Origin of the sequence: Nonomuraea sp. NPDC049637 (assembly GCF_040675235.1) — a bacterium.
GTDB lineage: Bacteria > Actinomycetota > Actinomycetes > Streptosporangiales > Streptosporangiaceae > Nonomuraea.
The window spans coordinates 450,365-508,035 of record NZ_JBFAOM010000001.1; the positions used below are offsets into that span (position 1 = coordinate 450,365).

Below are 57,671 nucleotides of genomic sequence, written 5' to 3' on the forward strand. Positions count from 1 at the left end.
CGCACCATGTAGCGCAGGCGTTCCATCCGGCCGCCCTTCAGCGTGAAGGAGCCCAGGTCGTCGAGCCGCTGCACGGCCCCGAACGGCGTCGCGCTGTACGGCTCCCCGGCCACCTCGCGCACCGGCAGGAGGGACAGGAAGTTGGGCCGCAGACCGCGCGCCCTCGCGTAGGCGGTGTACTCCTCGACCAGCTCCTGGAAGTACTCCTCGGACCCGGCGTAGCTCCAGGCCAGCAGGTTGCCGCCGTTCTCGGAGACGTGCAGGTAGCCCTTGCGCGCCGAGCCGATGAAGGCCAGCGGCGCGATGTCGCGTCCGGCCAGGCCGCCCTCCTTGGCGTGGCGGCGGTCGATGTCGGCGACCAGGTCCCGCAGCTCCGGGTGCCGGTGCAGGTCCCGCTTCAGCAGCACGGCCGGCTCGCCGTCGCGGGTCCTCGTCTCGAACGGGGCCGGTCCGTCCGGCTGCTCCGGGGGGCGTACGGACTGCGCGCCGCGCTCGTCGCGCAGGTGCGCGGCCAGGTCGGCGAGCGTGGGGTGGTCGAACAGGAGGGTCTTGCGCAGCGCGCCGACCTGCTTCTCCAGGACGCTCACCACGCGCAGCATCTCGAAGGAGGTCAGGCCGTTGTCGGCGAAGCTGCGGGCGGGGTCGAGCGGGCGCTCGGTGATCGCGCCGATCAGGTCCGCGAGCTGGTCCTCCAGGGCGCCGGCCTTCCCTTGCGCCGGCTTGGGAGCCTTTGCTCGCGCGGGGCTGGGCGTCTGCGCCTGCGTGCGCTCGGGCGTGCGGGTGCGCTTGGGGGCCGGTTCAGCGGCCTTCGGTTTCGAGGCTGGTTCGGTGGTCTTTTGTGCGGGCTTGGGGGCCGGTTCTGGGGTTTGCTGCTGGGTGGGCTTTTTCGGTTTTGGGGTGGGGGCGGCGTCGGTGATGGCTGATTCGACGGCGCGGGCGAGCCGGTCCACCGTGTCGTACTCGTACAGCTCGGCTGCCTGGAGGTCGAGGGAGAAGGCGGTGTTGATCGCCTTGACCAGCTCCATCCGGAAGATGGAGTCGAGTCCCAGTTCCTCGAAGGGGGTGTCCACGTCCACGCCGGCGGGGTCGGCGTCCAGGATCGTGGAGAGCCGTTCGCGCAGCATCTCCTCCACCCCGGCGGGCCCGCCGGCGCTTCCGGCGGGTGCGACCGGCGTCTCGTCCAGCCGTGCGGCCTCCGCCCGCTCGGCGGGGGCGGGAGCGGAGGCAGGCGCGTCCGGCGTCCGGCCGCCCTTGGCGGCGCGCAGGCGCACCTTCCCGTCGCTGGTCCGCCGCACGACCCCGCCGTCCGACGGCACGCCGGACGACACGCCGGACGAGGCGCCGGACGAGGCGCCGGACGAGGCGCCGGACGAGGCGGCGGACGAGGCGCCGGACGGGGCGCCGGACGAGGCGGCGGCGCGGGACGGCTCGGGCGCGGTGAACCAGTGCTCGACGCGGGCGAAGGGCGGGCCGGGCAGCGAGACCCGCACCGGGTGCGGCCCCTCCCACAATCCCTGCCAGTCCACCTCGCTGCCGGACACCCACGCCTCGGCGAGGTCCTCCGGCCCGGTGCCCCACGGCGCCGGGGCGTCCCTGCGGGCGGTGCCCCTGTGCACGCCCGCCGGATCGCCGCTCAGCGCCCGTACCGCCTGGTCGCGATCGCTGACCACCACGGCGAGCCGTTCGGACAGGTGACGGCGTCCGTTCTGGAGAGTCCAGGCGATGCGGTCGAGGCCGATCTCCGGATGTTCCCGGATGTACCGGGCGACGTTCTGCGCGTACTCCTCCAGCGCCTCCCGGCGGGCCGCCGAGAGCACCAGCACCCGCGGTTCGCCCGCCTTCTCCGGCGGGACCTGCTGCCGGTACGCCTCCAGCACCACGTGCGCGTTCGTGCCGCCGAAGCCGAACGAGCTGACCCCGGCGACCCGGTCCGGCCCGTCCCACGGCGTGAGCCGCGTGTTGATGGTGAACGGGCTGCCCTCCAGCCGCACGTACGGGTTGGGGCGCTCGTAGTGGATCGTCGGCGGCAGCGCCCCGTGGCGCATGCAGAGCAGCACCTTGAGCAGGCCGGCGATGCCGGCCGCCGCCTCCAGATGGCCGATGTTGGTCTTCACGGTGGCCAGCGCGACGTGCGGGACGTCCGGCGCGGGCCGCCCACGGTCGGCGTACAGCCGGGCGAACGCCTTCTTCATGCCCTCGATCTCGATCGGGTCGCCGAGTCTGGTGCCGGTGCCGTGCGCCTCGATGTAGGTGACGCGGGCCGGGTCGACGTCCGCCTTGCGGTAGGCGTCGACCAGCACCCGCGCCTGCGCCTCGGGGTTGGGCGCGGTGAGCGAGCTGGCCCGGCCGCCGTGGTTGACCGCGCTGCCCCTGATCACGGCGAGGATCTGGTCGCCGTCCGCCAGCGCCGTCCGCAGCGGCTTGAGCAGGACGGCTCCGCAGCCCTCGCCCCGGCCGTAGCCGTCGGCGCGCTCGTCGAACGTCTTGCAGACGCCGTCCTCGCTGATCATGCCGGACTTGGCGAAGGCGATGTAGAGCCCCGGGCTGAGCGTCAGGTTGACGCCGCCGGCGATGGCCGCGTCGCACTCGCCGTCCTCGATGGCGCGTACCGCGTGGTGCAGGGCGACGAGGGAGCTGGAGCAGGCGGTGTCGACCGCCTCGCTGGGGCCGCGCAGGTCCAGCAGGTGGGAGACGCGGTTGGCCAGGATGCAGTCGGCCACGCCGCTGGCCGTGTGGGCCTCGACCGGCACGCCGTGCTCGCGCAGCAGGTCGTCGTAGTCGCACGCGGACACGCCCGCGAACAGGCCCGTCCTGGTGCCGGCCAGGTCGGCGGGGCGGTAACCGGCGTCCTCGACGGCCCGCCAGACGGTCTGCAGGAACAGCCGCTGCTGCGGGTCCATCATCGCCGCCTCCTTGGGCGAGATGCCGAACAGCGCGGCGTCGAAGGAGCGCACGTCGTCGAGGAAGCCGGCGCGGACGTTCGCCGTCTCGGGGTTCTCGCGCAGCTCGCGCCGGTCCTCGGGGACCGGGCGGGTCAGGTCGTGGCCTTCGGCCAGGTGACGCCAGAAGTCGTCCAGGTCGGCGGAGCCGGGCAGCATGCCGGCCATGCCGACGATCGCGATGCCATCCGTCGCGGGGGTGCCGGTTGCGGTGGTGCCCGTCACGGGGCTGCCCGTTGCGGGCGCGGCCGTCGTGTCGGTCGCCGGGGTGTCCGGTGGAGCCGGGGAGGTCCCGGCGCCGGGCCGTGGGGGCGAGGTCACGGTCTCCGGCGCCGGGCCTGGCTCGGCGTCCTCCTGCCGCCCGGCGGGGGCGGCGAGAGGTTCTGCGGCGGGGGCGGGCGAGCTGGTGGCGGGGGCGGGTGGAGTGGCGGGGGTGGGTGGGGTGTGGGCGGCGGCGATCTCGGCCGGGTGCTGGGCGAGCAGGTGGTCGCAGAAGGTGCTCAGGTCGGTGGCCTCGAAGAGCACGGTCGGCAGCAGGTCCAGGTTGTACCGCTCGTTGACCTGGTCCACCAGCTCGGCCATGGAGATCGAGTCGAACCCCATGTCCATCAGCTCGGCATCGAGGTCCACGTGCTCCTCGCCCACCAGCAGGAATCCGGCCGCCGCGCGACGCAGCTCGGCCCGCACCGCCTCGATCAGATGGTCGTCGGACCCGGTCGTCTCCGTCGCGGACATGGGCTCACTCATCTCCATAACCTCGGATTCGGGGTTCGCGGGCGGCTGGGACCGTTCGGGGGCGGGCTGGGCGGGGCCTTCGACCACGGCGAAGCTCGTCTCGGCTCCGGCCAGCCCTCGGGCGAAGGCGGCGAGCCCGGCGGCGGTGCTCATCGGGACGCTGCCCCAGCGGCGTTCGAACAGCCGGCGGGTGGCGTCGTCCACCTTCATGCCGCCCTCCTCCCACAGCGGCCAGCCGACGGCGAGCGTCCTGCCGTGCCCGAGCCGCTGGCGCCGCTCGGCGAAGTGGTTGAGGAAGGCGTTGGCGTAGGCGTAGTCGATCTGCCCGATGTTGCCGGTCTCGGCCGCCACCGACGAGAACAGCGCCAGGAAGTCCAGCGGCTGCCCGCGCAGGGCCTCGTCCAGCAGGACGGTGCCCAGAACCTTGGGCTCCAGCACGGCCCGCGTGTCCTCGGGACGTTTGCGCACGGCCCGCGCGTCCCGGTGGATCCCGGCGGCGTGGATGACGCCGTGGAAGGGGCCGTACCGGTCGCGCAGGTCACGCAGGTCGGCGGCCGAGCACACGTCGGCGCGCACGTAGACGGCGGGCAGCCCGGCGATCCGGCGCTCGATGTCGTCGCCGGGCTCGGAGCGTCCGGTCAGGACCAGCTTCGCCGCTCCGCGCCCGGCGAGGAAGCGGGCGAACGCCAGCCCGATGGCCCCGGCGCCGCCGGTGATCAGGTACGTGCCGTCCTGCCGGACGTCCAGCCGGGGTGGCGGCGGCTCGTACGGCTCCATGCCCTTCAGCAGGCGGGCCCCGTCGCGGTAGGCGACCTCGGAGACCCGCTGCTCGGGAGCGGTTCCGGCGGCGGGCGCCCGCAGCTCGGCCGCGACCTGCGCCGGGGTGGCGCCGGTGACGCACACGCCGCTGAACGCCGTGTGCTCCAGGGCCAGCGTCCGCAAGGCGGCGGCCAGGGCGGTGTGGTGCGGCTCGCCGCTCGCGGCGGACACCACGACCCTGAGCGGGCCCCCGTCGCGCAGGACGGCGGTGGCCGTGCGCAGCAGGGCGTCGAAGGCGGCGGTCCCGGGGAACGGGTCCGAGGGGGCGATCACGATGGTGTCCGGGGTCCGGCCCAGGCCGCCGAACTGCCGGGCGGCCTGGTCGGGGGCGTCGTCCGGTGGGAAGGCGTCGCTGGGGCGGAGCTGGGCGCCGCCGAGCGCTCCGGCCAGCCGGTCGTCGTCGGAGATCACCAGGAGGGCTTCCGGTTCCCGGGGACCTTCGGGGAGTGCGGCGGGCGTCCAGCGGGGCCGCAGGTAGGTGCAACGCCCGTCGGCGGCCTCCCCGGCTCCCTGGTCGGCGGCCGGCCCGGCGGCGATCTCGGAACCCGCCTGAGGGGCGGCCGCGTCGGCGGGCTCGCCGGCGGAGTCGCCGCTGGACTGGGCGGTGGGATGGGGGACGGTCCGGGCGGTGGGGGGTGTGGGGAGCCAGTAGGGGCGGCGGTCGAAGGGGTAGGGCGGGAGGGTCACGCGGCGCGGGTGGGGGGTGGGCCAGTTGGCGGCCCAGTCCACCCGGGCGCCCGCGACCCATCCGGCCCCGAGCCCCTCCGCCCCGTCCTCCGGCGGAGCCTGGCCGGCGCCGGGCTCCGCCGTCCCCACGAGGACGCCCTCGGCCTCGCCGTCGCCCGCGAACGTACGCAGCCGGGCGGCCAGCTCGTCCAGGGAGGCCGCCCGGACGGCGAGCCGTTCGGGCAGCTCGGCGCGGCCCACCTGGGTGGTGTAGGCGAGCTCCGTCAACCCCGCGCGCCCGCTCGCCGCGACGTCGGCGACCTGGCCCGCCATGGCGCGCAGCTGGTCACGGGTACGCGCCGAGAGCAGGATCACCTGCTCCCCCGCGTCGGCGGGCTCCGGCGGCGTCCCGGCGGTGGGCACGTACTCCTCCAGGACGACGTGCACGTTGGCCCCGCCGGCGCCGAACGAGCTGACCCCGGCCCGGCGCGGGAACGTCTCGCCGTCCAGGAAGGGCCGTTGCCAGTCGGTCAGCCGGTCCGGCGGCCGGAAGGGGGACGCGGTGAAGTCGATCTTCGAGTTGGGCGTCCTCAGGTTCGCGCAGGGAGCCACCTGGCCGTGCTGGAACTGCAGCAGCACCTTGGTCAGCCCGGCGATGCCCGCCGCCCCCTCCAGGTGCCCGATGTTGGCCTTGACGGAGCCGACCATCCGGTCCACGCGGTCGGCGTCCGCGACGCCCTGGGAGGTGAAGGCCCGGGTCAGGCTGGCGATCTCGATGGGGTCGCCGAGCGCGGTGCCGGTGCCGTGGGCCTCGACGTACGAGATGGTCCGCGGGTCCAGCCCGGCCCGCCGGACCGCCTCGGCGACCAGGTCGGCCTGGGCGCTCGGATTGGGCACGGTGTACCCCGCGGTCTTCCCCCCGGCGTTGGCGAAGGCGCCCTTGATGACGCCGTAGATGCGGTCGCCGTCCCGCTCGGCGTCGGCCAGGGGCTTGAGCAGCACCGCCCCGACGCCCTCCCCCGGCACGAACCCGTCCGCCGCCTCGTCGAACACCTTGCAGGCGCCGTCGGCGGCGAGCATGTTCAGCGAGCAGAGCGCCACGAAGTGGGCGGGGTGCAGGATCAGGTTCACGCCGCCCGCGATGGCCTGCGCGCACTCGCCGCGCCGCAGGCTCTCGCAGGCGAGCTGCACCGCGGTCAGCGACGACGAGCAGGCCGAGTCGACGGCGAGGCTCGGCCCGCGCAGGTCGAAGAAGTACGACACCCGGTTGGCGATCGACCAGTACGCCGAGTGCGCCCCCGCGAACCTGCCCTCCGGCCAGCCCTCGGCCGCCGCCATGCGCCCGTAGGAGCCGTACATGGTGCCGACGAAGACGCCGGTGCTCGGCTGCCTGGTGTGCTCGCTCAGGTAGCCGGCGTCTTCGAGCAGGGTCCAGGCGGTCTCCAGGAACAGGCGTTCCTGCGGGTCGGTGATCTCGGCGTCGCGCGGCAGGATGCCGAAGAACGGCGCGTCGAACTGCTCCACGCCCTCGATGAAGCCGCCCCACTTGCTGTAGGTGCGCTGCTTGCGTCCGCGTTTGGGGTCGTACAGGGCGTCCAGGTCGAAGCGGTTCACCTCGGTGATGCAGTTCGCGCCCTTCGCCAGGTTGCTCCAGAAGGCGTCCAGGTCGGGGGAGGCCGGGTAGCGGCCGGTCACCGCGACCACGGCGATGTCGAGGGCCTGCGCGGCGGGCTCGCGGCGCGGCGCGGGCCGCGCCGGCTGCTCCGGCGCGGGTTCCTGGCCGGCCGCCCGCAGGGCCGCGCGCAGGCGCTCGCCGTGCTCGTCCTCCAGGTATGCGGCCAGCTCCTCGATCGTCAGGTTCTCGAACAGCAGGGTGGACGGCAGCGGCCCCAGGTCCTGCTCGAACCGGTGGATGACGTTCTGGCTCACCAGCGAGTCGATGCCGAACGTCTCGAACGTGGCGCGCTCGTCCAGGTCGGTCGTCCCGTACTTGAGCACCTCGGCGAACACCCGCTTGACGTAGCCGCGGGCGGCGGCGCCGGTGGCTGTGCCGTCAGCTGTGGCGGGCGCCGTCTCGCCCACCAGGACGCACTGGTCGAGCTCCGCGACGGGCGTGCCGGGGATGCCCAGGGTGCGGGCGGGGGTGAGACCGGTGTCCCGGAACGCCCGCTGCCATTGCGGCGCGCCGAGCAGCGGGCTGTGCGGCAGGCGCAGCTCCTCGTCGGTGAAGCGCCACCAGCCCGGGGTCAGCCCGAACGTGAGGGTCAGGAAGTCGGCCGCCCTGGTCACCTCGTTGACCAGCAGCCGGCCGCCGGGACGCAGCAGCGCGGCGGCGTTGCGCAGCGTCCGGCCGACGTCGGCGGTGGCGTGCAGGACGTTCGTGGCCAGCACGACGTCGTAGGTCCCGGGTTCGAAGCCCTGCTCGGCCGGGTCGCGTTCCACGTCGAAGAGGGCGAGGACGAGGTCCGGGCGGCGGGCGCCGAACTCCTGCTCGCCGTGGCGCAGGAACCCGGGCGAGACGTCGGTGTAGGTGTACTCGACGTCCTGGCCTTCGAGGGCGTCCAGCACGAAGCCGGTGCTCGCGCCCGTACCGGCGCCGATCTCCAGGACGCGGCGGGGGCCGCCACGGGCGACCTCCCCGGCCAGCAGCCGGTTGAAGTGGTCCGAGACCGCCTGCCCCTTGTAGACCTGCTCGACCAGGCTCATCGAGCCGCCGGGGAACAGCACCTCCATGGGGTCGTGCTCGCCCGCCAGCACGCCGGGCAGCGCCTCGACGCACGTGGTCAGCAGCTTGACGTGCGGCTCCAGGTCGGGGAAGCGGGCCAGCACGTCCGCCGGCGACGTCTCCGGCGCGGGCCCGTCCAGCAGGTCGAGCACGGCGGCGTGCAGCCGTCCGCGGTCCGGGCGCACGTTCCCGACGGCCCGCACCCGGTCGGCCGACCGGTGCAGCAGCGCGCGGGCCAGCTCGTCCAGCGCGCCGAACGCCGTCCGTGCCCGTTCCAGCTCGCCGAGCTCGCCGTCCCGGCCGGGCTCGGTGGCGGCGTCCGGGGTGCGGACGCCGATGTGGGCCAGGCCCTTCGGCTCCGCCTTGACGACGAGCGCCTGCCGCGCACCCGCGCCCAGGACGGACGCCAGCGCCGCCATGCCCTCCTCGGGCTCGATCGAGCCGATGCCCAGCTCGGCGAACCGGCTGTCGTAGCCGCCGCCGGAGACCGCGCCGACGCTGCCCCAGTAGCCCCAGTTGATCACGCTGACCGGCCGGTCGGGCAGGCTCAGCGCGTAGGCGTCCTCGAACGTGCTGGCGGCCGCGTAGTTCGCCTGGCCGCCCACCTCGACGAACGAGGCCGCCGAGGAGAAGTAGGCCAGGAAGTCGAGCGGCAGGCCCGCCAATGCCTCGGCGAAGACGGCGGCACCGGCGACCTTGGGCGCGAGCACCTGGGCGAACGCGTCGTCGTCCATGTTGGCGAGCGTCATGTCGCGCAGCACCAGAGCGGCGTGGAAGGCGCCGTGGAGCTCGCCGAACCGCTGCCGGGCCGCCTCGACGGCCCTGCCGAACGCGGCCCGGTCGGCCACGTCGGCCCGCAGGTAAACGGCCTGGCCGCCGAGCGACTCGATCTCGGCGAGCTGCTCGCGGATCTCGGGGCCGATCTCCCGCCGCCCGACCAGGGCCAGCCGCGCCCCTGCGGTGGCGGCCAGATGCCTGCTCAGGGTGCGTCCGAGGCCGCCGGTCCCGCCCACGATCAGGTAGGCCCCGCCGTCCCGGTACGGGCTGCGGCCGGCGGTCAGGGGCAGGGGTTCCAGGGTGCGGAGGTGGCGGTGGCCGTCGCGGAGGGCGACCAGCTCGTCGGCGCAGGTCTCGGCGCGTACCAGGCGGGCGAGGTCGGCGGGCGGCTGCGGCGCGGCGCCGACGTCGATGACGGCGACGGTCCAGTGCGGGTGCTCGGCGGCCACCGCCCTGGTCAGGCCGATCACGCCGGCCGCGTGCGGGACGATCTCCTCGTCCCCGACCCGCACGGCTCCGGCGACGACCACCTTCACCGTGAGCCGCCGGCCGCGGCCCTGCTCGGAGAGCCGCTTGACCAGGCGGAACACGTCGCGGGTGGTGGGATCGCCGGCCGGCGGGCCGGTCCGGTCGGGCAGGGCGAGGACGTACACGGTGTCGTACCGTTCCTCCGGGACCGGCGAGGCCAGCGGCGCCAGGCGGCCGTCCTCGTGGGTGTCCAGGAGGGCGCGGGCCAGCGGCTCGGCGGCCGGGGTGTGCAGCACGAGCGCCCGCCCGCCGCCCGCACCGGACCCGGCGGCGGGTTCGACGGCGGACCCGGTGGCCGACCCGGTGGCGGGCTCGGCGCGGCGCCAGACGGGGGCGAAGATCATGCCGTCCGCCGGGCGGGCCGGCCGGGCCCGCAGGACGACCCCCCGGAACTCGGCCCTGACCTGCCCTTCGGCGTCGGCGAGGCGGATCGTGTACCCGTCCCGGCCCTCGTCGGTCACGTGGGCGTGGGCGGGGCCGGTGATCGGGCCGTCCAGCTCGGCCGACTCCACGCTGAACGGCATCGCCGGCTCACCGCCCTCGGGACGCAGCGCCGCGACGGTCTGGAGCGCGCCGTCCAGCAGCGCCTCCCAGCGCGCGCCCTCGCGCAGGACGCCCAGCGCCTCGCCGTCGCCGACGCGGACCTCGCGCAGCACCCGGAACCCGGGCCCGTAGTGCAGCCCGGCGCGGTCGAAGGCGCGGTACAGGTCGTCGCCCGGACGGCTGTCCGCGCAACGGGCCCCGACCCGGGCGACGTCCAGCCGCCGCAGTGCGCCGTCGCCGGTCCGCAGGGTGCCGCGGGCGTGGCCGTCCAGGTCGAAGCCGCCGTCGTCGCGCACGACCACGTCCAGGACGCGGGCCTCGCGCACCTCGAACGGGCGCAGCCACCGTACCCGCTCGAAGCGCACCGGACCGGACAGCCCGCCGCGCTCGGCGGCGATCGTCAGGAGGGCCACGCCGGGCAGCACGGGGGTGCCGCCGATCCGGTGGTCGGCGACCAGCCGGTCGTCGGGGCGGATCCACGTACGGGGGGCGGCCTCGGCGGGGTGAGCGGCGCCGCCGATCCAGTGGCGCCGGTCGTCCGCGAACGGGTATCCCGGCAGCGGCACGCGCCGCCCGCCCGCCGTCAGGTCGTCCCAGGGGAGGTCGTCCCCGCTGGTGTACCGCTCGGCCAGGCGTCCCGCCTCGCCGCGGGCCGGGCGGGCGCCGTCGCGCAGCTGGCCGCGCAGGTCGGCGAGGTCCCCGGCCACGTACGCGCACCGGGCACCGGCCAGGTGCGGCCTGCCGACGGCGAGCGTGCGGGCGACGTCGCGCACGTCCAGCTCCGGGTGGGCGTCGAGGTGGCCGGCCAGGCCGGTGCGCAGCCGGGCCAGGGCCTGCTCGTCCGAGGCCGACAGGGGCACGACGACGTCCTCGGCTCTGCCGGGCCGCGGCTCGCGGGAGGGCGGCTCGGCGACCACGACGTGGCAGTTCGTTCCGCTGAAGCCGAAGCTGCTCACCGCCGCGACCCGCTCGCCGGAGGGGCCGGGCGTCCAGGGCGACAGCTCCGTGACCACTTCGAGCGCGCCGTCCGCGAAGTCGATCTTCGGGTTGGCCCGGACGAACCCCGGCGACGGCGGCAACTGCCGATGCCGCAACGCCAGCAGCGTCTTGAGCAGCCCGCCGATCCCGGCCGCCATGGTGGTGTGGCCGACGTTCGCCTTGAGCGAGCCGATGCGGCACGGGCGCTCGCGGTCCGCGCCGAACACCTTCGCCAGCGCCTTGACCTCGATCGGGTCGCCCAGCTCGGTCCCGGTGCCGTGCGTCTCGACGTAGTCCACCGCGCCGGGACGGATCCCGGCCCGCCGGTGCACCTCGGTCAGCAGCTCCGCCTGGGAGGAGGCGCTGGGCGCGGTGATGCCGTTGCTGGCGCCGTCGCCGTTGACGCCGCTGGCCCGGATGACGCCGTGGACGTGGTCGCCGTCCGCGAGGGCGCGGTCCAGCCGCTTCAGCACGACCACGCCGACGCCCTCGCCCAGCACGATGCCGTCGGCCGACTCGTCGAAGGGCGCGCAGGTGCCGGTGGGCGAGAGCATCCCGGCCTTGCTGCACCAGATGTGCATCCTCGGGGTGTTCATCACCGCCACCCCACCCGCGACCGCCGCCTCGCACTCGCCCCGCCGGATGCTCTCGCAGGCCAGGTGCACGGCCACCAGCGAGGACGAGCACGCGGTGTCCACGGCCATGGTCGGCCCGCCGAAGTCCAGCAGGTACGCGATCCGCGCGGGCAGCACCGAGGAGGCGTTGCCGAGGAAGGCGTGCCCGGTGTCGTCGCGTCCGGCCGCGGCGAGCAGGCCGGCGTAGTCGCCCGCGCCGCAGCCGACGAAGCACCCCCACGGCCTGCGGCCGGACCTGGCGGCGTAGCCGGCGTCCTCCAGGGCGTGCCACGCCTCCTGGAGGAACAGCCGCTGCTGCGGGTCCATCGTCTCGGCCTCCAGGGGCGAGATGTTGAAGAAGGCCGCGTCGAAGGCGTCGACGTCGGTGAGCATGGCGGCCCACTTGCTGTACGTCCGGCCCGGCGCCATGCGGTCGGCGTCGTACACCCGGGACACGTCGAACCGCTCGGGGGGCACCTCGCGGATGCTGCACCGGCCGTCGGCCAGGTTCCGCCAGAACGTCTCGAGGTCGGGCGCGTCCGGGAACCGCCCGGCCATGCCGATGACGGCGATGTCCCCCTCCCGCGCAGGCGTCTCCTCTCGTGCGGGAGGCTCCGCACGGGCGGAGGGCTCCTCACGGGCGGAGGGCTCTTCGGTGGGCCTCACCGCCTCCAGGGTGACCGTGCCGGGGGTCGTGGGAGGCCCGGCGGTCGTGGTGTCCAGCTCGGCACGGTCGCCGTCGAGCGAGGGCAGCCGGATCCGGCCCGCCGGCTCCTCCGGATCGCCCGGTTCGGGCGTCTCGTCCCGCTCGGCGGGGGTGGGTTGTCTCGGTACGGAAGGTCGCTCCTCCCGGACCGGCTGCTCGGGGGCGGGACGCGGCGGGGGCACGCTCAGCCCGTCGGCCGCCACGGCCTCCCGTACGGCCTCCACCAGCGCCGGGACGGTCGGATGGTCATAGACGGCGACGGAGTCCAGGTCGAGCCCGAAGCTCCGGTTCAGGTCCCGGACGATCTCCACGGCCCCGATCGAGTCCAGGCCCATCTCGCTGAAGCTCAGCGAGTCGTCCACCTCGTGGGCCTGGAGGTAGAGGTGGCTCATGAGCGTGCCCTCGATGACCCGCCGCACCTCCCCCGGCTCGGGCCCGGCCGCCGCGGCGGGCTCCTCCGCCCGCCCCCGGGGACGACCGGCCTCGGACCGCGCCCCGCTGCCCTCACCGCCGGAGACCCCGCCCCCGGCGATCCCCGGCTCGGCGATCCCCGGCTCGGTGGCCTTCCCTTCGAAGCCCCCTCCTTCGGAGCCCCCTACTTCGGAGGCCCCGGCCGTCGGGGAGTCGCCTCTGCCGGTGTCCGCCTTCGGGGAGTCGCCTCTGAAGGTGTCCACCTTGGCGAAGTAGTCGTCGACGCGGGCCAGCGACTCCTCCCCCAGCACGCGCTCGTGCATCCCCGACTCGCCCGCGATGACGCCGGTCAGCCGGTCGAGCACCCGTCCGGCCAGCTCGGACTTGAGCGCCCGCAGGGCGGGCAGCGGCAGCGCGGCGATCGAGCGGGCGTGCCTGAGCGCCGCCTTCAGCACGGCGTCCTGCGGCAGGACGGTCACCCCGGCCCCTCGCCTGGCCAGCTCCTCACCCGTGACGGACCGGCCGGTGTAGAGCATCTCGTGCGCCGCCGACCGGCCGAGCCGCTCTTCCAGGATGTACGTCGCGCCCATCCCGGGCGTGAAGCCGAACTTCATGAAGTTCGCGCTGTAGACCCCTTCGGCCGCCATGATGACGAGGTCGGCGAACAGCCCGAAGGCCAGCCCGCCGCCCGACGCGTGCCCCTGGACGGCGGCGATGACCGGCCGGTCGCACCGCAGCAGCCCCTCGTACAGGAAGGGCACGTCCGTGAAGCGTCCCTCTCCGCCCGCGAGCGTGCGCAGGGCCTCAGGGGTGGCGCCCATGCTGAAGACGTTGCCGCTGCCGGTGAGCACGACCGCCTTGACGTCCTCGCGCCCGGCGATCTCGGCGAACGCGGCCTGGAGGTCGTCGATCAGCTCCCTGGTGAACATGGACGCCCCGGACCCCATCACCACCAGCGCCACCCCTTCGGGCAGCACCTCGAACCGCAGCCCTTCCCCGTCCGGCACGAGCTCCACGTCCTGCTCCGCCGGCCTCTCCACGGCGAGCGGCTCGACGGGCGGCTCGGCGGGGGGCTCGGCGGCCGTGGTGATGCGCTGCCACCGGCCCAGCCAGCAGCTCTCCTCCTGGAACGGGTAGACCGGCAGCGACACCAGCCGTCCGCCGTCGTGGCACTCGCGCCACGGCACCTCGACTCCTGCGGCCCAGGCGGCCGCCACCTCTTCCAGCCGTCCGGCCCGGAACAGCCGGACGCAGTCCGCCGCCGACGGCGTGTCGTCCTCGCCGCCGGAGCCGGTGAAGACGCCGGGGCCGGGGTTCGCGCCCGCCGCGTACGCCTCCAGCCCGTCCCGGAGCTCGGCCACGTCGTTCACGACGAGCGCCAGCCGCTCCGCCATGCCGGTCCGTCCGACCTGCGAGGTGTAGGCGAGGTCGGCCAGAGCCGTGCCGGGGCCGGCCAGGTCGGCGACGGTGTCGTCCAGCGACAGGCCCTGTCCGAGCTGCATCAGCGCGGCCGGGTCGAGGCCGAGGTCGCCCAGCGAGTCGGCCGGGTCGAGCTGGTCGGCGGGGATGCCGAGCAGCGCGGCCACCCGTTCGACGCCGTCCCGGGAGCTCGGACGGGAGCCGTCCGCCGTGGCGGTCTCGGCCAGGAAGCGGGTCCAGGCGCGGGCGTAGTCGCGCAGCGCCTCGGGCGTACGGGCGGAGAGCACGACCAGGCAGGGCCCGTCCGCGCCCGGCCGGGGAGCGGGCTCCGGGGCCTCCTCGACCAGGACGTGCGCGTTCGTGCCGCCCGCGCCGAACGCGCTGACCCCGGCCCGCCGGGGTGTGCCGTCCGCGCGGGTCCAGGGTTCGAGCTTGCGCTGCACGTGGAAGGGCGTGGCGGCGAAGTCGATCTTCGGGTTGAGCTCGTCGGCGTGCAGGGACGGCACCAGCTGCCCGTGCTGGAGCTGGAGCAGCACCTTGGTCAGCCCGGCGATCCCGGCCGCGCCCTCCAGGTGGCCGATGTTGGACTTGACCGAGCCGATCGCGCAGTCCGCGCCCTCCGGCAGTGCCTGGCGCATGCCCTCGACCTCGATCGGGTCGCCGAGCGAGGTGCCGGTGCCGTGCGCCTCGATGTAGCCGATGCTCGCCGGGTCCCAGCCGGACCTGCGGATCGCCGTGCCGATGAGCTGGGCCTGCGAACGCGGGCTCGGGACGGTGGCGCCGCTGGTGCGGCCGGTGTGGTTGACGGCGGTGGCGGCGATGACGCCGTAGATGTGGTCGCCGTCCGCCCTGGCCCGCGAGAGCGGCCTGAGCAGCACGGCGCCGACGCCCTCGCCGGGCACGTACCCGCTGCCGCCGGCGCCGAAGGCGCGGCACCGGCCGTCCTCCGACAGCCAGTGTCCCTGGGCGAGTTGCAGGTACTTCTGCGGGTGGACGGTCGCGTTCACGCCGCCGGCCAGGGCGAGGTCGCACTCGCCGCGCCGCAGGCTCTCGACGGCCAGGTGCACGGCGGTCAGCGAGGAGGAGCAGGCGGTGTCCAGCGCGATGCTCGGGCCGTGCAGGTCGAGGGTGTAGGAGACGCGGTTGGCGATGGAGGCGTGCATGGCCGTGGGGGCGACGCCGCCCTCCCCGCCCTCGACGAGCTGGTAGTGGTTCCACATGACGCCCGCGAACACGCCGACGTTCTGCGCCGACAGCGACTCCGGCGGGTGGCCGGCGTCCTCCAGCGCGTGCCAGCAGGTCTGGAGGAACAGCCGTTCCTGCGGGTCCATGCGTTCGGCGTCGCGGCGGGAGATGCCGAAGAAGGCGGGGTCGAAGCGGTCGACGCCGTCGAGGAAGCCGCCCCACTTGCCGTACGTCCTGCCCGGGGCGCCCTTCTCGGGGTCGTAGATCTCGTCGTGGTTCCAGCGGCCGTCCGGGATCTCCTCGATGCAGTCGCGTCCCTCCGTCAGGTTGCGCCAGAAGGCGCGCAGGTCGGGGGCCTGCGGGTATCGCCCGGCCAGCCCGACGACCGCGATGGGCTCGTCGACCTGCACCCCGCCGGGCTCACCGCCATCCGCCGCCCGCGCCTCCGTCCGCGCCTCCGCCCGCGCCTCCGTCCGCGCCTCCGCGCGCGGCGTGGCCGCCGCGGGCCGGGCGGCCGGGCGGGGCGCAGGGTCCGGTGGGGCGGGCGGCAGCAGCGCGGGGATGCGGTCCGCGTCGCCGTGCAGCACCGTCAGGACGTCCTCGGTCCCGCTCAGGGCGCGGTCGAAGACGTCGAGGGCGGCCTCGGTGGGCAGCGGGACCATCCCGGTGGCCGTGCGGGCGCGCTCGACCGTCTCCGGCCCGACCCGCATCCCGCCCTCGGCCCAGTACGGCCACGCGACCGCCAGGGTCCGGCCCGGCCGGTCCCGCCGCGCCCCCCGCCGCCGGGCGAACTCCTCCAGGTACGCATTCGCGAAGGCGTAGTCGGCCTGCCCCGGGTTGGCCAGCGACGCCGACACCGACGAGAACACCACGAAACAGTCCAGGTCGTCGTCCCTGGTCGCGGCGTCCAGGTGGCGCACGCTCAGGGCCTTGGCCGCCACCACGGCCTCGATGTCGGCGGCCCGTTTGCCCGGGTAGAGCCCGTCACGGTTGACGCCCGCGCAGTGGACGACGCCGTCGATGCGGCCGTGGCGCTGCCGGACCGTGGCGAGGGCGCGCTCGACCTGGTCCGGGTCGGTCAGGTCGGCGGAGATCTCGGCGTTCCTGCTGACGGGCACGGCCGTGGCCTGGTGGCGGCGTTCCAGGTGCTCGGCGAGGAGGCGGCCGATGCCGCCCGTCCCGCCGGCGATCACGTACACGCCGCCCTTCCTGATCGGGACGGGCCCACCGCGCTCATCGGGCTCGGGCGGCTCGGGCGGCTCGGCCGGCTCCACCGGGAGCCAGCGGCGCACCAGGCGTTCGCCGCGCTCGTAGCGGATCTCGGGCTCGTCGGAGGCGTCCCGCAGCGGGTCGGCAGAGGCGTCGGCGGGGGCGGAGGCGTCGGCGGAGGAGGCGGGGGCGTCGGCGGGGGCCAGGCGGATGCTGCGGCAGCGGATCAGCGGGGTCTCGGCGGTGATCGTCCTGGCCAGCGCGCCGACGGCCTCGTGGGCGGGGTCGTCGCCGGTGTGGGCGTAGGTGAGGGTGACCGGCCGCTCCGGCTTCGCGGCGAGGACGGCCTTCGCGGTCTCCCAGACGGCCAGGCACGGGTCGGCGGGCTCACCCGGCGTGGCCCGGATCACCAGGTGCCGGGAGCCGTCGTACCGGGCGCCGGGGGTGATCTCGCGGTACTCGCCGGGGTCGTCGCCGTCCTGGGGGTGCGGCACCCACACGTCGCGGAAGCAGCGCGTCTCGCCCGGCTCGGGCTCCGGCTGTCCCGGGGTGAGGTCGTAGGCGGAGGAGAGGTGGGCGGCGAGGCTGTCGATGTCGCCGTACTCGAACAGCAGGGTCGGGTAGAGCCGCCGCCCGACGATCTTCTCCAGCCGCTCGCTGATGTCCACGAGCGTGACCGAGTCCAGGCCGAGGTCGTAGAAGCCGGTCCCGGTGGGCACCTCGCCGGGCGGGCGGCCGAGCGGCCCGGCGACGAGCTCGCGCAGCCGGCCGACCAGGTCGCCGGAGCCGTTGTGGCCGGTGGCGGACGGCTGCTCCGGACGTGCCGGGTCGTCGAGCAGCCGCTCGATCAGTCGCGGCGACCTGATGCGCTTGCACGACAGCCCGCCGAACCCGGCGACGAAGCGCCCCCGCTCGTCGTAGAGGCCGAAGTCGTTGGTGATCACGTCGCCGGACGGCGCGATGCTCTCCGGGCGCGGCGCGTACACGTGAAAGGCCGCGCCGAGCCGCCGGGGCGCGCGGAACTCGGCGATGTAGACCGGGATGAACGGCTCCCGCCCGGACGCCTGGGTCTGGCCCAGCCCGGCCAGGGTGGCCGCGTCCAGCCGGGCGGGGTGCAGGTGGAAGCCCTCGTGGCCGGGGGCGGGCGAATCCTGACGCAGCTCGGCGAGCAGGTACCCGTCGCCGTGGTGCAGCCGCCCGGCGCATTTCATCGGGGCGCCGTGGCTGATGTCCTCGGCCCTGGCGCGGGCGTACAGGTCCTCCATGTCGCCGTGCCGCCGGGCGCCCCGGCGCAGGGCGTCCAGGTCGATCGGGCCGGGCTCGGGGCCGCTCGGCGCGCCCACCTTGCCGGTGAAGTTCCGCCGCCAGCCGGACAGCGGCGTCCCGTCCCTGCTCCAGCGGCTCTCCGCCCGCACGTCGGCGCCGTCGACGGTGACGCGGATCTCCCGGTCGGCCTCCGGCTTGGTGACGATCGCCTCGGTGAACAGCACCTCGCGCAGGACGATCTCCCCGGGGTCGCGCCCGGTCGCCATCAGCGTGCGGAACACCAGATCGAGGAACGTCACCCCGGGCATGACGGACACGTCGTGCACCCGGTGGTTCCGCATGATGAAGTCGTTGTGCTTCAGCGTGGTGTGACACTCGATCGCGGGCATGGAGTCAGCGCCTCCCCGTGGTGATGTTCAAGTCGAGCAGCGAGCTGGCGTCGTCCGGCGGGCCGGGATCGGGACCGTGGCCGGGACCGGCGGCGCCGGCCGGAACCGGGTCGCGGGCCGGGTCACGCGCTGGCTCACGGGCCGGGTCGCGGGCCGGGGCCGGGTCGCGGTCCAGCCACAGGCGCCTGCGCCGGAAGACCGGCGCGGGGGCGGGCTCGCGTTCGGGCCGCGCGCCCGACCGCGGGGGCGGCTCGCTCAGCACGAGGTGCGCGTTGGTGCCGCCGAGCCCGAACGAGCTCACGCCCGCGACCCTGGGCGAGGGCCAGTCCCGCGGCTCGGTGACGGGCTCGAAGGGCGAGGCGGCGAAGTCGAAGCGCGGGTTGGGCCGCTCGCAGGACAACGTCGGCGGGATCAGTCCGTGCTCGACGGCCAGCGCCGCCTTGATCAGCCCGGCGATCCCGGCCGCGCTGAGCGTGTGGCCGATGTTGCTCTTCACGCTGCCGATCGCGCACGTTCCCGGGTCCCCGCCGCCCTCGGCGAACACCCGCGTCAGTGCGCGCAGCTCGATGGGGTCGCCGATGAGCGTGCCGGTGCCGTGCGCCTCGATCAGGCCGATCTCGCACGGCGTGCGGCCGGCCGCCGCCAGGGCCCGGCGGACCACGTCGGCCTGGGCCTCGGGGTTGGGCGTGGTGACGCCCATCGTGCGGCCGTCGTTGTTCACCGCGACCGCCTCGATGACCGCGTGCACCCGGTCGCCGTCGGCCAGCGCCGCGCGCAGCGGCTTGAGCAGGACGACCCCGCACCCCTCCCCCGGCACGAACCCGTCGGCGCGCTCGTCGAAGGTGTGACACCGGCCGGTGGGCGACAGCGCCTTGGCCGCGCTCAGCTGGAGGTAGTCGTTCTCGTCCAGGAGCACCTCCACCCCGCCCGCCAGGGCCACCTCGGCCTCCCCGGCGAGCAGGCTCTGCGCGGCGAGCTGCACGCCGACCAGCGAGGAGGAGCAGGCGCTGTCCACCACGAGGTTGGGGCCGCGCAGGTCGAAGTGGTGGGCGACCCTGGCCGCGATGAAGTTCTGGTCCGAGGCCAGCCCGCCCGGCCGGACGCCGACCCGGCGCCCGTAGTCGGACATGCGGGCTCCGGCGAACACGCCGGCCCGGCGTCCGCGCAGCTCGGCGGGGTCGTAACCGGCGTCGGCCAGGCAGGCCGCGCAGCACTCCAGGAACATGCGGATGGCCGGGTCGAGGGCGCGGGCCTCGTCCTCGCCGAGGTCGAAGTAGTCGTTGTCGAAGTCCTCGATGCCGTCGACGAAGCCGCCCCACTTGCTGATGCTGCGGCCGAGGGCGGGCTCGGGCGAGTACAGCTCGCGGTGGTCCCAGCGGGAGACGGGCACCTCGCGCACGTCGCACCGGCCCTCGGTGAGGTTCCGCCAGAACGCGGCCACGTCCGGGGCGCCGGGGAACCGGCAGGCCATGCCGATGATCGCGATCCTGCGATCCTCGGCGACACCGGGAAGGGCAGAGGCAGGGGCGTCCGGACGGCTGGCGGTCGGCTCGGGGGCGTCCGGACGGTCGGCGGCCGGCTCGGGGGCGTCCACGCGGTCGGCGGTCGGCTCCGGGACGCCCAGGCGGTCGCGGAGTTGCTCCAGCGTCGGGTAGTCGGGCAGCAGCGACGGCTCCAGGCTCTCTCCGAGCCGTTCCTCGATGCGCTGCACCAGCTCGGCCAGCATCACCGACTCGACGCCGAGGTCCCCGAACTCGGCCGTCGGGTCCAGCGCGTCCACGGGGATGCCGATCGTCTCGGAGAACAGCAGCGCCAGCCAGTCGGGCCCCTCAGCGCCCCGCGCCGGCTCGGGAGGCGGAGGGACGGGGGCCGGGTGGCGGTCCGCCCGCTCGGGCAGCCGGATCAGCGCCGGGACGTCCACGGACGCGCCGGACGGCGGGCACGGCAGCACGGTCGCGCCGCGCGGCAGCCCGATCACCCGGTCCAGCACCCGCAGCCCGTCCCGGTCGGTGAGGGACGCGAGCCCGACGGTCTCGCCGACGTTCGGCTTCCCGCGCGCCCCGCCGGACTCCCGCCACTGCGGCCAGTCGACCGACCGGAACTCGGTCCGCCCGGACCGCCGCCTGACCCCGGTGCAGTAGTCGAGGAAGGCGTTGGCGGCGGCGTAGTCGGCCACCCCGGCGGCCAGCGCGGGCACGGCGGCGCACACGGAGGAGAAGGTGACGAAGAAGGCCGGACGGTCCCCGGCGCACGCCTCGTCCAGCGCCTCCAGGAGGTCGGCCTTGGGGACGAGCACGGCCCGCAGGTCGTCCTGCGACTTGTGGGCCAGCGACGGACGTCCCTGGCTGGAGCGTCCCGCGCAGTGGACGACGCCGCCGATCGGGCCCAGCTCGCGCCGCACGCCGTCCAGGAAGGCGGGCACCCCGGACGGCGGCCCGGTGTGCACGACCACCCGGGCGCCCGCGCGTTCCAGGTCGAGGACGGTGGCGACGGCCTCCTCGCCCGAGCCGTCCCACTGGTCGCGCGGCGGCAGCGGACGCACGCCGAGCAGGGCGAGCCGGCGCGCGCCGCGCTCGGCCAGGTGGCGGGCCACCAGCGCGCCCAGCCCCCTGGTGCCGCCGCTCACGACATAGACGGCCGCGGGATCGAGCTGCGGCTCGGCGTACGGCGCGGACAACTCCCGCAGATCAGGACGGAACCGCTCGCCGTCGCGGTAACAGACCTCCCCGTACGGCTCGGCGGCCGCCCATTCGGCGCGGATCTGCGCGGCCGTGGGCCGGTCGCTGTCCAGCACCGTGGCCGTGACCGCCGGGTACTCGGCGGCGAGCATGCGCACGAACCCCGCCATCCGCGCCCCCGCCAGGCTCGGCGACGGGCCGCCGAGGTCCAGCAGGCCGCTGGTGACGTGCAGGATCCTGAGCGGGCGGCGCCGGGCGAGGGCGTCCCGCAGGACGGCGAGCCGGTCCAGCTCGCCCTCCGGGTCGGCCTCGCCCAGGTCGCGCAGGTCGATCCAGCCGGTGAACTCCTCCGGGACGGGGTCTCCCGGGCCCACCGGCACGACCTGGTCGCCGAGCGAGCGCGCCAGTTCCTCGGAGGCGTCGCCGAACAGGCACACCACGGTCCCGTCGCCGAGCGTCCCGGGGTCGTGGGCGGGCTGCCCGGCCGGCGCCCAGATGCGTTCGAACAGCGGTATCTCGGCAGCAGCCGGTTCCCGGCCCCCGAAGGCGGGCTCCCGGCCGGCGGCGGCCGGTTCCGGGTCGCCGGAGGCGGGTTCGAAGGGCCAGCAGCGCATCCGCTCGAACGGGTACGACGGCAGCCCCACCAGTCGCGCCCCCGGCGGCGGCGTCCAGTCCACGTGGCCGCCGTCCACCCAGTGCCGTCCCAGCTCCAGCAGGTCGCCGGGACGTCCGGACAGCTGGTCGCCGGACCACCCGGACGGCGGGACGCCGGGACGTGTCCGGCCGCGCAGCACGTCGGCGGGCTCCGACCGGGCGAACCGCTCCAGCCGCTCGCACAGCTCCGCCACGTCCGCGACGACCAGGGCGAGCCGTTCGCGCAGCGGTTCCCGTCCGATGCGGAGGGTGTGGGCGACGTCGGCGAGGCTCTCGGGCGTCGCGCGCAGGTGACCGGCCAGCCGGCCCGCCATGGCCCGCAGCCGCCGCTCGTCGTGCGCCGACAGCACGATCAGCTGCGGCCCGGCGTCGGACGTGCCGGTCGCGGCGGGCGCGGCGGGCGGGGCCTCCTCGATCACCGCGTGCGCGATCGTCCCACCGGCGCCGAACGAGCTGAGGCCCGCCCGCCGGGGCGCGCCGCCGGGCCCCTCGGGCCAGTCGGCCGCCTCCCGCTGCACGCGGAAGGGGATCTCGTCCCAGGCGATGTCCGGGTTGAGCTCGTCGGCGTGCAGGGAGGGCACGAGCCGCCGGTGCCGGAGCTGGAGCACGATCTTGGTGAGCCCGGCGATGCCGGCGCCCGACTCGACGTGCCCGAGGTTGGACTTGACCGAGCCGATCGGGATGCTGCCCGGCGCGGCCCCCGTCTGCCCGAACACCCGCATGAGGGCGTTGATCTCGATGGGGTCGCCGAGCGCGGTGCCCGCGCCGTGGCATTCCAGATAGCCGATGCCGGCGGGGTCCACGCCCGCGTCGGCGAGCGCGCGGGCGACGAGCTCGCCCTCCTCGACGGGGCTCGGCACCACCCAGCCGTTCGTCCGGCCCGAGTGCACGACGGCGGTGCCCCTGATCACCGCGTGGATGCGGTCGCCGTCCGCCTTGGCCCTGGACAGCGGCTTGAGCAGGACGACCCCGGCGCCCTCGGCGGGCACGAAGCCGTCGCCGCCGGCCCCGAAGCTGTGGCAGCGCCGGTCGCCGGCGGTGAGCCGCATGCGGGCGTGCTGGACGAACTTGTTCGGGTGCAGGTTGAGGTTGACGCCGCCGGCGATCGCCAGCTCGCACTCCCCCTGGCGCAGCGACCGGACCGCGAGGTGCAGCGCGGCCAGCGACGACGAGCACATCGTGTCGACCGACATGCTGGGCCCCTTGAGGTCCAGGTGGTAGGAGACGCGGTTGGCCACGCCGCCGAGCGTCGCGCCGGTGTCCTGCGGCGTGCCGCGCAGGCTCTGCTCGACGCCGAAGAAGGGGTACTCGTTGTACATCACGCCCGCGTAGACGGCGACGTTCGAACCGTGCCGGTCGCGCAGGCGGGTGCGCGGGTAGCCCGCGTCCTCCAGGGCCTCCCAGGTGACCTCCAGGAAGACGCGCTCCTGCGGGTCCATGAGGGCGGCGTCGCGCGGGGTGATGCCGAACAGCAGCGGGTCGAAGTCGGTGACGCCGTCGAGGAAGCCGCCCCACATGAGGTCCACGGGCCAGCCGTCGCGGGTCCTGTCGGCGGGGACGCGGGAGAGCGAGTGCCGCCCGGCAGCCAGGTTCTCCCAGAACGTGCCCAGGTCGGGGGCGTCGGGGTAGCGCCCGGCGATCCCGATGACGGCGATCGCGCCGTCATCGGCGGTGTCGGTGTTCCCGATGACGTCGATCGCGCCGTCGTCGGCGGGATCGGCGCTCCCGGCGGAGCGCGGTCCGGTCCGGTCCGGCCGGTCCGCGGGGGGCGGGGCGGAGGTTCTGGCGGACAGCGCGGCGGCGACCCCGGCCAGGTCCTTGTGCTCGAAGAAGAGCGTGCGCGACCGCTCGCCCAGGTCCCGCTCCAGCCGCGCGTTCAGCTCGACGATCTGGGACGACGTCAGCCCGTACTGCTCCAGCGGCACCCGCGTCCCCAGCCGGTCGGCGTCGATCCCCGAGACCTCGGCGTAGACGCCCTTGAGGTAGTCCTCCATGTCGCCGGCGGCGGCCTCCGCCACGACCGGCTCCGCCCGTTCGATCCAGTACGGCTCGGCCTCGAACGGGTAGGAGGGCAGCGCGACCCGTCCGGGCGGCTCCGGCCAGAACCGGGCCCAGTCGACGTCCTGACCGGCCACCCAGGCGGCCGCCGCCTCGGCTTCCGCGCCGGTCGGACGCCCGCCGGAGCGTCCGGTGAGCACGGACGGGTGCGTCCTGCCCGCCGCGAACGCCTCCAGCCCCTCCCGCAGCCCGGCCGCGTCGCGGCAGACGACGGCGAGCCGGTGCGCGAGGGCGGCGCGCCCGGTCTGGGTGGTGTAGGCGATCCGGCGCACGTCCCGCTCCGCGGCCCCGGCCAGGCGGCGCGCGGCGGTCACCAGCCGCTCCTCGGTCGCGGCGGACACCAGGACGGCGTGCTCCTGCCCGTCCTCGGCCGCGCTGTCCGGGGTCTCCTCGGGAAGGGGCGCGCGGACGACGGCGTGGGCGTGCGTGCCGGTCGCGCCGAAGGCGTTGATCAGCGCCCGCCGCTCGCCGGTCCACGGCCGCGGCTGCTCCGGCACGGTGACCGCGTCGGTGGGCGGCTCGGCGAGCAGCGTGGGCGCCAGGCGTCCGTGCCGGAGCTGCAGCAGCACCTTGGCGAGCTGGGAGGCGCCGGACGCGGCCTCGAGATGGCCGATGTTCGGCTTGAGCGTGCCCGCCGCGACGGGCTCGGACCGCTCGCCGAAGACCTCGGCCAGCGCCTCGGCCTCGGCCGCGTCGGCCAGCGCCGCGCCGGCCGCCGCGCACTCGACGTAGGAGACGTCGCCGGGCCCGGCGCCGGCCCGCTCCAGGGCGCGGCGCATGGACGCCGCCATGGCGTCGGCGCTCGGCGCGGTGAACCGCCCGGTACGCCCGGTGTGCGCGACCCAGGTGGCCTCGACCACGCCGTGGACGGCGTCCCCCGCCCGGACGGCGTCCGCGACGGGCCGCAGCAGGAAGGTGCCGACGCCCTCGCCGACCGTCCAGCCGGGCCGGTCGGGGTCGAAGGCGGCGGCGCCGGCCTCCTCGGCCAGCAGGCCGAGCCCGGCCAGCAGCCCGGCGTGGTAGGGGTCGGCGAGCAGGTTGACGCCCGCGACCACGGCCGCGTCGCAGTCGCCCGTACGGATGGCCTGGGCGGCCAGGTGCAGGGCGGTCAGCGTGGACGAGCACGACGTGTCCACGGCGATGCTCGGCCCGGTGAAGCCGAAGAAGTACGAGACGCGGTTGACCATGTCGGACGCGGTCGCCGAGACCACGGCCGGGCCGCCCGCGCGCCAGGCGGCGGCCCCGGCGTGCTGGTAGTCGTGCCACATCGAGCCGACGAAGACGCCCACCCTGGGGGCGGTCGCGTGCAGCGAGTCGGGGGTGTGACCGGCGTGCTCCAGGCACTCCCACACGCTGTGCAGCAGCAGCCGCAGCTGCGGGTCGAGCGTCGCGGCCTCCTTCGGCGAGACGTGGAAGAGCAGGCTGTCGAAGCGGTCGATGTGCTCCAGGTAGCCGCCGGGACGCTCGCCCCTGGGGCTCGGGCCCAGGCTGCGGGCGCCGGTGCTGAGGTTGCGCCAGAAGCCGTCCAGGTCGTCGGCGCCGGGGTAGCGGCCGGCCATGCCGATCACGGCGAGCCCGGCCGGCCGTTCCTCGGGCGCCGGCTCCCCGCTCCGGGCGGGCTCGGCGTGGAGGGCCGGTTCCGTCTGCGGGGTGGAGAGCACGGGAGTCGCGAACACGGGGACGGCGTCGCCGGTCGCGTACTCGGCGGGGCCGCCCAGGAACGCCTGGAGGAAGCGGTGGCCGTCGTCCAGGTCGAACTGGTCGCGCACCTGGTCGAAGGCGACCTCGCCGATGGGACAGAGCCCGATGCCGCAGGCCGCCTGGCCGGTCATCAGGAGCTGGCCCAGGTAGCCCGCCTCCAGGGTCAGGTAGCGCAGGCTCTGCTCGCCGTACAGGGGCTCGATGCCCTTGGTCTGGCCGATGAGGTAGAGGCTGAAGGCGGCGCGGTCGTACAGGTCGCGGTTGTAGACGAAGTGGGCCGTACGGTCGAGCTCGGGGCGGCCGTTCACGAGGTGGAGGGCGTGCTCGACCGGGTTGTAGTAGTAGATCCCCTCGGCGACGCCGCTGATCGCGCCCTTGGTGACGTGCAGGTACGCCTGCACGGCGTAGGTGTCCCCGGCCGACGGGTACAGGTGGCGCGCGCGGTCGCCGAGCCGCCGTTCGCGCAGCAGCCCGAGCAGCCGGCACAACGACCGGTACGGCAGCGGGCCGGGCGCGAAGTCGCGCACGCTGGCCCGCCAGGCGAAGTGCTCCTCGGGCACGTCCAGGCGGTCGAGGCGGATGAGGCTGGCGTCCGGCTCCAGCGGGCGCAGGTTCCACTGGGCCGCCTTGAACGCCTCCCGGTCCTCGGGCGAGAAGAAGTCGACCTCCCCCGGCCCGTCCGCCTCGACACCGGCCTCGACGGGCTGCTCGGCGGGCTTCTCGACGGGCTTCTCGACGGTCTGCTCCGCAGCGGGCTTCGCAGTGGAGGGTTTCTCCGCGGCGGGCTTCTTCGGCGCGGGCGTGTCGGCGGGGGCGCCGACGACGGCGGCGATGCCGGTGACGGTCGGGTTCTCCAGCAGCAGTGCCACCGGCACCCGCCTGCCGTACCGCTTCCGCAGCGCCTTGGAGACCTGGACCATGGTGAAGGAGGTGACGCCCTGGTCCCACAAGTCCTGGCCGGGATCGACCTCCTCGACCCCGATCAGCTCGGCGAACAGCTCGGCGATCTCCGTCACCGTCCGCCCCGCCACCTCGGGCTCGGGCTCCGGCTCGGGCGCGGGCTCCGGCTCCGGCTCGGGTTCCGGCTCGGGGGCGCGGTCGGTGAGCGGCCACGGGAGCGCGTCCCGGTCCAGCTTGCCGTTGGCGGTGGCCGGGAACGTGCTGACGAACGCCACGTGGTTGGGCACCATGTACGCCGGCAGCGTCCCGGCCGCGTGCGCCCGCAGCTCCCCGACGTCCGGCTCCGCGCCCTCGGCCATCACGTACGCGACCAGCTTCCGCTCCCCCGACCGGTCGTCGCGGGCCAGGACGACGACGTCCCGCACGCCCGGATGTTGCCGCAGCCGGTGCTCGATCTCGCCCAGCTCCACCCGGAACCCGCGGATCTTCACCTGGTTGTCGGCCCGCCCGAGGAACGTGATGTTCCCGTCGGGCAGCAGCGCGGCCCGGTCGCCGGTCAGGTACATGCGGCCGCCCGCGAACGGGTCCGGCACGAACCGCTCGGCGGTCAGCTCGGGCTGGTTGCGGTAGCCGAGGCTCAGGCACCTGCCGCCGATGAACAGGTCGCCCTCCACGCCTTCGGGGCAGGGCCGTCGGTCCTCGTCGAGGATGTAGTAGAGGGCGTCGTCGATCGGCCGCCCGTACGGGATGCTCCGCCACGACGGGTCGACCTCGCCCACCTCGAACCAGTTCGACCAGACGGTGGCCTCGGTGGCGCCGCCCAGGCTGACCACCCGCGCCCGCGGGAAGGTCGCGCGCACGGCGTCCGGCAGCGGCAGCGGCGTGTAGTCGCCGCTGAGGAAGACCAGCCGCAGGTCGCCGGTGCCCTCCTCGCCCTGCCGCTCGGCCAGCAGCGGGGCGAGCTGGTTGAGCGTGGTGGGCGCGGAGTTCCAGAACGTGATCGGCTCGTCGATGAGCACGTCCAGCAGCAGTTCGGGGTCGCGCTGCTGGCCCTCGTCGGCGATGTAGAGCGAGGCGCCCCGGCCGAGCAGGCCGAAGATGTCGAACACCGACAGGTCGAAGCCGAGCGAGGTGACGCAGAGGCCGACGTCGGAGGCGTCGAAGTCGAAGGTGCGGTAGCACCAGTCGAGCAGGTTGAGCAGCGGCCGGTGGCTGACCTCGACGCCCTTGGGCTTGCCGGTGCTGCCCGAGGTGAAGATCACGTACGCGAGGTCGTCCACGGTGCCGGCGAGGGGCGGGTCGCCGCGGTCGTCGCCGCCGGCGTCCAGCTCGACGGCGCGCACGCCCTCGGGCACGGCCCAGCCGGGCGTCTGCGCGCAGGTGAGCACGATCCCGGCGGCGGCGTCGTCCAGCATGACGGCGGCCCGCTCGTCGGGCAGGGACGGCTCCACCGGCAGGTAGGCGCCGCCCGCCTTGTGTATCCCGAGGACGGCGGCCACCATGTCGGGCCCGCGGCACAGGCGCACGGCGACCACCGTCCCCGGCCCCACGTCCAGCTCCTTCAGCCGCCAGGCGACGGCGTTGGCGCGCCGGTTCAGCTCCCCGTACGTCATGGTGCCGCCGGCGTGCCGCAGCGCGACCGCGTCGGGACGGGCGGCGGCCTGCCGCTCGAACAGCCGGTGCGCGGGGCGCAGCCGGTCCTCGAAGGCCGCGAACAGCTCGGCGAGGTCGGGGAACTCCGGCTCCAGGGCGTCCCAGTGGTAGTGCAGCCGGTCGCCCTCCCTGATGACGATGCAGTCGAGGGCGACGTCCGGGGTGTAGGTCATCCAGGGCCCGGCCTCGACGCCGTCCGGCAGGGGATGGTCGGTCAGGTCGAGGGTGCTGGTGTAGACGACGGGGAAGGCGTAGGCGCGGCGGCGGCGCTCCTTCATGACGTGGCCGCGCAGCGTGGCCAGGCCGGTCAGGGCGCCGTTCGCGGCGTCGGCGGCGATCCGGTCCGGGTAGGACTCCGCGTCGGTGACCCAGCTCAGGGCGGTGTGCTCGCCGGGACGCCGCGGCTCGGACTCGGCGGTCCAGCGCACCACGGACACGCTGAACGGATTGGCGAAGCGGGCGCGCAGCGCGCCGGCCAGGGCGGCGAAGACGGTCTCGTCGGACACCGCGGCGACGCTGCCGCTCAGCCGGACGCGGCGCGCGGGCGTGGTGGCCACCTCGGGCCCCGGCGGCAGGTCGCGGAACCGCTCGGCCCAGTAGCCCCCTTCGTGCGGGCGTTCCGGGGCGCCCGGCGCCTCGGCGGGCGGCCGGGGCTCGGCGGACGGGTCGGCGTACAGCCTGAACAGCTCGCGCAGCATGATGTGGATGCTCCGGCCGTCCAGGACGGCGAGGTCGACGGCCGCGTGCACCGTCTCGCCGCTGACCCGCAGCTCCCAGTGCGGCCAGCGGCCCAGCGGGAACGCCCGCCCGGCCATCTCCCCCGCCATCTCCGCGGCCGTCTCCCCCGCCGTCTCTCCCGTGTCGGCGCCGGGGATGTCGGGGATGCTCCAGTTCTCCGGCGCGTGCGGCCTGACCCGCAGCGTCCCGTCGTGGGTGACCTCAGAGCGCAGCGCGTCGTGCGCGGCCACCAGGCGCAGCCAGGCCCGTTCGAGCCGGTCCCGGTCCAGGTCGCGGACGTGGAAGCTGTGGTGGACCTGGCAGCCGTCGTAGGGGTGCGAGCCGCCCGCGCGGGCCACGTAGTACGCCTTCTGCAGCTCGTTGAGCGGCCGGATCTCCTCCTCGCCGGTGTCGGCGGCCAGGGCGCGCAGCGCGTTGGTGAAGCGTGCGAACAGGGTCTGCGGCTCGCCGGGCGCGAAGCACCCGGGCACCAGGTCCCAGCGCACCCGCAGCTCGCCGTCGTGCTCCCACATCTGGTGGTCGAGCGCGACGCCGGAGGTCTGGCTCAGCGCGTACGTCACCGGCGGCACGGCCTCGTCGGGCCGGGCGTCCAGCAGGCTGGTGAAGACGACGGGCAGCGCCGTGCGCTCGCGCAGCTCCCGCATGACGGTCACGCCGGGGACGCCCGCGTGGCCGAGGTCGCGCCACAGCCGCCGGTGCACCTCCTGGACCGCTTCCGGAAGCGGCTCGCCGAGCGTGCTCTCGGCGGCGAACACGGCGGTGCCGGTGAACGGCCCGACCACCTCGTCCACCTCGCGCGGCAGCCAGGCCCGGCCGGTCGTGGTCACGGCCAGGGAGCAGTCCTCCCCCCTGCCGACCGTCTCGGCGAACAGGGTCAGCACCAGGGCGGTCGGCGAGACGTCCAGCTCGGCGGCCCTGGCGCGCAGGGCGCCCCACTGGGCGGCGGTCAGCGAGCCGGTCAGCGCCGAGCGCGGCGACCCGTCCGGCACGCCGGCGGCGGGGCCGGGCGGCAGGTCGGCCAGGCGTTCCCGCCAGTAGTCCAGGTCCTCCTGGTGGCGGGGGCCGCGCCGCTGGGCGTCCAGCGCCAGCAGGCAGTCGCGGACGGACAGGCCGCTCTCCTCCAGCGTGTGACCGGGGTCGCGGTAGCAGCGCCACCAGTCGCGCAGCAGCACGTCGAGCCCGCGGCCGTCGGTCACGCTCGCGTCGATGCCGAAGTGCACGGTCCCGGGCGTGGTGACCTCGACGGCGAACGGCGGCCAGACGCCGGGCTCGTACCGCCGGTGCGCGAGGCGTTCGCGGGCGCCGGGCTGGTCCACCGGCAGGTCCCAGGAGGGGGCCCGGTCCAGGATCCGCTGGGTGCCGTCCTCGCCCAGTTGCAGGCGCAGGGCGTCGTGGTGGTCGACGACGCGTTGCCAGGCCGCGCGCAGGCGGTCGGGGTCCACGCCGGGCACCTCGAACTCGCGGTAGACCTGGCAGCCGACCGGGTCGGGGGTGGCGTCCTCGTCCGCGCCCATGACGTACGCCTGCTGCAGGGGCGTCAGGGGGAACGGCTCGTGCCGGTCGCCGGGGGCCGGGCTGATCTCGGCCACGGTCACGGGGGCGTCGTGCTCGGCCGTCCCGGCCAGCTCGGCGATCCGCGCGGCCAGCTCGGCCGGCGTCGCGCAGCCGCCCAGCCGCTCGACGGGGAAGTCCAGCGAGAACTCCCGCTGGATCTCGAACCACACCCGTACCGCGGAGATCGAGTCGAGTCCGCTGTCCTTGAGTGATGCGTCGGGGGTCAGCTCCGCGCCGCCGGGCAGCACCTCGGCCAGCAGGCGGATGACCGTCTCCGTCACGCGCTCGTCGTGCTTCATGGGCCTCCTCCCTCACTGCGACGCTAGTGAGGACGGCGCGCGCTGCCTGCTCAAGACTGAGCAGGCGGCGCAAGGCGATCGGCCGTAGGTTTCTGACCATGCCTGGTTCCTGGATAGCGGGCGGCGGGCCCCGAGCCGACGCCCGCATCAGACTGTTCTGCTTCGCGCACGCGGGAGGCGGGTCGACGCTGTTCCGCAAATGGGACGACCACCTGTCGCCGGACGTCGACGTCTGCCCGGTGGTGCTGCCGGGGCGCGAGTCACGCCTGCGCGAGCGGCCCTACAACCGCATGGAGCAGCTCGCGGGGCCGCTGTGGGAGGCCATCGAGCCGTACACCGACCGGCCGTTCGCGCTGTTCGGGCACAGCATGGGGGCCGTGGTGGCCTGGGAGACGGCCCGCCGTTTCCCGCCCGCGGTGCTGTTCGTGTCCGGACGCCGCGCGCCGCAGCTGCCGACCCGCCGGCGCCGCTTCAGCGACCTGTCGGAGGAGGAGATGCTGAGCGAGATGGGCAAGCTGAACGGCACGCCGTCGGAGGTGATGGACCAGCGCAGCCTGCTGGAGGTGTTCCTGCCGGGCCTGCGCGCCGACTTCGAGCTGAACGAGTCGTACACGCCGCTGCCCGGCCCGCGTCCGGACTGCCCGATCTCGGCGCTGACCGGCGACGCCGACCCGGAGGTCGACCCGGACGAGATCAGCGCCTGGGCCGAGGCCACCAGCGGCGGGTTCACGTTGCGCGTGTTCGGCGGCGACCACTTCTACCTCAAGGGCCCGCGGCCCGAGGTGCTGACGGCGGTCCAGGAGGACCTGAACCGCCATCTGCTCAACGTCTGACCGTCCCCAGCTTCTAACCGTCCTTGGACAGGTCGCGCAGCCGGGCTTCGAGCAGCCCGGCGGCGGCCTCCATCAGCCGGTCGGCGATGACGTCCACGTGCCTGGCCCGCCAGTCGGCCAGCTCCGTGCCGGTCACCCACCGGTTGAACGCGCCCATCGCCGGCCCGCAGTGGACCTGGTAGTCCACCTGACGCCCGGCCTCGCCGCGCAGCGCCAGCCTGATCGTGTGCACGAAGTACCAGCGGAAGACGAGCGCCATCCGGTGCTTGGGATCGCGCTCGGCGCGGGCCAGCTCGGCCGGCCGGCGCGCGGCCAGGAACGCCCGGGTCTCCTCCCACACCTCCTCGAAGGAGCGGCGGAAGAACTTGTCCTGGATCGTCCGCCTGGTCCGCTCGTCGATCTCCTCCAGCGAGCCGTGCTGGCGGTAGAGCTGGTAGAGCTTGTTGGCGCGGGCCGGGAACAGCGTGCCCTTCCTGGCGACCTGCACCTGCGCGCCCATCTCGAACATGTCGCCGGCCGGGGCGTAGGCGGTGTCCTGCACGTCGAGCCCGGCCAGCAGGTCCTTGACGGCGTCGGACGTCCCGGCCTGCGGGGTGCACTGGTTGACGCTGCCGGTGACGATGAAGTCGGCGCCGAGCACGAACGCCGCGGCGGCCGCCTCCGGTGCGCCGATCCCGCCGGACGCCCCGACCCTGATGCGCCGGGCGTAGCCGTGGGCGGCCATCTCCTCGTCGCGCAGCCGCAGGATCGCCGGCATCAGCGCGTACGGCGAGCGCCCGTCGGTGTGCCCGGCCGAGTCGGCCTCGACGCAGACGTCCCCGCTGACCGGCAGTTCGGCGGCGACCTCCGCCTCGGCCGCGCTCAGCGCCCCCTCCCGGACGAGCCGGTCCAGGACGGCCTGCGGGGCGGGCCGCATGAACGCGGCGGCGACCTCGGGCCTGGAGACCTTGGCCACCACGTGCCGGACGGCGACCGGCCGCCCGGCCGGGTCGCGGTGCGCGCCGCTGTAGCGGTAGCGCACGAGGGGCGCGGTGACGTGCGGGTAGGCGGCGGCCTCGACGTACCGCACGTCGCGGCGGAGCAGCAGGTCCACCGTCTCGCGCTCCAGGCCGTCCTCGTCGAAGCCGTGGAGCAGGTTCACGCCGTAGGGGCCGTCCGGGCCGAGGGCGGACTGGACGGTGTCGAGCGCGTCGGAGATCTGGTCCAGGGTGAGGCCGCCCGCGCCGAGGAAGCCCATCAGCCCGGCCCGGCCCATCCTGATCACGAGCTCGGCCGAGGCGATGCCCTTGAACATCGACCCGGCCAGGTAGGCGTGGCGGACGCGGTAGTCGGCGCGGAACTCGGCCGAACCGAGCGCGATCCCCGGCTCCGGGGCGGCGGGCGTCGCGACGCGCTCCCGGACGGCGGGCGCCTCGACCGGCTCCCGGGCGGGGGGCCTGGCCACCGGCTCGTGGGCGGCGGGCGTCTCCGCCGGCTCGTGGACGGCAGGCGTCTTCGCCGGCTCGGGCGGGTGGCGGCGGGTGACCGTCCACAGTTTGGTGAGCACGTCGCCGGGGCCGATCTCCACCTGCTCGGACACGCCCTGGTCCATCAGGTAGCGCAGGCCGTCCACCCACCGCACCGGGCTGCAGATCTGGCGGCGCAGCAGCTCGGCCGCCTCGCCGGCCCGGTACGGGCGTCCGGTCACGTTGGCGATGACGGGCACCCGCGGCTCCTCGATGCGGACGCCGTCCAACGCCTCGGCGAAGGCGTCGGCGGCCGGTTCCATGTAGCGCGAGTGCGAGGGCACGCTCACGCTCAGCGGCACCCACTTGCCGGGGCCGCCGCGGCTGAGCGCGTCCAGTTCGTCCTTGGGCCCGGCCAGGACGACCTGTTCCGGGGAGTTGTAGTTGGCGATGTCGACGCCGGTGCCCGCCACCAGCTCCTCCAGCCGTTCGCGGTCGGCGCCGAGCACCGCCGCCATGGCGCCGCCGCCCGCCGCGGACATCAGCTCGCCGCGCCGCTTGACCAGGCCGAGCGCGGTCTCGAAGTCGAAGCAGCCGGCCGCGAACAGCGCCGCGTACTCGCCCAGGCTGTGCCCGGCCAGGTAGTCGGGCCGGCAGCCCTCCTCCTGCCGGGCGAGGAAGCTCAGCGCGTTGACCGTGAACAGGGCGGGCTGCACGTAGCGGGTCTCCCGCAGCCGCTTGGGGTCGTCGCACAGCTCGGCGACGGAGTAGCCGAGGATCTCGTCGGCGCGGGCGCACAGGTCGGGGTACCGCTCCAGGACGCCCGCGCCCATGCCCTTGCGCTGCGACCCCTGCCCGGGGAAAACCCACACGACGGACATCAGGCGCGTTCCTCTCTAGCGTTCCCAGGGGAATCTCTTCTCGGTCGCGTAGTCGACGAGCCTGCGGCGCACCTCGGGGCTGGACATGAGCCGGCCGAACTCCTTGACCGCCACCTGCTCGGTCTCCTCCGACAGGATCCACAGCTCGCGGAAGTAGCGCTTCATGTCCGTGACGATCGACCGGTCCAGCTTGGTCAGCCGGTAGGCCAGCCGCCGCACGAGCGCCTCCGGGTCGTCCGACACCTCGTCCACCAGGTGGAAGGCGGCGGCCTCGGCGGCGCTCACCGGCTGGGTGCTCAGCGTCATCGCGTAAGCCTTCTGAAAGCCCGTGCGCCGGATCAGGAACGGCAGCACGCAGCACGGCAGCAGCCCCCACAGCGCCTCGGGGAGGCTGAAGGTGCTGCGCTCGCTGGCGAAGACGAAGTCGCTGGCCGCGGCCAGGCCGACGCCGCCGCCGGCCACCCGGCCGTCCACCCGGGCCACCACCGTCACGGGCGTCTCGGTGAAGCGGCGCAGCAGGCCGTAGAACGCCCGGCCGCCGTCGGCGACGTCGCTGCCGGCCGCCTCCTCCAGGTCCATGCCGGTGCAGAAGACGCCGTCGCCGCCCTCCAGCAGCAGGATGCGGCAGCCGGGCGCGCGCTCGGCCTCGTCCAGGGCGGCGCCCAGCTCGTCGATGGCGCGGTCGTCGATCGTGCGGCTGCGCAGCCGGTGCCGCAGGGTCGCCGAGGTCAGCTCCATCTGTACTCCCGGTGGAAGTCCGCGATGCGGTCCAGCACCAGCAGGCCGCGACCGCCGAAGGCGTCCTCGTACAGGTCGGCGTACGGTTTGGGGTCGAGCACCGCGTCCCGCACCCCGAAGGCGCGGTCGGCGCTCAGCTCGGTCAGCGCGTCCAGCTCCTCGACGCCGATCTCGCGCCGCTCGTCCAGCGCCCGGCCGATGCCGCTGCGTCCCTGGGCCGGGATCACGCCGCTGTAGAACTCCGACGCGCAGCCCGACCCGTACGAGAACAGCCCCACACGTCTGGGCGCGTCGAACGCGCCGTGGTCGATGAGCGAGCACAGCGCCAGGTAGAGCGCGGCCGAGTAGGTGTTGCCCACCCGCACGCCGTAGGCCAGGGACGGCGCGACCCGGGCCGTGAAGTCGGCCTCGATCTCCCGCGGCCCCATGCCCTTGAGCTTGCGCAGCAACATCCGGTGCGCGCCCTTCACCATCCCGGCGAACGGCGTGTGCAGCGCCAGGTAGGCGAAGGTGTCCACGATGTCGGCCCCGGCCACCCGCCGCCCGTAGGCCGCGAAGCACTCCTCGGCGCAGCGCATGTACGCCAGCAGCGACAGGTCGGGGTCGACCGCGTCGGTGTCGTGGCGCGGCCGGGCCGTGTCCATCACCTCGAAGGTGTGGTAGCCGCTGGCGCCGGGGTCGAGCCGCAGCACCCGCGCGTCCTCGCCGACCAGCATCGCCACCGCCCCGGCGCCCTCGGAGGGCTCCCAGTAGGTGGACTTGGCGGTGCCGCTGGCCGCGTCCGTGGCGATGGCCAGCGCCTTGACGCCGGGGATCGGGCTCGCGCCGACGACGGCGGCGGCGCACTGCAGCGCGGCGGTCCCGCCGTAGCAGGCGTGTTTGACCTCGAACGAGCGGCACGCCGGGTTCAGCCCGAGGTGGTGGTGGATGTAGGTGCTGATCGGCTTGCCGAAGTCGAGCCCCGACTCGGTGCCGACGACCAGCAGCTCGATCCGGTCCTTCTCCTCCTGGGTGAGCGCGTCCAGCAGCGGCTTGGCGGCGTTGACCGCGTTGGTGACCGGGTCCTCGCAGGGCAGGTTGACCGAGCGCTGCTCCATCATCAGGTTGCCGAAGCGGTTCACGTCCAGGCCGCGCGCGTCGAACAGCGCGCGGACGTCCGTGTACGCCCTGCCGACGTACGCGTTGATCGCCTCGATCCCGAGAGCCATGGCCTAGGGCACCATCAGGACGTCGTGGATGCTGGTCGGCACGAACAGCCGGTCCCACTGCCCGCCGCCGTGCCGTTCCGGGACCCGTTCCACGTCGTAGACCTCCTTGCGCATGCCCTCGCCGCGGTCCACCTCCTGCACGGCCTGGTAGTCGTCCAGCTCGCGCAGGTGGATGAGGGCGTGCAGGCGGTCCTGCCGGCCCCACGTCTGCTCGTAGATGAAGGCGGTGGCGCGGCCTTCGAGGTTGGCGTTGAGGTAGCGGGACCAGTCGTAGAGGAACTGCCGTCCCTCCTCGCGCAGCTCGTAGCGGGCGTCGGCGGTGCGCAGCACGATCGCCCCGGCGGTCGCCGAGTTCAGCTGCTGCTGCTGCGTGGTCTGGTACGTCGCGGGCGGCACGAACGTGCCGGGCACGTCGTGCACGTCGTCGGTGAACCCGTGCTGCGGGCACATGACGGTCTCCTGGAGACTGCCGTGGACGAACATCTTCTCCCAGTTGCCGCCGCCCTTCTTGGGCAGCCGGTCCTTGAGCGAGATCTGCTGGAACGCCTCGTCGTGGTCCACCATCTCGATGAGCTTGCTGTACTTCTCGGGGGACTTCATGTGCACGAACCAGTGCAGCCGCTCGCGTACGCCGAAGACCTCCTCGTAGCAGAAGGTCGTGGCGACGCCGGCCTGGGCGCGGTTCATGTAATCGAGCAGGTCCACGCTGAAGTCGCGGCCCTCGCGGGCCATGCCGTACTCCAGCATCCCCACACGGTGGATGATCAGGCCCGCGTTGCCCGAGTGCAGCAACTGGTCGGGGGGCAGGGTGGTCTGATACTGCGCCGGCTTCGTCATGCCCCGAATGTCGCCCACGGGCGCGGGAAGCTCCGCTCAATATTGAGCAGGCCCCCGGGCTGTCCGTCGCGGGCGGGCTCAATATTGAGCAGCAGGACGGCGGCCCGATCGGCCTAGCCTCTCCTGTGCCTGACATGCCTCTGGGAGCCCACGAACTGCTGGTCTTCATGCTGCAGCTGGGCCTGCTCCTCGGTCTCGCCGTCCTGCTGGGCCGGCTGGCCGTGCGCCTGCGCATGCCCGCCATCGTCGGCGAGCTGACCGTGGGCGTGCTGCTCGGCCCGTCGCTGCTGAACCACCTCGCCCCCGCCCTGAAGTTCAGCCAGCTCCACCTGCTGGACGCGGTGGGCCAGGTCGGCGTCCTGCTGCTGGTCGCCATCACCGGCGTGCAGCTCGACTTCGGAATGGTCCGCCGGCGCGGCGCGACGGCGGTCAAGGTGAGCGTCTCCGGTCTGGTCGTGCCGCTGGGGCTCGGCGTGGCCGCCGGGTTCCTGCTGCCCGCCTCGCTGCTCGTCGAGGGCACCAGCGTGACCGTCTTCGCGCTGTTCCTGGGCGTGGCGACGTGCGTCAGCGCCATCCCGGTGATCGCCAAGACGCTGACGGACATGAAGCTGCTGCACCGCGACGTCGGCCAGCTCTGCCTGACCGCGGGGATGGTGGACGACGCGTTCGGCTGGTTCATGCTCTCGGTCGTCTCGGCCATGGCGACCACCGGCGTGCGCACCGGGCAGATCGTGTTGTCGCTGGTCTACCTGGCCGCGCTGGTGCCGTTCGCGCTGTGGGTGGGCCGGCCGCTGGTCCGCTGGACGATGCGGGCGGCCACCCGGCCGGACGAGCCGGGCCCGGCCGTGGCCGCCGCCGTGGTGCTGGTGCTGCTGGCCGCCGCCGGCACGCACGCGCTCGGCCTGGAGGCCATCCTGGGCGCGTTCGTCTGCGGCGCGCTCATCGGGCGGTCCGGCCACGCCGACGCCGCGTGGCTGGCCCCGCTGCGCACGATCGTCCTCAGCGTGCTCGCTCCGCTGTTCTTCGCGACGGCCGGCCTGCGCATGGACCTCACGCTGCTGGCCAGGCCGGACGTGCTGGCGGCGGCCGGGGTCGTGCTGGGGGTGGCGATCGTCGGCAAGTTCCTGGGCGCGTACCTGGGGGCGCTGCTGAGCCGGTTGAGCGCCTGGGAGGCGTTCGCGCTGGGGGCCGGCATGAACGCGCGCGGCGTCATCGAGGTGATCGTGGCGATGGTCGGCCTGCGCATCGGCATCATCGACACGGCGATGTACACGATCGTGATCGTCGTGGCGATCGTCACCTCGCTCATGGCGCCGCCGATCCTGCGCGTCGCGATGAGACGCGTCGAGCTGACCGCCGAGGAACGCCTGCGCCGGGCCGAGCACGAGCAGCTGGTCGAGCCGGGCCGGCGCGGCTGACCCCTATCGGGGGACGACGATCGCCGTGGCCAGCAGCCCGGGGGCGGCCGTCCAGCGGCCCGCGAACTCCGCCAGGGGCGCGTCCGGCGGCAGCAGCCTGGCGCGGAAGCGGCCGTCGAGGGAGAAGGCGAGGGAGCCGTCGTGGAAGCCCAGCCACTCGCCGGTCAGCGGGAACCACGCCTTGTAGACCGACTCCTTGGCGCTGAACAGCAGCCGGTCCCAGCAGGTGCCGGGGCGCAGGTCGCGCAGCTGGCGGACCATCGCGGCCTCCTCCGGCCGGGCGACCATGCGGAAGACGCCTTCGGGGAGCGGTTCGTGGGGTTCGGCGTCGATGCCGATGCTGCGCACGTCGCCGGCGTCGGCCACGGCCGCGGCGCGGAACCCGGCGCAGTGCGTCATGCTGCCCACCGCGCCCGCCGGCCAGCGCGGCGCGCCGCGCCGGCCGGGGACGATGGGCGCGGGCGGGATGCCGAGGGCCGCCAGCGCCTCGCGGGCGCAGTGGCGGACGGTGGCGAACTCGCGCCGGCGTTTGGCGACCGCCTTCCTGACGGCGTGCCGCTCCTCGGGGAAGAGCCGCACGCCGGGCGGGTCGCCGTACGCGGTGGAGACGGCGACGTTGTCCGGGACGAGCGTCTCGATCATCGAGGGTCCCTCCTCCTGGGCCGACGGGTGCCCCTCCGTCTACCCACAGGCCGCCGTCGTCACCGCTCCCCGGCGAGCGGTTCGAGGACGAGGACGGGGATCCGGCGCTCGGTCCTGGCCTGGTAGTCGGCGTAGTCGGGGTAGGCCGCCACCGCCCGGCGCCACCAGACGTCCTTCTCCTCCCCCGACACCTCGCGCGCCCGGTAGACGCCGGTCGCGGTGCCGTCCTGGAGCTCGACGACGGGCTCGGCGAGCACACTGGCGTACCACTGGGGGTTGACCGGCGCGCCGCCCAGGGACGCGACGGCCGCGTAGCGTCCCTCGTGCTCGACCCGCATGACCGGCGTCCTGCGCAGTTTGCCGGTCTTCGCGCCCCGGTAGGTCATCAGCACGACGGGCCGGTCCTTGATCGTGACGCCGTCGGTCGTGCCGGTGCGCATGATCTGCTCGACGTGCTCGCGGACCCAGTCCGACGCGCTGGGCTCGTACTCGCCGGTCGGCCCCTGCCCGGCCCGCCGCGCCGCCTCCGCCGGGCCGTGCCGCCGGCCGGGGCGCTTGTCCACGTTGTCGGTGAGGGTGTTGATCAGGGCGGGCAGCCCGGCCACCGTCTCGGCCGGCAGGCCGGCCACGGTCTCCTCGGCCAGGTCGCACCAGAGCCGCTTCACCTGCTCGGCCAGCGCGCGGCCGCTGTCGGTGAGCTCGACCACGCTGGCCCGTTTGTCGGACGGCGCCGGCGTGCGGCGGATGTGGCCGGACGCCTCCAGCTTGCGGCTCATGAGCGTCACGCTGGGCGGCTCGCACCCGAGTGCCTCGCTGAGCTGCGCCTGGATCCTCGGCCCGGTGCGCGCGAGTTCGAGCAGCAGCGCCTCCTGCCCGGGATGCAGGCCCAGCGGGGCCAGCAGGGCGGCGGCCCTGGCGCGGTGGCGCAGGCTCAGCAGGCGGATCGCCTGGTTGACGGCGTCGGCTTGGGCGAAGTCCATGATCGCTCCTTGACGGAAATTAGTTATCTGCATAATAGTTATCCGCGTAACCAAATCCTACACGGCCGGGGCTCGGTCCGCACGAGCCTGGATCGTCCTGACGCGGCGCACGCACGCCGGCGTCCACGGCGGCCGAGAACGGAAGAACTCATGACGAGCATCTGCGCCGCCCCCCGGCGGGCCACCCCACGAACCATCCCGTCCTGGCTGATCCTGGCGCTGGCCTGCGCCGGCCAGTTCATGGTCATCCTGGACGCCTCCATCGTGAACGTCGCCCTCCCCGCGATCCGCGCGGAGCTCGGCTTCACCCCCACCGGGCTCTCCTGGGTGGTGAACGGCTACCTGCTCGCCTTCGCCGGCTTCATGCTGCTGGGCGGCCGGGCCGCCGACCTGTTCGGCCCGCGCCGGACGCTGGTCGCCGGGCTGCTGCTGTTCTCCGCCGCCAGCCTGGCCGCCGGCCTGGCCACCGCGGCGGAGGTCCTGGTCGCGGCGCGCGTGGCACAGGGCGCCGGAGCCGCCCTGATGGCCCCCGCCACGCTGGCCGTGATCAACACGTCCTTCACCGAGCCCGGCCCGCGTGCCAGGGCGTTCGGCGCCTGGTCGGCAGCGGGCGGCGTCGGCGGGATGATCGGCGCGGTGGCCGGCGGCGCCATCACCACCGGCCTGTCGTGGCGCTGGGTCTTCCTGATCAACGTGCCGGTCGGCGCGCTGTTGATCGCCGTGGCCCTCGCGGCGCTGGTCACCGTGCGCGGCGCGCGGCGTGAGCCGCTCGACCTGGCCGGCGCGGTCACCGGCACCGCCGGCCTGGCGGCGCTGGTCTACGGGGTCATGCAGAGCGCCGACCACGCCTGGTCGTCCGGACGGGTGCTCGTGCCCGTGCTCGCCGGCCTGCTGCTGCTCGCCGTCTTCGTCGTGGTCGAGGCGCGCTTCGCCGGGCGGCCCATGCTGCCCCTGCGGCTGCTCCGGATCCGGGGGGTGGCCGTCGGGAACGGCATGCTGCTGCTGTTCGGCGGGATCACCATCGCGATGTGGTACTTCACGTCGTTGTTCCTGCAGAACGTCCTGGGCTTCAGCGCGCTGTCGGCGGGGCTCGGGCAGACGCCGGCGGCGGTGACGTTCATGCTGGTCGCCCGGGGAACCGCGGCCCTGCTGCCGCGGGCCGGGGCGCGTGCGCTGGTGCTCGGCGGGGGCGCGCTCTTCGTGGCCGGGTTCGGCTGGCTGTCCCTGGCGCAGGCCGGCAGCGGCTATCTCGCCGGCGTCCTCGGGGCCACACTGCTCGTCGCGGCCGGCATCGGGCTCACCTTCCCCACCCTGATGGCCGCGGCGACCGCCGAGGCGCCCGAAGGCGCGGCGGGCGTCGTCGGGGGCCTGGCCAACACCACCAGCCAGGTGGGCTCGTCGATCGGCCTGGCGGTGCTCGCGACGGCCGCCGGCGCCGCCGGTTCCCCCGAAGCCCTCGCCGACGGCTACGGCCTGGTCTTCCTCATCGCGGCCGGGCTCGGCCTGGCCCTCGCGGCGGGCGGCTTCCTGCTGCCGCGCCGCGCCTGACCCAACCCCCTTCCAGCAAGGAGTCCTCCATGTCCATCGCCTTCGAACCGATCGCCGTGGGCGGCACGAAACTGGCCAACCGGGTCGTCATGGCCCCGATGACCCGCAGCCGCGCCCGCGGCGGGCTGGTGACGAGCCTGACGGCGCAGTACTACGCCCAGCGCGCCTCCGCCGGGCTGATCGTCACGGAGGGCGTCCAGCCGTCGGTGATCGGCCAGGGCTACCCCTTCACGCCCGGCCTGCACAGCGCCGCGCAGGTCGCCGCCTGGCGCGAGGTCACCGGCGCGGTGCACGCCGCGGGCGGGAAGATCTTCGCCCAGCTCCTGCACACCGGCCGGATCGGCCATCCGGTGCTGCTGCCCGAGGGGGCGGTCCCGGTCGCGCCGTCGCCGGTGGCCGCGCGCGGGCAGCTGTTCACCCCCGACGGCGTCAAGGAGTTCGTCACCCCGCGCGAGCTGACGGAGCCCGAGATCGAGCGGACCGTCGCCGACTTCGCGAACGCCGCCCGCAACGCCGTCGAGGCCGGTTTCGACGGCGTGGAGCTGCACGGCGCCAACGGCTACCTGATCCACCAGTTCCTCGCCCCCGGCAGCAACCGGCGCACCGACGGCTGGGGCGGCTCGGCGGCCGGGCACGCCCGGTTCGCCGTGGCGGTCGTCTCCGCCGTGGCCGGCGCGATCGGCGGCGACCGCACCGCGTTGCGGATCTCCCCCGGGAGGCCGGACAACGACATGCACGAGCCCGACCCGCGGCCGGTCTACGAGGAGCTGCTGGGCCGGACGTCCGGGCTGGGGCTGGCGTACCTGCACGTCATGGAGGCCGCCGACCGGGAGCTGACGCGCGCACTGCGGCGGCTCTTCCCCGGCCCGCTCGTCCTGAACCCGCACACCGGCGACCGCCCGACCGGCCCGGAGGACCTCGCGCTGATCGAGGACGGCACCGCGGACCTGATCGCCTTCGGCCGGCTCTTCCTCGCCAACCCCGATCTGCCCCGACGGCTGGCGACCGGCGCGCCGCTCAACGCCCCGGACCCGGCCACCTTCTACGGCGGCGACGCCGCGGGCTACACCGACTACCCGGCCCTGCCCGCCTGACCGGCCGGTCGCGGGCGCGGCCCCGATCAGGCGACCACCTTTTCGATCTTCGAGGATGCGGCCGGCCGGAATTTCGGCCGGCCGATAAAGCGGCCTCCTGGCGGAGCAGCCCGTCGGAGGCGCTGTCAAGGAAGGCCCGCGCCCCTCACCTCGGCGGCGATTGGCCGGGACCCGCGCGAACAGGACGCCACCAGCCCCGATGCGCGCCTCCACCCGCCGGAGTCACCGAAACGTGATCGGCGCTCTTTTCCCCTGCATTCTTCGTCCCGTGCGCGATTCAGTGGAGAACAATTCTCCGGCGAATTCAGCGCGGGCGGATCGCCGGAAATTCGCCGCCGTCCGCCCGCTATTCGAAGAGATCGGGAAAAGCGCATTGTCTGATTGATCGCGTCCCGGAATTCAGCGAACGGGGCCGTGGAATCCTCATGGAACGATCCATATGCGAGAGGCCGCCGGAGATGTCGGCATCGTCGGATGACGCGAGAGGTGGAATCCATGAGCAAGCCCGCGATCCGTCCCAACGAGACGACAGTTCCGGTGCTGCCCTGCCCTTCCCCCGAGCAGACCCTGGAGTTCTTCGAGGCGCTCGGGTTCACCGTCACCCACCGGCAGACCCGGCCCTACGTCTATCTGGCGATGCGCTGGAGCGGATTCGACCTGCATTTCGGCCCCGCGCCGAAGGACTTCGACCCCGCCCGGGAGGCGACCGGGGCGTGCCCGGTCCTGGTCGACGCCGTGGCGTTCACGCTGACGGACCCGTCCGGGAACTCGATCATGTTCATCCAGCGGGACGAGCCGGCCGAGCTGGAGTACGGCGGCTCCAAGAAGCTGACGGGCCTGGCCGCGGCGCTCGGCGAGCCCGCCGAGCCGTGGCTGGCCGGCCTGCGCGGCACCGAGCTCACCGCCGAGGACAGGCGGCGCGTCGAGTCCGAGCTCGGCCACCTCCCTGACCTGCGCGAATGGCTCGGCCCGAGCTGACGGCGGGCAGACCGGCGGCGAACGGCCGGGCCGCGGCGGGCGTCAGGAGGCGGGGGTGTTGTGCATGATCTTGACCATCCGCACCTTGCCGTTGGGCTCCGGGGTGATGCTGTCCACCGTGCGCGCGGTCACCTCGAAATCCGTGGCGACGGCGGCCACGGCGTCGCGGACCCGCCCGGCCAGGTCGGCGGGCGCCGACGGCGAGGGCACCAGCAGGATCTCCACCGCGCCCGGCCGGTACTGGAGCACCTGCACGCCGCGCACGCCCGCCGTCGGCATCACGACCGGGTTGGTGAGGAAGTTGGCGTGCACGGTACGCCCGTCGGCGGCCACGACGCGGTCCTCGGTCCGTCCCTGGATCCGGCGGATGATCGGGGTGTGGAAGGCGCGGCACGGGCAGTCGTCCGGCTCGATGAGCACGCGGTCGCCCAGCCGGTAGCGGATCAGCGGCATCGCCTCGGCGTGCAGCCGGGTCACCAGGACCTCGCCCTCGCCGTCGGCCAGCGACACGCTGCCGTCGTCGTGCAGCACCTCCACCACCACGTCGGCCGAGCGCAGGTGCATCGCGCCCTCGGGGCAGGTGCGGCCGATCGTGTACGCCTCCACCGAGGCGTACACCTCGTGGCCGCGCGCCCCGAAGTAGCTCAGCACGTGCTCGCGGGCCTCGGGGGTGAGCGTCTCGCCGGCGAAGATGACGGTGTGCACGCCACGGTAGGCGATCTTCCTGCGGCGCAGCTCGTCCACGAGGGTGACGATGCAGCCGGGGAAGCCCCACAGGAACGTCGGCCGTCCGCGCAGGAACGCCTCGACCTGCTCGTCCAGGCTCCGGCTGGTGTTGACGTGGACCGTACGGGCCAGGCCGAGCCGCTGCAGCCGGTGCGGCCGGAACCCGCCCACCCGGAAGTAGCCGATCCGGTCCCAGGGGCGCAGGCCCGAGGCCAGCAGGTCCTGGAGGTAGGTGGCGCGCAGGTAGCCGAGGTCGCCCTCGGAGTAGAAGGGGCGGATGGGCACGCCGGACGACCCGCTGGTGGGCGCCTCGCGGGTGTTGTCGGGGGTGAACCCGGTGGCCATCAGCTCGGCGGGCGGCAGGTCCCGCAGCGTCGTCCGGTTCAGCATCGGCAGCGCGGCCAGGTCGGCGGCGGTGGACAGCGCCGCCACGGCGTCGGCCGGGAACACGCGGCGGTAGTACGGCACGTTGGCGTGCGCGTGGCGGACGAGCCCCGTCAGCAGCCGGTCCTGCACGACCTGGAGCCGGGCCGGGTCCATGCGGTCCCGCGAGCGAGCCAGGTACAGGTTCCGCAGCACCGGCACCACCGGGATCGTGCTGGGCAAGCCCTTCATGAGGTCTCCTTCTTCAGCGTGGCCAGCATGACGCCGCCCTTGACCACCTCGCCCGCGCAGTACGCCAGCAGCGCGCCGAACGCCGCCGCGGCGGGCACCAGGAACCAGCCGGCGGCGGCGACCACCGCGAACTGCAGGCACGCGGCCACCGCGGCCAGCCGCCGTCCCCGGTCGTCGGTGTTCTCCACCAGCAGGAACGCGGGCAGCACGGCCACCGTCAGCGCCGCCTCGGCCAGCAGCGCCGCGCCGGTCGCCGCCATGCCCCGCTGACCGCCCGCCAGCACCACCCCGAGCACGACCACCCCCAGGGCGCCGGCCGGCACGGCGGGCGCGAGGATGCGCCGCGCCATCCGGCGGGCGCCGGCCTCGCCCGTGCCCTCGATCCAGACCGCCACCCGCGGCTGGAGGATGCGCAGCAGGTACGACACGCCCATCACGACCACCGACAGCGCCACCGACCACACGTAGAAGACGCTGGTCTGCTGCGCGTCGTCCAGGTGCGCGAAGTACGCGAACGTCACCGAGGTGGCCGCGACGGCGGTCACCTCGCCGACGCTGAGCAGCGCCGCCGCGCGTACGGCCGGCCGGTAGGAGCCCTTGTCCGCCCTGCCGGCGCGCCCGCGGATCAGCCCGGCCGCCAGCACGGCGTTCAGCACGGCCAGCACGCCGACGTGCAGGGCCAGCAGCGCGTTGGCCCGCATCCCGGTCAGGGCCACCAGCCCCACGCCGGACGCCTGCGCGACGGCGAGCGTCAGGTAGGCGAACACGTCGGCCCGCGCCCGCCCGCGCAGCCGGTTCAGCGCCGCCATCACCGCGCAGCAGCCCAGCCCGCAGGCGTAGGCGGCGGCGGCCGCGTACCGGGCGGGCGCGCCGCCGGGGTCGGCCGCCGCCAGGGCCAGCCACACGGGCACGGCCACCGCGAACGGCGTGGCCGCCAGCAGCATGAACAGCGGCCGCAGCGTCTGGCCGCCGCGCCGCGGCACCAGCGCGAGCGCGGCCTTCTCGATGCCGCTGGACGTCAGCGCCAGCAGCCAGCCGGACACGCCGTTGGCGGTGGCGTACAGGGCGAACTCCTCGGCGCCCCAGAGGCCGAGCAGCACCAGGTTGGCGGTCCACAGGGCGGCGCGGAACGCGCCGCGCCCGGCGAACAGGGCCGCCGTCACCGCCACGAGGCGTGGCGGCGGCCTGCGGCGCAGGCTCACGGTCACGGGCCGGCCTGTGCCGACTCGACGAACCTGCCCTTGCCGCCGGGGGTGAGCGTGACCCGGTCGGCCTGCTCGAAGCGCACCTCTACCGGGCCGCCCACCTGCTTGGCCAGCCCGTCCCGGTAGGCCGCGGCCACCTCGTCGAAGTCCCGGCCCGCCTCGGGGACCAGGTGCACGGTGACGTTGCCCTCGGCGTCCTGGCGGACCATGCTCTCGGCCACGCCCGGTGTCCACATGGCCAGCGACAGGAACGTGGCCGTGTAGACGCGGTGGCCGCCGGGGAAGGTGATGTAGTCGTCGGACCGGCCGCCGGTCACCCGCATGCGCATGAACCGGTTGCCGCAGCCGCACTCCCCCGGCACGATCATGCCGCGGTCGCCCAGGCGGTAGCGGATCAGCGGCATCGCCCGTTCCCTGAAGTGGGTCACCACGACCGCGCCGTCCTGGCCGTCGGGCACGGGCCCGCCGTCGTCGTCCACGATCTCCAGACGGACGCGGTCCTCGTCCACGTGCATCGCGCCCCGGTCGCACTGGGTGGAGACGGTCAGCACCTCGTAGGCCGAGTACTCGTCGAACACCGGGACGCCGAAGCCGTTCTGCAGCAGCTCGCGCACCTCGTCGGTGAGCAGTTCGGAGTCGGTCATGACCATGCGCAGCGTGCGCCGCAGCCGGGCCACGTCGGCGGGTGAGGCGGCGCGCAGCAGCCCGCGCAGCACCACCGGGTAGCCCATGATCAGGTGCGGGCGCACCTTCAGCACGTCGGCCAGGATCTTCGCGTCGCCCTGCCCGGCGCCGATGACCGTGCGCGGGAACAGGCCGAGCCGCTGGAACCAGCGCAGCGGGCGGGGGAACGGCTTGATGTGCGCGATCCGCCACCACGGCCGGTAACCCGACAGCAGGAAGCGGCGGAAGATGGTCGCGCCGTGGTAGCCGTAGGCGGCCACGTCGTGCCGCACCTCCAGGACGCGGCCCGTGGTCCCGCTCGTCCGGTCCAGCCGGTAGTCCTTGGTGCTCAGGCCGGGCGTGTGGAAGCGGGACAGGTCGCCGTCCAGCACGGTGGCCTTGTCCAGGATCGGCAGTTTCGCCAGGTCGGCCAGGCTGTGCAGGGGCACGTCGTAGCGCGGGTCGGCGTAGTGCGGCACGTGCGCGCGGGCGAAGGCCAGCAGGTCGCGCAGGCCGTCGAGGGTGAGCCGGTCGGTCTCGGCGCGCGGGCGGCGGATGGCGCGGAAGGCGTCCACGACGTGCCGCACCTCCCGCACGGCGACGCCCAGTCCATGGCTCACAGGCCGTCCCCGATCTCGAAGCGGAGCAGCCCGGTAGCCTCGGCCAGCACGCCGGCCAGGGCGTCCCGGCCGGAGGCGGCGGCGGTCAGGTAGCCGAGCTTGGCGCCCGCCCGCGTATAGCGCTCCACGTGGTCGCCGGGGGCGGCGGCCAGCACCAGGTCGACGACGCCGGGCAGCGCCCTGACCTGCTCCTCGCCGTCCACCCTGACCAGCTTCCCGTCGCGTTCCGCGTTGAGCACGCGGACCGCGCCGTACCGGGTCGCCGCCGGGGTCAGGGACGGCGTCTCGCCCATGGCCGACAACACGTACTGCTCGACCACGTCCACGCCGTGGACCAGGCCCAGCAGCTCGGCCAGGCCGTTGCCGCCCAGGCGGGCGCCCATCTCGACGAGCACGACCTCGCCCGTCCCGGTGACCAGCACGTCGGCGCTGAGCGGCCCTTCGCGCAGCCCGGTCTCTGCGCAGATCGCGTCGAGCATCGGGCGCACGGCGTCGGTGACGTGGCCGGGGCCCGGCATGGTGTGCTGGACGGTGATGAACAGCGGCGGCGGGGTGAGCTCGCGTTCGGCCAGGCCGATCAGCGCCACCTTGCCGCCGATCACGAACGCCTCGGCCGTGTAGTGGGCCCCCTCCAGGAACTCCTCGGCCACGACGCGGCCGGACAGCGACCACTCCCTGGCCAGCCGCACGGCCTCGGGCAGCTCGTCCGGCGCGCGGCACAGCGACACGCCGCGGCTGCCGGAGGAGTCCACCGGCTTGACCATGAGCGGGAAGCCCAGGTCAGGGGCGTCGCGCAGCACCTCCTCGGCGGTGCCGCTCACGTGGCGGGGGCCGGGCAGGCCGAGCCGGGCGCACATCGCGCGGAACCAGCCCTTGTCGACCGAGCCGCGCACCGCGCCCTCCGACAGCCCGCACGGCAGGCCCAGCCGGGCGGCCAGGGCGAGCTGCGAGGGCAGGTTGACGTCGCTGGCCGGGGAGACCACGCCGGCCAGGTCGTCGCGCTCGGCCAGGGCCCGCGCGACCCGCGGCACGTCGCGGGTGCTGAGGTCGAGGAACTCGTCGGCGTGCGCGACGCCGGGGGCGTCGGCCCGCATGTCCACGCAGATCGTGCGCACGCCGAGGCGGGCCGCGGCGCGGATGGTGCTGATGGCGCCGTCCGCGCCGCCGAGGACCGCGATGGTGCGGCGGGCGCCGGTCACGTGAGCCTCCCGGCGAGCAGGTCAGCGGAATCGACCGGCACGTTGGCCTCCCGTACGAGGAACAGCGGCGGACGGGCCTGACCGCGAGAGATGTGCAGAAGCGTGCGGGCCATCATGGCCAGCCCGAACAGGGCGGCGGCCAGCGCCAGCCCGAACAGCAGCGCGCTGCCGGTGATCCCGGCCAGCAGCGCCACGGGCAGGCCGAGCAGGCCCGCCCACACCGCGGCCGAGATGGGCCGCGAGGAGAAGCCGAAGAACAGGTCCAGCGAGTGCCTGGCCAGCCCGCGCACGGTCACCTTGGACGAGCCGTGCACCCGCGGCCGGTGCGCGGTCGGCACGGTCGTCCAGGCGCGCGTCAGGCGCGGCAGCGTGGCCAGGAAGTACGGCGTGCCGAGCCGCAGGTCCACGATCCGGCGCGCGATCTCCGTGCGGACCAGGCGGAACGTCGTGGCGCGCGGCGGGATCTCGATGCCCAGCAGCCGCCGCGCCAGCCAGTCGTGCACGATCGACGCGGTCCGCCGCGGCCAGGGGTCCTTGCGGTCCACCCGGATGCCGAACACCGCGTCGTACCCGTCGGCCGCCCGCTCGATCAGGCGCTTGGCCTCGGTGGGCGGGAACTGCAGGTCGGCGTCCAGGTGCAGCACCCAGGGGTTCCGGGCGTACCGATAACCGGCCGAGAAGGCGGCCTCCACACCGAAATTCTTGGACAACGATATGAAAGACACACGATTGTCACTCTCGGCGATCGTGCGAATGCGCGCGAGCGTGTCGTCGGTACTGCCGTCGTCGACGAAGAGTATTTCGAGTTCGGCCTGGTCACCGAGCGCGTCAGCGATTTCGCGATAGGTGTCAGGGATGTTGTCGGCCTCGTTCAGGCACGGAACGACCACGGTGAGTGCCAGGCCGTCCGGCGGAACCGGAAGCGGATGCTCATTCATGGAACGGTCTTCACCACGTGTATCAACCCCGGTTCACCCTGTGACAGGGCCCGGGCATTCCCACCCGGCTACGACCCCGGTTGCGGAATATATCCATACGCGTCAGACAAAAGCTAGGTATTGATTTCTTTCCGGACGGTTTGTTAGGAAGATCTCCGACGCGGGGCCGCTGGGTCATGCGCATTGTCAGGGGGCATTCATGTATGTGCTCGGCATCAGCCAGGTCCACGACTCGGCGGCGGCCCTGGTGGCCGACGGGAAGATCGTGGCCTTCGCCGAGGAGGAGCGGTTCACCAGGGTCAAGCACGACGGCCGGTTTCCCGCGCAGGCCGTGCGCTACTGCCTGGAGGAGGCCGGCATCACGCTGGCCGACGTCGACCACGTCGCCTACTACTGGCAGGCGCCCCGCGAGACGTTGCACGCGCTCGGCCACTTCGCCCGGCACCTGCCCCACACGCTGGCCGTCTTCCGCAACGACGCCGGCGACTACGGCGACAAGGCCAGCGGCCTGCTGGAGACGCTGTCCGACCAGAAGGGCCAGGCCCACCCGGACGACTACAACGTCGGCGGCGCGCTGCTGCTGCACCTGCGGCGCGGGTTCACGCTGGAGAAGATCCTGCGCGAGTCGCAGAACTTCCGGGGCCGGACGAAGTTCAAGGTCCACCTGATGGACCACCACCGCGCCCACGCCGCCAGCGCCTTCTTCATCTCGCCGTACCAGGAGTCGGCGATCATCACCTGGGACGGCATCGGCAGCGACGGCACCTCCACCTACCTCGGGCTGGGCAAGGGCGGCCGGATCCACGACATCCGCCGCGTCAAGTTCCCGCACTCGCTGGGCGCCATGTACGCCGGCGTCACCGGCTACCTCGGCTTCAACCCGACCCGGGACGAGGGCAAGGTCATGGGCCTGGCCGCGTACGGCACCGACCGCTACGTGGACGACTTCGCCGACCTGGTCCGCCTGGGCCCCGACGGCCACTTCGAGCTGGACCTGAGCTGGTTCCGGCACCACGCCACCGGCAAGCACCAGATGTCGGCCAAGTTCCTGGAGCGCTTCGGCCCGGCCAGGCCGCGCGAGCGCGCCGTTCCCAACCAGCACTACGCCGACGTCGCGTACGCGCTGCAGGCCACGCTGGAGCGCACCGGCCTGCACGTGGCGCGCTGGCTGCAGGCCAAGACCGGGCAGACCCGCCTGGTCACCGCCGGCGGCGTCGCGCTGAACAGCGTCATGAACGGCCGCATCCTGCTGGAGACGCCGTTCGAGGACTTCTTCGCCCAGCCCGCCGCCGCCGACGACGGCTCGGCCCTGGGCGCGGCGCTGCTGCTGGGCGTGGAGAAGTACGGCATGCGCCGCCCGCGCGACGAGGAGTACATCTTCCTCGGCCCGCAGTTCGGCGAGGAGGAGATGGAGCGGGCGCTCCAGGACGCCGGCCTCGACTACCGGCGCACCGACGACATCAACGACACGACGGCGCGGGCGCTGGCCGACGGCAAGATCGTCGGCTGGTTCCAGGGCCGCATGGAGTGCGGGCCGCGCGCGCTCGGCAACCGCTCGATCCTGGCCGACCCGCGCCGCGCCGACGCCAAGGACCGGCTGAACGAGAAGGTCAAGCACCGCGAGCCGTTCCGCCCCTTCGCGCCCTCCTGCCTGGCCGAGCACGCCGGCGAGTACTTCGCCAGCGGCTACCCCTCGCCCGTCATGCTGCTCGTGTTCGACGTGCTGGAGCACCAGCGGGACAAGGTGCCGGCGATCACGCACGAGGACGGCACCGCCCGCGTCCAGACGGTCTCGGCGGCCGACAACCCGCGCTACCACGCGATGATCTCCCGCTTCGCGGAGCTGACCGGCGTGCCCATGGTGGTCAACACCTCGTTCAACGACAACGAGGAGCCCATCGTCTGCACCCCCGAGGACGCCGTGCGCTGCTACCTCAAGACCGACATGGACGCCCTGGCCCTGGGACCGTTCTTCACCGAGAAGGACGTTCGTTGAGGCGTTGGTTGTGGCTGGCGCCCGCCGTTCTGGGCGCCGCGGCGGCCACCCTGATCATGGTGATCCTGCCGCCCGACCGCACTCTGGACAACCCGCTCGAAGCGCTGTGGAAGGTCAGCCCGCTGGTGTTCGCGGTGCTGGCCGTGGCCGGGTTCCCCCGGCGGCCGGGGCTGGGCATGGCGCTGATGTGCGCGCTGGTCGTCGGCTACATGGGCGTGCTCGACACGGTCAACGTGCTGCACATCTTCTCCTACGCCGAGTCCGCCGACCAGAAGGCCGCCTTCCCCGAGCTCTACCAGTTCATGCTCTTCATGAACTCCTTCACCGTGCTGGCCGTGCTGTTCGCCTACCGGCTGGGCGGGGCGCGCTCCGACCGCGTGCTGAAGGTCGGGCTCGCCAGCGTCCTGGTCGTGATCTCCGGGCTGAACGACCTGTCGATGTGGCTGCTCGGCGACTGGCCGCAGGGCCGGCCCGGCACGCTGACGTGGGCCTCGCACATCGCGGTGTTCGTCGGCGGGCCGCCGAGCGTCGCCGTGGCAGTGATCTTCCTTCTCGTCCACCTCGTCCTGGCCGGGGTCGTGCTGGCGCTGCCCGTGCGACGGTGGCTGGACCGGCTCGTCCCCGCAGCCGCATGAACGCCGACTTAGTCGTCGTCGGCTCCGGCCTGTTCGGGCTGACCGTGGCCGAGCGGTGCGCGTCCGAGCTGGGGATGCGCGTGCTGGTGCTGGAGCGCAGGGACCACGTCGGCGGCAACTCCTACAGCGAGCGCGAGCCGCAGACCGGCATCGAGGTCCACCGGTACGGGTCGCACCTGTTCCACACGTCCAACGCGCGCGTGTGGGAGTACGCCCAGAGGTTCACGTCGTTCACGCCGTACGAACACCGGGTCTATTCGGTGCACAAGGGCCAGGTCTACCCGATGCCCATCAACCTGGGCACGATCTGCGCCTTCTTCGGCCGCCACCTCAGCCCGGACGAGGCCCGCGACCTGGTCGCCCGGCAGGCCGCCGAGGTGACCAGCGCCGGCAACCTGGAGGAGAAGGCGATCTCGCTGATCGGCCGGCCGCTGTACGAGGCGTTCATCCGGGGCTACACCGCCAAGCAGTGGCAGACGGCCCCGGCCGAGCTGCCCGCCGAGATCATCGGCCGGCTGCCGGTGCGCTACACCTTCGACGGGCGCTACTTCGACGACCTCTACCAGGGCCTGCCCACCGACGGGTACGCCGCCTGGCTGGAACGCATGGCCGACCATCCCAACATCGAGATCCGGCTCGGCGCCGACTTCTTCGACCTGCGGGAGAGCCTGGCCGGTGCGGTGCCCGTCGTCTACACCGGACCGCTGGACCGCTACTTCGGCCACGCCGAGGGCGAGCTGGGCTGGCGGACGCTCGACTTCGAGACGTCCGTGCTGCCCACCGGCGACTTCCAGGGCACGTCGGTGATCAACTACGCCGACGAGGACCTGCCGTGGACGCGCGTCCACGAGTTCCGCCACCTGCATCCCGAACGCACCTGGTACCCGTCCGACGCCACCGTGATCATGCGGGAGTACTCGCGCTTCGCCGGCCGGGCCGACGAGCCGTACTACCCGATCAACACGCCGCAGGACCGTGCCCGGCTGCGCCGGTACCGCGACCTGGCCAAGGGCGAGCGGGACGTCTGGTTCGGCGGGCGCCTGGGCACCTACCAGTACCTCGACATGCACATGGCCATCGCCGCCGCCCTGACCCTGTACGAGAACCGCCTGCGCCCCCGCTTCGCCGCCCACGTCCCCGAGTAGGCCGTCCCCAGGCTCAGGCGGACCAGCGGCCGGACGGTAGGGCTGGACGGTTCGGCTGGACGGTTGTGCCGGACCGGGAGGGCGGGCCACACTTCTGGCATGCAGGTAATCGTGCGCCTCGACGGCGAGACGCCGACCGCCCCCGCCCTCTCCTCCCTGGAGCGCCAGCTCCGCGGCGACAGCGCCTTCCGGGGCATGGAGATCCGGCCGCTGCCCGGCCCGCCCGAGCCCGGGGCGATGAACGGCGCCGCCGACGCCCTCATGCTGGCGGTCTCGGCCGCGTCCGGCGGGCTGGGCGTCTCGATCGTCCAGGCGCTGGCCGGGTGGCTCAGGACGCGGCGCCACAGCTTCACGGTCAAGGTCAGCCATGGCGAGCGCACGCTGGAGTTGAGCGTGGAGGCGGCCAAGGACCCGGCGAAGGTGATGGAGGTGGCCCGGCGGCTGGCCGAGATGCTGGAGCCTCCCGCCCCATGAGCCCCTGGCCCGACCCGGCCCGCTGCCGGGCCGTCCTCGTCGGCACGACGACGTACACCGACCAGGTCATGTGGCCGGCCCTGCCTGCGGTGCGGGCCAACGTCACGGACCTGGCCGAGGTGCTCACCGGCCCCCGCTCGTGGGGCCTGCGGAGCGACCACTGCGCGCAGCTCATCGACCCGGCCAGCTCCGACCACGTCCTCGACCTCATCCACGACGCGGCGACCGAGGCCGCCGACACCGTCTTCATCTACTACTCCGGCCACGGCGAGAAGACCGAGAACGACCTGCTGCTGCCGATCGCCACCACCAGGCCCGACCGGCTACGGATCGGCGGCGTGCGGTTCTCGGTCATCCGGGAGATCATCCGCGAGCGCCGCGCGCCCCGCGCCGTGGTCGTGCTCGACTGCTGCTACAGCGGCATGGCCCACGGGATGAGCGGGCCGGCCCTGCGCGGGCTGATCGACACGACCAGCGCGTACGTCCTGACCTCCTCGGCCAGGGACACCCTGTCGCTCGCGCCACCCGGCGAGCGCCACACCGCCTTCACCGGCGAGCTGCTCAAGATCCTCCAGGACGGCGTCCCCGCCGGGCCCGCCGACCTGTCCATCGGTGACGTCACCCGCGCGCTGCGCTACCGGCTGCTCGACCGGCGGCTCCCGCTGCCCGAGTACAGCCAGGCCGGCGCGGCGGACGAGCTGCCCCTCGTGCGGAACAGACGAGAGCCGCCCCGGACGCCGCCCCGGGCCGCCCCCGCCCCGCCACCGGGGATCCGCCTGGCCGGGGCCGCCCGCCGGACGGGCCGGGCGGTCGGCATCTGCTTCGGCGCGGCCAACTCCTTCGTCACCGTCGTCGAGGGCGGCGAGCCGGTCGTCATCCCCGGCTCCGAGGGCGCGCGGGCCACGCCGTCCGTGGTGACCTTCGCCAGGGACGGCGAGGTCGTCATCGGACAGGCCGCCAAGCGGCAGACCGTCACCAACGCGGAACGGACCGTGCGCTCGATCGTCCTGGAGCTGGGCACCGACTGGTCGACGGCCGTCGACGGCCATCGATACTCCGCGCCCCGGGTCGGCGCGCTCCTGCTGGGCCGGCTGAAGCAGGACGCCGAGGCGTACCTGGGCGAGCGGGTCACCGACGCGGTGATCACCGTCCCGGCCTACTTCGACGACGCCCGGCGCCAGGCCGTCACCGAGGCCGGCACGCTGGCCGGGCTCAACGTGCTGCGCCTGATCAACGAGCCGACCGCGGCGGCGCTGGCGTACGGGTTCGACGCGGCGGAGAACCGCTCGATCCTGGTCTTCGACCTCGGCGGCCGCACCTATGACGTGTCCGTGCTGCACATCGGGGACGGCTACGTCGAGGTGCTGGCCACCCACGGTGACACCCGGCTCGGCGGCGACGACTGGGACCAGCGGATCGTGGACGAGCTGGCCAGACGGTTCAGGGAGACCCACGGCGTCGACCCGACCGGCGACAGGACGGCGCTCCAGCGGCTGCATGAGGCCGCGGAGCGGGTGAAGGTCGAGCTGACCGGCGCGCAGCAGGCGCACGTCAACCTGCCCTACCTCACCTCGGGCCGGCAGGGCCCGCTCCACCTGGACACGACGCTGACCCGGCGGGAGTTCCAGAGCCTGACCGCCGACCTGCTCGCCCGGCTGCGGGGGCCGTTCCGGGGCGCCCTCCAGGACTCCGGCCTCAAGGTGACCGACCTCGCGCACGTGGTGCTGGCCGGAGGTGCGAGCCGGATGCCCGCCGTGACGGCGCTGGTCACCGAGCTGTCCGGCGGCGTGCCCCCGCTCATGGGGCTGAGCCCCGAGGAGGTCGCCTCCATCGGCGCGGCGCGGCAGGCGAGCGTGCTCAAGGCCGACCTGACCCCGGTGACCCTCGGCCTGCGGGGCAAGGGCGGTGCGCTGCGGAAGGTCATCGAGCGCGACAGCCCGGTCCCGGTCGAGCGGACGGTCACGTTCACCACGACCGCCGACGACCAGTCGTCCCTGCGGGTCGAGGTCTACGAGGGCGAGCAGGCCACGGCCGCGCTCAACGCGGTGCTGGGGACGTACATGGTGGGCGGCATCCCCGCCGCCCGGCGCGGGGAGCCGCGGATCGAGGTGACGTTCGGCGTGGACGCCGGCCTGACCTTCACCGTCACGGCCCGGGAGGCGGCGACCGGCATCCCCCTCCCGGTGACCCGCCACCCCGGCTGACCGACCGGCCCGCGTCCTCAGGGAGCGGGCCGCTCGCCGGTTCGTCAGGGGGTGGCCTGCCAGGAGGCGCGGACGAGGGCGCGTTCGGTGGCGGCCAGGTGGGTGGCCGCCGCGAGCCAGGCCCGTGCGTACCCGTCCGGATCGGCCTCGGCCGGCCTGCCGAACACGTCGCGGTCACGCCGGTCGGCCTCGTCGGCGAGCGCGACCGCCAGGTCGGCGGCCGTGCGGAACCCGGCGCGGCGCAGGGACGCGGCCTGCCCGCGGGCGTCGCCGCCGCGCGCGGACTCGGCGACCGCCCTGCGTCCGCCGGAGACGGCCAGCTCGACCAGCCGGCGCACCCGCCAGAGCGGCGCGCCGTCCAGCGGGTCCACCTCGGCGAACGCGTCCTGGCCGAGCGGGAGGCAGGCGTCGGCGGGCGGCAGGTGCGAGCCCTGGAGGCGGTCGTAGCCGAGGTCGGCCCGGCCCTGCCACTCGGGGGGCAGACTGAGCGTCGCCTCCTCGCCCCCGACCGGCCCCACGGCGAGCGGGACGAGCGTCGCCGCCCGGCCTGGCTCGACCCTGGCCACCACGCGCACCCGCAGGCCGGGCCGGGAGGCGAGCCGCCGCAGGTTCTCGACGTACGCGAGGTCGGGATGACGGTTCGCCGGAACCAGCCGGACCACCGGCCCCTCCCCGCCGACCGCCGCTCCCCCAAGGCCGGCCGGTTGCGGCGGGCCGGTGGGTGGGAGGTGGCAGGCCAGGACGTGGTCGCCCGCCGCGCCGACGATCACCAGGTCGCAGCCGACCGGCTCCCGTACCTGCTCGGCCGACTCCTCCTCGCTCCACGCCCCCGCCGACAGCCGGTCCCCCACCGCTTCGGACAGCGGCCGGGTGAACAGCGCGCCGAGCGGCCCGTCCGTCCAGGCCAGGCCGGTGACCGGGGTGGCCCGTACGCCCTTGCCCGCGCCGAGGCGGCCGTCCGGGGAGACGGTGGCCCCGGCGATCAGCAGTCCGCCGCGGGCCAGTTGCGCGTGGCTCATCATGGCCGCCCCGATGGCGACGGTCGCGGTCGCCGCGCCACGGGCACGGGCCGCGCCGCCGGGCTTGACGTCGGCCACCGAGAACCAGCGTCCGTCGTCGGTGACGAGGTGCGTGACCACCCCGCCGTAGCCGGTGCTGCTGATCACGGGCTCGCGGAAGACGCCGTACACCTTCAGGCCGCCGTTCGGACGGTAGCCGCGCCGTACGGTGCCGACCAGCGCCGGGTCGGGGTCGGACGCGGCCAGCCGGCCCACGGTGAACAGCAGCTCCCGCAGGGCGGAGACCAGGTCGGCGAGACGGTGGCTGTCGTACCGGGCACGGGCGGCGCGCAGCCCGCGCACCACCCGCAGCGTGGCGGCCTCGGCCCTGGGCAGCCCGGCCACGCGGGCGGTGTGGGCGGCTCTGAGCAGCTCAGCCTGCGGCACCGCACCCGCACCCGGCACGCCCGCCGACAGCACGGCGGCCGCCGCCCGCCACAACCCCGCGGCCGCCGCCACCTGCGCCGCCCCGGGCACCACCGCAGCCGGAACGACCACCTCCCCCGAGCCCGCTCCTGACCCGGCGTCCGCGTGTCCGGCTACCGAGCCCGCTCCGGACCCGGCACCCGCCTGCCCTGCCCCTGACCCGGCCGCGGCACCCGCCTGGCCGGCTCCTGTATCAGGTCCCGACTCCGTGCCCGCCTGGCCGGTGTCCGGGCGTCGGGTGGGTTCTGTGGCCGGTTGGGCGGGACGTCCGTCGGCGGAGGGCGGGTCCGGTTGCCCGGAAGGTGACGGGGGCGTGTCCGTCTCGACGTCCAAGGGCAGGGTGTCGGCAAGGGGGCAGGCGGTGAGGAGGGCGGCGCGGTGGAGGCAGCGGGGGGCGAGGAGGCAGGAGCAGCGGGCCTGCCCCTCCTCCGCGATCACCCCCGACGGCCCCGGCGACAGTGTGACCACCGCGTCCTCGCCGCACGTGACCACCACGTCGGCGCCGTCGGCCACCCGGTCGAGGGCGGCGTACTGGTCGACGGCCGCGTCCAGCTTCTTGCGCAACCTGCTGGTCAGGCCGTCGACGGCGGCGGCCACCACGTGCGGCGCGGCGGGCGGGAGCGTTGCAGAGGTGTTCACCGGACTTCTCCCCGGAGGCGGTCCCCCACCCAGCGGGCGAGGGCGAGCGGGCTGAGCGCGGCGACCGGCATGCCGGCCGCGACGAGCTGCTGGGCGATGGGCAGCGAGTAACGGGGCACGCCCTGGTCGTCGAGCGCCGCGCAGCCCAGCAGGTGGACGCCGGACCCGGCCAGCGAGCGCACCTCCGCGAGCAGGCCGCCCACCGGGTAGCCCTCCTCGAAGTCGCTGACGACGACCACGAGCGTACGGCTCGGCACGGTGACCAGCGTCCGGGCGTGCGCGAGCCCGGCGGCGATGTGCGTGCCGCCGCCGACCCGCACTTCGAGCAGCAGGGACAGCGGGTCCTCCACCCGGTCGGTCAGGTCGATCACCTGGGTGGAGA

At 74.4% G+C, this 57,671-nt stretch carries 25 protein-coding genes (2 of these 25 running past the window's edge); 10 read left to right on the top strand and 15 right to left on the bottom strand.

Annotated features, from left to right (window positions below; genetic code table 11):
• Both AB0J71_RS02130 and AB0J71_RS02135 read right to left on the bottom strand, forming a co-directional pair.
• Window positions 1-17,909, bottom strand: the 5' portion of a protein-coding gene (locus tag AB0J71_RS02130; protein ID WP_364412071.1) for an SDR family NAD(P)-dependent oxidoreductase. The gene continues 2,545 nt to the left of window position 1, outside the view; the window shows 17,909 of its 20,454 coding nt (coding positions 1-17,909); the start codon lies at window positions 17,907-17,909; its stop codon lies off the left edge, out of view.
• Window positions 17,910-17,913: 4 nt separating this feature from the next.
• Entirely contained in the window at window positions 17,914-30,144 is a 12,231-nt protein-coding gene (locus tag AB0J71_RS02135; protein WP_364412073.1) for an amino acid adenylation domain-containing protein, read from the bottom strand.
• Window positions 30,145-30,242: 98 nt separating this feature from the next.
• On the opposite strand from AB0J71_RS02135, the gene AB0J71_RS02140 reads away from it, so the two are divergent.
• Complete coding sequence (locus AB0J71_RS02140) at window positions 30,243-30,977, top strand: alpha/beta fold hydrolase (protein WP_352327752.1); 735 nt, start codon at window positions 30,243-30,245, stop codon at window positions 30,975-30,977.
• 13 nt (window positions 30,978-30,990) lie between these two features.
• Here AB0J71_RS02140 and fabD read toward each other — a convergent pair whose 3' ends face one another.
• Genes fabD through AB0J71_RS02160 form a run of 4 tightly spaced genes read right to left on the bottom strand, consistent with a single transcriptional unit; the run spans window position 30,991 to window position 36,086 of the window.
• Window positions 30,991-33,303, bottom strand: a complete 2,313-nt coding sequence (fabD, locus tag AB0J71_RS02145; RefSeq protein WP_364412075.1) for an ACP S-malonyltransferase — start codon at window positions 33,301-33,303, stop codon at window positions 30,991-30,993.
• A 15-nt stretch (window positions 33,304-33,318) separates the two neighbouring features.
• Complete coding sequence (locus AB0J71_RS02150) at window positions 33,319-34,041, bottom strand: enoyl-CoA hydratase-related protein (protein ID WP_364390854.1); 723 nt, start codon at window positions 34,039-34,041, stop codon at window positions 33,319-33,321.
• Window positions 34,032-35,249 carry a hydroxymethylglutaryl-CoA synthase gene (locus AB0J71_RS02155; protein WP_364412077.1) on the bottom strand — a complete coding sequence of 406 codons (1,218 nt, stop codon included), beginning with the start codon at window positions 35,247-35,249 and terminating at the stop codon, window positions 34,032-34,034. The genes AB0J71_RS02150 and AB0J71_RS02155 overlap by 10 nt, the downstream gene beginning before the upstream one ends.
• Window positions 35,250-35,252: 3 nt before the next feature.
• On the bottom strand, window positions 35,253-36,086 hold the full coding sequence (locus AB0J71_RS02160; protein ID WP_352323689.1) for a DUF6039 family protein: 834 nt from the start codon (window positions 36,084-36,086) through the stop codon (window positions 35,253-35,255).
• A gap of 134 nt (window positions 36,087-36,220) precedes the next feature.
• Here AB0J71_RS02160 and AB0J71_RS02165 point away from each other — a divergent pair, with 134 nt between their 5' ends.
• Entirely contained in the window at window positions 36,221-37,504 is a 1,284-nt protein-coding gene (locus tag AB0J71_RS02165) for a cation:proton antiporter (protein ID WP_352323690.1), read from the top strand.
• Between the two features lie 3 nt (window positions 37,505-37,507).
• Here AB0J71_RS02165 and AB0J71_RS02170 read toward each other — a convergent pair whose 3' ends face one another.
• A complete protein-coding gene (locus AB0J71_RS02170) occupies window positions 37,508-38,146 on the bottom strand; it encodes a 4'-phosphopantetheinyl transferase superfamily protein (protein ID WP_364412080.1) in 639 nt (212 codons plus the stop codon).
• A 59-nt stretch (window positions 38,147-38,205) separates the two neighbouring features.
• The gene (locus tag AB0J71_RS02175; protein WP_364412083.1) at window positions 38,206-39,126 is read right to left on the bottom strand and encodes a nitroreductase/quinone reductase family protein; all 921 of its coding nucleotides are present in this window, start codon (window positions 39,124-39,126) and stop codon (window positions 38,206-38,208) included.
• Between the two features lie 150 nt (window positions 39,127-39,276).
• On the opposite strand from AB0J71_RS02175, the gene AB0J71_RS02180 reads away from it, so the two are divergent.
• The 3 genes from AB0J71_RS02180 (at window position 39,277) to AB0J71_RS02190 (ending at window position 42,746) form a co-directional block, all read left to right on the top strand.
• Window positions 39,277-40,674 (top strand): MFS transporter, encoded by a 1,398-nt coding sequence (locus tag AB0J71_RS02180; RefSeq protein ID WP_364412085.1) that lies wholly within the window; start codon window positions 39,277-39,279, stop codon window positions 40,672-40,674.
• A 29-nt stretch (window positions 40,675-40,703) separates the two neighbouring features.
• Window positions 40,704-41,768 (top strand): alkene reductase, encoded by a 1,065-nt coding sequence (locus AB0J71_RS02185; RefSeq protein WP_364412088.1) that lies wholly within the window; start codon window positions 40,704-40,706, stop codon window positions 41,766-41,768.
• 495 nt (window positions 41,769-42,263) lie between these two features.
• Complete coding sequence (locus tag AB0J71_RS02190; RefSeq protein WP_364412091.1) at window positions 42,264-42,746, top strand: hypothetical protein; 483 nt, start codon at window positions 42,264-42,266, stop codon at window positions 42,744-42,746.
• Between the two features lie 42 nt (window positions 42,747-42,788).
• Here AB0J71_RS02190 and AB0J71_RS02195 read toward each other — a convergent pair whose 3' ends face one another.
• Genes AB0J71_RS02195 through AB0J71_RS02215 form a run of 5 tightly spaced genes read right to left on the bottom strand, consistent with a single transcriptional unit; the run spans window position 42,789 to window position 48,712 of the window.
• Window positions 42,789-44,087: a hypothetical protein gene (locus tag AB0J71_RS02195; RefSeq protein WP_364412094.1), complete on the bottom strand. Its 1,299-nt coding sequence runs from the start codon at window positions 44,085-44,087 to the stop codon at window positions 42,789-42,791.
• Window positions 44,084-45,295 carry a hypothetical protein gene (locus AB0J71_RS02200; RefSeq protein ID WP_364412097.1) on the bottom strand — a complete coding sequence of 404 codons (1,212 nt, stop codon included), beginning with the start codon at window positions 45,293-45,295 and terminating at the stop codon, window positions 44,084-44,086. The genes AB0J71_RS02195 and AB0J71_RS02200 overlap by 4 nt, the downstream gene beginning before the upstream one ends.
• Entirely contained in the window at window positions 45,292-46,575 is a 1,284-nt protein-coding gene (locus tag AB0J71_RS02205; protein ID WP_364412100.1) for a hypothetical protein, read from the bottom strand. The genes AB0J71_RS02200 and AB0J71_RS02205 overlap by 4 nt, the downstream gene beginning before the upstream one ends.
• Window positions 46,572-47,774: an ATP-grasp domain-containing protein gene (locus AB0J71_RS02210; protein ID WP_364412103.1), complete on the bottom strand. Its 1,203-nt coding sequence runs from the start codon at window positions 47,772-47,774 to the stop codon at window positions 46,572-46,574. The genes AB0J71_RS02205 and AB0J71_RS02210 overlap by 4 nt, the downstream gene beginning before the upstream one ends.
• Complete coding sequence (locus AB0J71_RS02215) at window positions 47,771-48,712, bottom strand: glycosyltransferase family 2 protein (protein ID WP_364412106.1); 942 nt, start codon at window positions 48,710-48,712, stop codon at window positions 47,771-47,773. The genes AB0J71_RS02210 and AB0J71_RS02215 overlap by 4 nt, the downstream gene beginning before the upstream one ends.
• A gap of 199 nt (window positions 48,713-48,911) precedes the next feature.
• Here AB0J71_RS02215 and AB0J71_RS02220 point away from each other — a divergent pair, with 199 nt between their 5' ends.
• The 5 genes from AB0J71_RS02220 (at window position 48,912) to AB0J71_RS02240 (ending at window position 55,166) form a co-directional block, all read left to right on the top strand.
• Window positions 48,912-50,708 carry a carbamoyltransferase C-terminal domain-containing protein gene (locus tag AB0J71_RS02220; protein WP_352323704.1) on the top strand — a complete coding sequence of 599 codons (1,797 nt, stop codon included), beginning with the start codon at window positions 48,912-48,914 and terminating at the stop codon, window positions 50,706-50,708.
• Window positions 50,705-51,343 (top strand): hypothetical protein, encoded by a 639-nt coding sequence (locus AB0J71_RS02225; protein ID WP_352323705.1) that lies wholly within the window; start codon window positions 50,705-50,707, stop codon window positions 51,341-51,343. Before AB0J71_RS02220 ends, AB0J71_RS02225 begins: the two co-directional genes overlap by 4 nt.
• Window positions 51,340-52,488: a UDP-galactopyranose mutase gene (gene glf / locus AB0J71_RS02230; protein ID WP_364412109.1), complete on the top strand. Its 1,149-nt coding sequence runs from the start codon at window positions 51,340-51,342 to the stop codon at window positions 52,486-52,488. Before AB0J71_RS02225 ends, glf begins: the two co-directional genes overlap by 4 nt.
• 99 nt (window positions 52,489-52,587) lie before the next feature.
• Window positions 52,588-52,962 (top strand): hypothetical protein, encoded by a 375-nt coding sequence (locus AB0J71_RS02235; protein WP_352323707.1) that lies wholly within the window; start codon window positions 52,588-52,590, stop codon window positions 52,960-52,962.
• The gene (locus AB0J71_RS02240; protein WP_364412111.1) at window positions 52,959-55,166 is read left to right on the top strand and encodes an Hsp70 family protein; all 2,208 of its coding nucleotides are present in this window, start codon (window positions 52,959-52,961) and stop codon (window positions 55,164-55,166) included. The genes AB0J71_RS02235 and AB0J71_RS02240 overlap by 4 nt, the downstream gene beginning before the upstream one ends.
• A 44-nt stretch (window positions 55,167-55,210) precedes the next feature.
• Here the strand turns inward: AB0J71_RS02240 and AB0J71_RS02245 are convergent, their stop codons facing one another.
• Together AB0J71_RS02245 and AB0J71_RS02250 are read right to left on the bottom strand one after the other, a co-directional pair.
• Window positions 55,211-57,289: a hypothetical protein gene (locus tag AB0J71_RS02245; protein ID WP_364412113.1), complete on the bottom strand. Its 2,079-nt coding sequence runs from the start codon at window positions 57,287-57,289 to the stop codon at window positions 55,211-55,213.
• Window positions 57,286-57,671, bottom strand: partial view of a DUF5682 family protein gene (locus AB0J71_RS02250; protein ID WP_364412116.1) — the 3' end only. The gene runs 3,289 nt beyond the window's last position; only the last 386 of its 3,675 coding nucleotides appear in the window; its start codon lies off the right edge, out of view — the gene reads right to left on this strand; its stop codon occupies window positions 57,286-57,288. Before AB0J71_RS02250 ends, AB0J71_RS02245 begins: the two co-directional genes overlap by 4 nt.

Bases quoted from the DNA above. Each gene is read 5' to 3' on its own strand.
- AB0J71_RS02135 (WP_364412073.1), bottom strand. From the start codon at position 30,144: ATGAAGCACGACGAGCGCGTGACGGAGACGGTCATCCGCCTGCTGGCC.
- AB0J71_RS02140 (WP_352327752.1), top strand. From the start codon at position 30,243: ATGCCTGGTTCCTGGATAGCGGGCGGCGGGCCCCGAGCCGACGCCCGC.
- fabD (WP_364412075.1), bottom strand. From the start codon at position 33,303: ATGTCCGTCGTGTGGGTTTTCCCCGGGCAGGGGTCGCAGCGCAAGGGC.
- AB0J71_RS02150 (WP_364390854.1), bottom strand. From the start codon at position 34,041: ATGGAGCTGACCTCGGCGACCCTGCGGCACCGGCTGCGCAGCCGCACG.
- AB0J71_RS02155 (WP_364412077.1), bottom strand. From the start codon at position 35,249: ATGGCTCTCGGGATCGAGGCGATCAACGCGTACGTCGGCAGGGCGTAC.
- AB0J71_RS02160 (WP_352323689.1), bottom strand. From the start codon at position 36,086: ATGACGAAGCCGGCGCAGTATCAGACCACCCTGCCCCCCGACCAGTTG.
- AB0J71_RS02165 (WP_352323690.1), top strand. From the start codon at position 36,221: ATGCCTCTGGGAGCCCACGAACTGCTGGTCTTCATGCTGCAGCTGGGC.
- AB0J71_RS02170 (WP_364412080.1), bottom strand. From the start codon at position 38,146: ATGATCGAGACGCTCGTCCCGGACAACGTCGCCGTCTCCACCGCGTAC.
- AB0J71_RS02175 (WP_364412083.1), bottom strand. From the start codon at position 39,126: ATGGACTTCGCCCAAGCCGACGCCGTCAACCAGGCGATCCGCCTGCTG.
- AB0J71_RS02180 (WP_364412085.1), top strand. From the start codon at position 39,277: ATGACGAGCATCTGCGCCGCCCCCCGGCGGGCCACCCCACGAACCATC.
- AB0J71_RS02185 (WP_364412088.1), top strand. From the start codon at position 40,704: ATGTCCATCGCCTTCGAACCGATCGCCGTGGGCGGCACGAAACTGGCC.
- AB0J71_RS02190 (WP_364412091.1), top strand. From the start codon at position 42,264: ATGAGCAAGCCCGCGATCCGTCCCAACGAGACGACAGTTCCGGTGCTG.
- AB0J71_RS02195 (WP_364412094.1), bottom strand. From the start codon at position 44,087: ATGAAGGGCTTGCCCAGCACGATCCCGGTGGTGCCGGTGCTGCGGAAC.
- AB0J71_RS02215 (WP_364412106.1), bottom strand. From the start codon at position 48,712: ATGAATGAGCATCCGCTTCCGGTTCCGCCGGACGGCCTGGCACTCACC.
- AB0J71_RS02220 (WP_352323704.1), top strand. From the start codon at position 48,912: ATGTATGTGCTCGGCATCAGCCAGGTCCACGACTCGGCGGCGGCCCTG.
- glf (WP_364412109.1), top strand. From the start codon at position 51,340: ATGAACGCCGACTTAGTCGTCGTCGGCTCCGGCCTGTTCGGGCTGACC.
- AB0J71_RS02235 (WP_352323707.1), top strand. From the start codon at position 52,588: ATGCAGGTAATCGTGCGCCTCGACGGCGAGACGCCGACCGCCCCCGCC.
- AB0J71_RS02240 (WP_364412111.1), top strand. From the start codon at position 52,959: ATGAGCCCCTGGCCCGACCCGGCCCGCTGCCGGGCCGTCCTCGTCGGC.